Source organism: Alcanivorax quisquiliarum (assembly GCF_023051175.1).
Classification (GTDB): Bacteria; Pseudomonadota; Gammaproteobacteria; order Pseudomonadales; family Alcanivoracaceae; genus Isoalcanivorax; species Isoalcanivorax quisquiliarum.
This window is the reverse complement of the sequence record NZ_JALKII010000002.1, coordinates 1-57671: the sequence shown is the minus strand read 5'-3', so window position 1 is coordinate 57671 and position 57671 is coordinate 1. Positions and strand designations below refer to the sequence as shown.

The following is a 57671-nucleotide window of genomic DNA, read 5'->3' as shown; positions in this document are numbered from 1 at the left end:
TCAATGATGACGAGCTGAAAAAGGCGGGGGTGTCGGCGGATCTGGTGCGCCTGTCGATCGGCATCGAGCATGTGGATGATATTCTGGCGGATATCACCCAGGCGCTGGATCAGGTCTGATCATTGGCTGCCGGCCCGCGTTCCCGGAACCGGGCCGGCGTCACGCCAGCCCAGCGTTTGAAGGCTTTGGCAAACGCGCTCTCATCGGAAAAACCCAGCGCCTCGGCAATCTCGGCGATGCGCTGATCCCCGCGTAGCCGCTCCTCAGCCATGCTTAGCAGCGTGGCATCGCGCAGCAATTTGAAGCTGCTGCCTTCCTCGGCCAGCCGCCGGTTGAGATGTCGCCCGCTCAGCCCCAACTGCTCTGCCACCCGTTCCTTGCCCCACTCGGGGTGTGCCCGCACCAGCGCGCCCACCTTGTGCGCCAGGCTGGCACTGTCGCTGTGGAGATTGGCCAGCATGGCATCGGCAACACCACGCAAATGCTCACGCATGGCCGCGTTGGCCTGAATCAGCGGAATATCCAGATCAGCTGAACGGTAGACCAGATAATAGCTGGCCTGTCCGAACTCAAGCGGGCAATCGAGCAATGCCCGATACCGGGTCATGTCGGCGCGAGCGGCATGGCGAAAGCCAAGCTCCGTGGGCGCAAACTGGTGGCCGGTCATCCACCGCGACAAATGCACCAGGCAGCCCAGCACCGCCTCTGCGCGGATTTCCACCAGCGTATCGAAGCCGGGGCGGTAGTGCAGGCGCAGGCCGTCGGGCAGCGGCTCGGTTTCGAAATGGCTGCCTTCGCTGATGATCGGGAAATATTCCAGCAGCGCTTCCAGCGCGCCGCCAAGCGTGTCGCAGCTCATCAGCAGCAAGCCCACGCTATCAAGGTGCCCCACCTGAATTTCCAGGCCCACTCGCAGGCCGATCAGCGGATCACCGCTGGCTTCGCTCAAGGCGGCCCAGAGCTGATCCTGTGCCGCCAGCGGCATCCGCTCCGGCAGCAGCTCGGGCGCCAGTGCTTCGTGCAAGGCCGCCGGCAGAGAAACGCCCAGCCGCGTGGCGGCTTGCAAGATAGCCTGGCTGAAGCGGGGTGTGACGGTGGGTGGCTGCGGCATCCGTATATCCTGGCAGGGGGCCGTCTCGAATTGACAGGCAGGCGTCCTGAAAAAGCCGGTACAAGGTGGCTGCATTGTCCTAGGCTTGAGACAGTTGCCCGCATGGCAAGCATAACAAGAAGGAGAGCTTATGTACGCGTTAATAGGTGCCGGCCCGATGGGGCTGGCCGCGGCCCGGAATTTGTCCCGGCTGGGCATTCCCTTTGTCGGCCTTGAGCAGCATGTGGATGTGGGCGGCTTGTGGGATATCAATAATCCGCACAGCACCATGTATGAAACAGCGCATCTGATTTCGTCAAAAACGATGACGGAATTCGCCGAGTTTCCGATGGCCAGGGATACTCCGGATTATCCTCGTCACGACCAGATGCAGGCGTATTTTCAGAATTATGCACGGCACTTCGGCCTCTACGATCACTATGAATTCGCGACTCGTGTGCTGCGCCTGGAGCCCGAGGGCGATGGCTGGCTGGTCACCACCGAGCGTGAAGGTATCCGCCGTACCCGCCGCTTCCAGGGAGTGCTTATTGCCAACGGCACCTTGCACCATCCCAACCTGCCTGAGCTGCCCGGCGAGTTTGCCGGCCGGCTGATGCATTCCAGCGAATACCGTTCGCCGCAGCAGTTGAGCGGGCAGCGCGTGCTGGTGATGGGTTGCGGCAACTCGGGTGCCGATATCGCGGTGGATGCCGTGCACCACGCCAGCAGCGTCGATCTCTCCTTGCGGCGCGGGTATTATTTTCTGCCCAAATTCCTGTTTGGCCGCCCGATAGATACGCTGGGCAAGCTGAAGCTGCCTCGCCGCCTGAAACAGTGGCTGGACGGCCATCTTATTCGCATGGTGATGGGGCGGCCCTCCAACTACGGCCTGCCGGATCCCGATTACCGGATCTATGAATCGCACCCGGTAATGAATTCGCTGGTGCTGCATCATCTCGGGCATGGTGATATTCGCGCTCGCCGGGATATCGCATCGGTACAGGGCAATACGGTGCATTTTACCGATGGCGAATCGGCTGATTATGATCTGATCCTGGCCGCCACCGGTTACAAGCTGCATTACCCGTTTATTGATCGTGAACATCTCAACTGGCCGGAAGGCGTGGGTGCTCCGCAGCTTTACCTCAACGTATTTCATCCGCAGCACGACAACCTGTTCATGTTGGGTATGGTTGAAGCGGCGGGTCTTGGTTGGGAAGGGCGCAATGAACAGGCGAAAATGGTGGCGCTGTTTATCCGGGCGCTGGCTAACGGCTCGGCAGCTGCCGAACGGCTGCGCGAACAAAAACGCACTGAAGCAGGCAATACCGAGGATGGCGGTTTCAATTATCTGAAGCTGGAGCGTATGGCGTATTACGTTCACAAGGAAAGCTACCGCAAGGCGGTGCTGGCGCAGATCCAGGCGTTGCAAACGGGCGTGAAGAGCGGTGCCCTCGATTCAACTGCCGCCGGGGTGCGTTGAAATGTCAGGGCCGATACCGATCAACTTTGATCCCGGCAGCCTGATTGCGTTGAACGTCATCATGGCCTGCATGATGTTTGGCGTCTCGCTGACACTGCGCGTGGATGATTTTCGCCGTGTTCTGGTGGCGCCGGTTGCGCCGGGCGTCGGCATGGTCGCGCAGTTCCTGTTGCTGCCGTCGCTGACTTGCCTGGTGACTTGGCTATTGAATATCGATGCGGAGCTGGCGCTAGGCATGATCCTGGTGGCGGCCTGCCCCGGTGGTGTGTTTTCCAATGTGCTGACCTGGATGGCGCGTGGCAGCGTGGCGGTGTCTGTCAGTATGTCCGCTATTTCAAGCCTCGCCGCCACGGTGCTGACACCGCTCAACTTTGCCCTCTACGGCTATCTCAATCCGAACACACGGGAGCTGCTTACAGCCATCTCGCTGGACCCGCTCAATATCCTGATTCTGGTCGTGCTGGTGTTGGCTATTCCGATGTTACTGGGCATGTGGGCGGGCAGCCGCTTCCCCCGCTTTGCCGAGCGTAGCGAGCGGCCGTTGCGCACTATCGCGATCGCCGTGTTTCTGGGCTTCGTCGGTATCGCCTTTGGTAACAATGTCGAGCTGTTCACCTCCCGTTTCCATACATTTTTCTGGCTGGTCGTTATTCATAACCTGCTCGCGCTTTCACTGGGCTATGTGCTGGCGAGGCTGACACGCCTGCCGGATGCGGACAAGCGCGCCGTGACGCTGGAAATCGGTATCCAGAACTCGGGGCTGGGGCTGGTCATTTTATTCACGTTCTTCCCCGAGGCCGGCAGCATGATGCTCATTACCGCATTCTGGGGAGTGTGGCATCTGGTGAGCGGGCTGACAGTGGCGCTGTTCTGGTCGCGCAAGGCGATCGTCCCGGCACAGGAGGGGGCATGAAGAAGCGAATTCTGATTACCGGGGCTGCGGGCTATGTGGGCAGCTTGCTGGGGCGCCGTCTGGCGCAGGATTTCCATGTGGCAGGTGCCGACATCCGGGGCCGTGATGATGTGCCGTTCCCGATTCACCTGCTGGATGTGCGCGATGCGGCGCTCCAGCGGTTGATGGAGGCGGAGGAAATTACCCATGTCGTGCATCTTGCCTCCGTGCTCGAAGCCAGCGGTGATCGCGAGCGCGATTACGATATTGATGTGAATGGCACTCGTAACGTGATGTTGTGCGCGGTACGCGCGGGCGTGTCCCACGTGACGCTCGCAAGCTCGGGCGCTGCATACGGCTACCATGCAGATAACCCGGCCTGGATCGATGAGCAGGATGCGTTGCGAGGCAACCCCGAGTTCGCCTACTCGGATCACAAGCGGCTGGTGGAGGAAATGCTCGCCGAGTTTCGTCACGAGTACCCGCAGCTTGCACAACTGGTGTTTCGGCCGGGCACGATCATCGGTGCGCAAACACGCAATCTGATTACCGCATTGTTCGCTCGCCGCCGGCTGCTGGCGATCCAGGGCAGTGATTCGCCGTTTGTCTTTATCTGGGACGAGGACGTGATCCGGGCCATGGAGCATGGCATCCGCGAGAGCATCGCTGGTATCTACAATATGGCCGGTGACGGCGCCTTGACGATTTACCAGATTGCGGAAGTGCTGGGTAAACCAGTGCTGACTTTGCCGCCCTCGGTATTGCGCGCCGCACTGTGGTTGGGCAAAAAAAGCGGCCTTGGGCGCTACGGCCCGGAGCAAATCAATTTTCTTCGCTACCGGCCAGTGCTGAGCAATCGCAGATTGAAGGAAGAGTTTGGTTATCAGCCGGAAAAAACATCGGCCCAGGCGTTTGCATATTACGTTGAGCATGCACGAGCGCGGGGCGATTTATGAGCGCAATTCTTATTACCGGCGCAGCCGGCGGGCTCGGCTGGGCATTGGCGAAGGTCTTTCACCGGCACGGTGAAAATATTGTGCTGGCAGACTTGAACGCTGCCGCCCTGGCAGAGCGGGTTGCACAGTTGGGCACGCCAGAGCGTGTTGCCGCACTGGCGGGCGATATCGCGGATAGCACGCACCAGGCGGCGCTGGTGACGCTGGCGCGAGAGCGCTTCGGCGGCGTGCGGGTGTTGATCAACAATGCCGGCATCACCCACCGTTCACTGTTGAAAAAAACCGAGATGCGCGTGCTCTCGCAGGTTATGCGCGTTGATTGGGAGGCGCCGCTGGCGCTTGCCCTGCAATGCCTGCCTGATCTGCGCCGGGGGCAAGGCGGGATCATCAATATCGGCTCCATGGCCGGCTGGATGCCGGTGCTCGGCCGTGCCGCGTATTGTGCAGCAAAAAGTGCGCTGGCGCAGTCGTTTGAGGTGTTGCGCTGTGAAGAGCAGCGCCACGGCGTGCATGTGCTGATGGCCTATCCGAGCTTTCTGGATACACCCATCGAGCAACATGCACTGGGTTTTGACGGGCAGCCGGCGCGGCATGCGCGTTCGATGGTGGGGAAGATGAAGAGTGCCGAATGGATGGCCGAGCGTATCCATGCTGCCTGGCTGGCCCGTCGCAAGCGCGTCTACTCGGATAGGCTAGCGGTTTTCGGCAGCTTGCTATGGCGCATCGCGCCGGATCTTTATTTGCGCATCATGATGAAAAAATTTGCCGTGGAGCTTGAGCAGTGATGGAACCCTGGCTGTGGCTTGGCCTGTTTATTCTGGTGGCTTACACGGTCGAGGCGGTCACCGGCTTTGGCAGTATCGTGATCGCCCTTTCGCTGGGCACATTGATGCTGCCCATGAGCGAGGTGCTCGTGGTGCTGGTGCCGTTGAATATCTTCATGAGCGGCTACCTCACCCTGCGGCACCGGCGTTTCATTCACAAGCCAACGTTGCTGCGCGTGATCCTGCCGCTAATGGCCGCAGGCACACTGGCCGGCTATCTGTTACGGCCGGCGCTGGGCGACACGGTGAGCAAGATGCTGTTCGGTGCGCTGATCATCTGGTTTGCCTCGCGAGAGCTGTGGCTGATGTGGCGCGCACAGGCCCGTGAGGCTCACCCGCGCTGGCTGACCCGGCTATTGGTTGGGGGCGCCGGCGTCACCCATGGCCTGTTTGCTTCCGGCGGCCCTCTGCTGGTGTATGCGCTGGCGGGTGCCTCGCTGGACAAGGCGCGCTTTCGGGCCACGCTGGTGTGCGTCTGGTTCTGCCTTAACTCACTGCTGACGCTGGTGTTTCTGCTGGATGGCAGCCTGCTGCCGGCGTTGCCGCGGGTGCTGTGGTACATGCCATTGCTGGTGGCCGGTGTGGTGCTGGGTGAATGGCTGCATCGGCATACAAATGAACAGCGCTTTCGCCAGATTGTCTACGTGTTGCTGCTGTTTACCGGCGCCAGCCTGATTGTTGCAGGCAGCCGATAACTGTTCATACGATCAGTGTTTTGCTAGGCTGGGGGCAGTCGGAGGTGCCCCATGCCCGAGCAATCAGCTTTCCCCTGGTCTTCCCTGCCACCCCAGCGGCCGGTGGATACCGCACAGATTCCCGATTGGGATGATCGCAGCCCCACCGGCCTTGCGCGCTGGTGGCACACCATGGCAGCGCGCCGGTTGGCTTTTCACCCTGATGATGCGCCGGAACAAGTGTTCAATTTTGTCGACGGCGCGCCGCTTTTCACGCCAGCAGCGTGCCGCAAGTTGCGCACGGTGCTGGCCGAGATGCTTGCCGAGCACGGCGCCGAGGTGTATCAGGTGGCAGAGCAGGAAGTGCTTGCCGCCATGGGCCGCCAGGAAATCATCAGCCGTTAGCCTCGACAGAATGGTGGGCCGTGGCGCAGCCGAGAGCAGGCGCCGGCCTGATTCGCGTCTGGCTGTTGCTACCTCCATAATGCGTATTCATTCCCCACAGGCTTTTCGCGCTATGACCGAAGTAATTCTGAAACCCGTGTCCGGTGACGCCATCCTCCCCTGGCTGGATGCTGTGGCGCGCCTGCGCATTCAGGTGTTCAAAGAGTGGCCGTATTTGTACGAAGGCTCGGAGCACTACGAGCGGGATTACCTCAGGCGCTATGCCGCATCGCCGCAAAGCCTGATAGTGCTGGCGCTGGATGCCGGCCGAGTGGTGGGCGCAGCCAGCGGCTTGCCGGTGAGCGATGCCGATGATGCCTTTCAGATCCCGTTTCTGGGGCAGGGCGTGGCACCCGAAACGGTATTCTATTTTGGTGAATCGGTGCTGGAGAAGCCCTATCGCGGCCGGGGCCTGGGGCACCGCTTCTTTGACGAACGGGAAGCCTTTGCCGCCGCGCACGGTTATCCCGTCACCACGTTCTGTGCGGTGCAGCGCCCGGCCGATCATCCTCTGCGGCCGGCAGATTACCGGGCGCTGGACACGCTTTGGCTGGCACGCGGATACCAGCGCCAGCCGCACCTGACGACCTACTTTCCCTGGCAGGATATCGGGGATGATAATGAAACCATGAAACCCATGATGTTCTGGACGCGCGGCTTATAGTGGGTTGCCTGTCAGTGGGTTGCCCGCCACCGCCTGCGCCGCCAGCCCGAACCGATAGGTGGCCTGCTGTGGCCGCCACAGGAGAAAACCATGCGCGTTGCCCTGCTGATACTGTTTCTGGCGCCGTTCGCTGCCGCCACTGCTGATACCGAGTGCCCGCTGCCGCTGCAACACACACTGCAAAAGCTCAACTCATCCGAGACGGTGAACCTTTGCCAGTTTGGTGGCCAGCCGCTGCTGGTGGTGAATACCGCCAGCCACTGTGGTTTCACGCGCCAGTTCGAGGGGCTGCAAACGCTATACAGTGATTATCATGAGCGCGGCCTCAACGTACTCGGCGTCCCCTCCAACGATTTTCGGCAGGAAGCACGGGACGAGGAAAAGACCGCCAGCGTCTGCTATCTGGATTACGGCGTGACCTTCACCATGACATCACCGCAGCGAGTGCGTGGCCGCGCCGCGCATCCGCTGTTTCGCTACCTTGCGGAAGAAAGCGGCAGCGCACCGCGCTGGAATTTCTACAAATACCTGCTGGATGCGGATGGCAACGTAGTGGATGTTTTCTCCAGCCGCGTCGAGCCGGATGATGCGCGGCTGATCGAGGCAATCGAGCGCGTATTGCCGGGGGTTGCGGTAGAAAATTAGCGGGCCAGCGTGGCAAATCCTCTTTTTATGCCATGCTGATGTTGAACCGTGAACTACGGACTACCGCACTTTCCGTGTGCTCCCCTCCAGGCGTCACACCTCGTGCGAATAAACATTAGCGCTGCGGCCGCATCCGGTTAGGATAGGGAAAACCTTGTTCCACACGCAAAGGAGCGCACCGATGCTGACCCGCCGCCGTTTTCTGCACACCACTCTGGCTACTGCTGCCGGGCTTGCCCTGGCATCCCGCGCCAGCATGTCTTTTGCCGACGATGCTGGCGGCGAGTTGCTCAAGCGGGCAATCCCTTCCACCGGCGAGCTGCTGCCGGTGATCGGTGCCGGCACCTCCGGCAGCTTCGAGGCGGCGCCGGGCACGGCGAAGTTCGAGGGCCTGAAAGAAGTGCTGCGGATCTTCTTTGAAAGCGGCGCCACGGTGTTCGATACCGCGCCCAATTATGCCGGCGCCGATGCGGTGCTGGGCCAGCTGCTGGCTGAAGGGGGCTGGCGCGATCAGTGTTTTCTGGCGACCAAGATCGCCGCCGATACCCGCGAAGCGGCCGAAGCGCAGTGGGCGGAATCGTTGCGCCGCTTGCGCACGGATCGTGTGGAGCTGCTGTTTGTGCATAACCTGCGCCAGTGGCAGATTCAGCTGCCTTATGCACGCGAATTGAAAGAGCAGGGCAAAACGCGCTACGTCGGTGTGACACATTACCTCGACAGCGGCCTGCCGGAGCTTGAGCGGGTAATGCGCAGCGAGCCATTGGATTTCATTCAGATTCATTATTCGGTAAATGCCCCGGCCGCCGCCGAGACGGTCTTGCCGCTGGCGAAGGAGAAAGGCATCGCAGTGCTGATCAACCGGGCGTTTGATGATGGCCGGCTGTTTGCCGGCGTGAAAGACACGCCGTTGCCTGATTGGGCGGGCGAGGTGGGCGTTACGTCCTGGGCGCAGATGTTTCTCAAGTTTGCCATCAGCCACCCGGCCGTCACCACCGTGATCCCGGCCACCAGCCGCCCCGATCGCCAGGCGGATCAATTGCAGGCCGGGCGCGGGCCGCTGCTCAGCGCAGTGCAACAACAGGCGCTGGTGCGGATGTTCCGCTGACGATGGCGGCACACCCGGCCGCGCAAGCGCTAATGCGGCTAGTCACGCGGCTGTTCAATGTGGAAGCCCGCGAAGCCCCGCCTGTGGCGGCGGGGCTGTCGATGTTTTTCCTGCTGTTCACGGCTTATTTCATGCTGCGCCCGGTGCGCGAAACCATGGGCATTGCGGGTGGCGTGCAAAACCTCCAATGGTTGTTCACCGGTACTTTTTTGGCAACGTTGGCAGCGCTGCCGTTGTTCGGCTGGCTTGCCTCGCGTGTGGAACGGCGTCTGTTGTTGCCGTGGGCGTACGTTTTTTTTGTGTTCAATCTGGTGCTGTTTGCGCTGGCTTTTTTGCAGCGGCCGGACGATCCCTGGATTGCTCGCGGTTTTTATATCTGGCTCTCGGTATTCAACCTGCTGGCCATTTCGCTGGCCTGGAGTGCGCTTGCCGATGTGCTGGCGCCGTCGCAGGCGAAGCGGCTGTTCGGTCTGATTGCAGGTGGCGCAAGCTTTGGCGGCCTGGCCGGGCCGATCCTGGGTGCCTTGCTGGTGGCGCCGTTGGGGCATGCTGGGCTGGTGTTGGTGTCGGCGGTGTTGCTGTTGTTGAGTGCGGTCGCGGCAAGCTGGCTTTATCGCTGGCGTGATCGACATCCCCAGCCGGCTGCCCCGGTGGCTGGGGAGTGGCGCCAGCCGCTGGGCGGCAATCCATTTGCCGGTGCGACGCAAATGCTGCGCTCACCCTATCTGCTGGGCATCGCACTGTTCGTGATCTTGCTCGCCAGTGTGAGCACCTTTTTATATTTTGAGCAGGCGCGATTGGTGGAGGCGCACTTTGCGGACCGCACCCGGCAAACACAGGTGTTCGGGCTGATCGATACCGTGGTACAGGGGCTGGCGATCCTGACTCAGCTGTTCATCACCGGCCGGGTGGCGCAAAAGCTTGGGGTGGGGGTGTTGCTGGTGGCGGTGCCGCTGGTGGTTGCGGCCGGGTTCTTGTGGTTGGCGCTGGCGCCGGTGTTTGCCGTGTTCGTGGTGGTGATGGTGGTGCGCCGGGCGGGCGAATATGCGTTTGTGCGGCCGGGCCGTGAAATGCTGTACACGGTGTTGCCGGCGGAGCAGAAGTACAAAGCCAAAAATTTCATTGATACGGTGATCTATCGAGGTGGCGATGCGGTGAGCGGTTGGGTCAAGCGCGGCCTGGATCTGCTGGAAAGCCTGCCGTCGCTGGCGATGCTGATTGGCGCCGGGATAGCACTGGGCTGGGCGGCCACGGGCATGGGCCTGAGCGTTGCCCGGCAGCGGCGCGAGACGCTGACGAAGCAGGAATGAAGCATAGATGGAGCACAGATGAAGCAGGGGGCGTTAACGAGAAAGCTGCGTGGGCCAGCGGCGAAGCGCCGAGCCCGTCCTGAAACCCTGAAGCTCTGAAGCCCCTGAAGCCCCTGAAGCCCCGAGAAGAGCGCCGTGCGGTGCGTTATGCCGGCTGATGCAATCGGGGTTGCTGGCGTAGTTCGTCGCGCAGGATGGCCAGCGCGTGATAGACCGGCGCGGCATGTTCGGCGCGGAGTTGGCCGGGTGTGGCAAAGTGCTCTGCCGCCAGCTGGCTGGCCAGCGCGTCCAGCTCGGCATCGCTGCTGTCGGCGTGCAGTGTTGCCACGCCAATCTGGTAAGCCACCACGTCATCGGCCAGAAACGGCGATGTGACGGGCTCGCCTTGGCTGTCTATCGCCAGTGCGTGGTCATCGAGCCAGTGTTCCACCTGCGTGGCGAGTTGGGGCCGAGCGGCGCCAGCCGGACGCGTGTGTGAGGGGCGAGAAGCCAGTAGTTGTGTCATGGTTGGGTGTACAGTCGTAAGCACGTTTGTGCCAACCATGCAGGATGCAGTCGCTGCTGTCGCTACCTGTAGCGTGCACAAATGTAAAATATTGTATGACTGTGCCAGTCGGCACTGGCATCGTGGCGCCGCCTGCGCTATTGAGCGGCAAAATGCATCGCCAGCTGTTGCATCAGAATTTCCTCGTAATTGCGGATGCGGCGTACATATTGCACGGGCTCGCTGCCACGGGCGTAGCCGAACCGCAAGGTGCGGTAATACTCCGGTTGCGACAGCAGCGGCAGCACAGTACGCAGATCCAGCCAGCTATCCGGGTTGCGGCCCAGCCGCTGCGCCAGCGCCCGCGCATCATGAACATGGCCCAGGCCGACGTTGTAAGCCGCCAGCGCGATCCAGGTGCGGTGCGGTTCTTCGATGCTGTCAGGCAGGCGCTCGCGCAGGTTGGCCAGATAGCGGGCGCCGCCAAGAATGCTTTGCTCCGGATCAAGCCGATTGGTCACACCCACCTCGCTGGCTGTGCGCAGTGTGAGCATCATGATGCCGCGCACGCCGGTGGGGCTGCGGGCAGCCGGGTCCCAGTGGGATTCCTGATATGCCTGCGCGGCCAGTAGCGACCAATCAAGGTCGTACTGCTCTGCGGCGGCACGAAACATCGGCTCGTAATCCGGCAGCTGCTCCTGGATACGGCGAACAAAACGTGCCACATCGACATAATCGAACACTTCCACATGCGCAAAATAACGCGCTGCGATTTCGGTAACGAAAGCGGCTTCGTTGGCTTGCTGGTACCACTCATCCATGGCCGTGGCCAGTTCGTGTGCGCCTTTGGGTGCCAGCCAGGAGAGCAGCTCGGGTGTGTTCAGGGGAAACATGATGACCAGCTCGGGAAAGTAGCGCCGGTTGATGGCAACGATATTGGAATCGGCCACGGTGCAATCGATGTGCTCCTCCCAGACCTGCTGCAACAATTGCTCGGTGGACGAGGTATCGTCGGAGCGCCACGTTAGCCCGGGCTGTTCGGTTTGTTGCAAATGTTGCAGCCGGGCTTCGTAACTGGAGCCGGCGGTCACCACCAGCGAGACGTCCGCCAGCGCCTGCAAATCTCGCGGCAACGGCCCGCCACGGCGGCAGATCACCTGTTGCTCCACCTCGTAATAACCGGGGCCGAATTCGAATCGCTCGGCGCGGCTTTCAAGTCGCGACAGGCCGGCGGCGGCCATATGTGCCTTGCCGGCGGCCAGTGCGTCCTGAATATCGGTGATGCTGTCCAGCGTCACGAAGCGCGCCGGCACGCCAAGGTAGTGCGCAAAATCCGTGGCGAGATCGTATTCAAAACCGGTCGGCATATCGTCGCGATCAATGAAATAGGTTGTCGGCGCGTTGCGCGTCAATACGACCAGCTCGCCGTGCGCGCGGATGCCCTCCGGTGATGCATCCAGCGGCGTGTGTCTGTCGCAGGCGGAAAGCAATATGGCCAGCAGGATAGCGGCCCCTGACAGGATGCGCGGCATATTTTTCTGTTCCCCCAAAGCAGCTCTTGTTATTCGGCACGTTGCGTTTGAATCTGCGGCTCGTGACGGCTCCTCCCGGTTATCTGCCTCGCTGCGATCCAGTGTACCCTGTGCGCAGGGTGCCGAGGCAAGTTGTACCGGACTTGTCTGTCCGGCTGTCTCTCGGCTTGCCTCTCGGGTTGGCCAGCGCAAGCGCGCTGCTATGAATACAGGAGTCGGATATGAAACAGAAAGGATGGATCGGATTGGCAGCAGCGCTACTGCTGGCGGCGCTCTCGGGTTGCCAGGCCGCTCCAGTATTACCCAGCGGCGCCATAGCCTGTGGTGACAAGCCCAAGGCGCCGCCCGAGCGGGTCATGTGTCCAATGATCCATGATCCGGTGTGTGGTTTCGATCAGCAGGGGCAGCCGCTGGCGGAATACGGCAACAATTGCCAGGCGTGTGCGCAGCCGGTGGTCATGTCGTATCGGCGGGGTAGCTGTTCGTGATTTTTCAGCCCTTGTTGCGAGCGGCAGGCGGCCCGTTTTTATTTTCTTGAGTCGTCGGGATATGCCGGGATTGGGCCAGCAAATCGAGCAGGTTGTCCGGCCACCACAGCGCGGCAATAGCGGCTGAAACGGTTGCTGCTCTATGTGAACCAGTGTGTGAGACAAGCGTGTGAGATAAGCGTGAGTGCGTGCCTGCTGGCGCCGTGTCGAGCGCCGGCAGGCACGCCATGCCAGGCTAACGGGCGGACGTAAATTCTACCGCCTGCTGAAATGTCGGCCTGTTCTGCCAGTGCGTGGCGCGCACGCCGGCCAAGCCGATGGCGCGGTGTTGAACGCTGTCTTGCAGCATGTTCACGCGCCAGTTGTCGCGCTCTGCAATGCCGCCGAGATCGGCCAGTGCGTTATCCAGGCTGGCGAGCAGTTGCGTGCGGCAATTCTGCGGCTGTTCATCGCCGGCACAACGCAGTGCGCGATAGGGCGCGGTGCTGTCGTGCATTGCCATTTCCAGCACGCGGCGCAGGTAGCCGTAGTAGCCCTGCTGATAAGCCGAGCCCATGGCACCGGGTGCGTTGTCGCGGCCAACCGGCGCCAGGCCGGCACGTTCCAGAGGCAGTACCTGCGGCAGCAATGCTTCGATCATGTGCGGATACCAGGCATCCATCAACGCCACCGCCTGTTCCTGATCGTAGCGGCCATCGTTGTCGCGATCACGGCGCGGGGCGCCCAGCTCGATCCATTCTTCCATCAGCGTCAGCGCTTCGTTCTGCTCTGAAGTGAGTGCGCCCTGTTGTAACAGCGCGAGAGCGGTGGGCACAATTTCCTGACCGCGCAGGTCGGTAACGGCGGCATCGGCCATGGCTTCTGTCAGCTGCGCCAGGGTGACGTTGCCTGCGCTGACCAACGCTTCAAGCCGCACATCAAGCATATCGTTGCGATGCACCAGCTGATAACTGGCATTGTCATCGGCCGACCACCAGCCCGGCGCCGGGCGGTTGTTCCAGCTGGCCAGATAGCCCCGGGCAGGGTTGGTTTCCTGTGGGTGCTCTTCCAGGCTCAGAAAACCGTTCCAGTCGTAGCGGCCATCACCCCAGGATGGCAGATCGGGGTGCACGCCTTCGGCGCGCCTGGGATATTGCCCGGCGTGAATGAAGCTGATGTCCTGATGATCGATATAGAACCAGTTGAAGCTGCCGGTGGTGGCATTGAATACTTCGCGAAAGCTTTGCTCGTCGAATACATCGTTGCGTGTTGCGCGCAAGAAAGGCAGCGCGGTGTCCAGCTCGGCGAAATAGGTGCTGCGCTGGCTGGCCAGTGCTACAGGCTGCCCGTCAACGGTGGCAAAACCGATCACCGGGCCGTAGATCGGGCTGCGAATAACATGGCGGCTTACTTTTACGCTCTGCCCTGTGGCAAGCGGGTCGTCGCCTGGCACGGCGATGTTCCAGCGTGCGCTCCATTCATCTTCGATCACATCAAATGGCTGGCACTGGCCATGGTGGTAATGTCCGTTGCCGATACTGCCGTCGCCGACGGCGCACAGTGGCAGCACACGGATGTCGGTCAGATCGGAGTTGCCGGAGGTGGCACTCCAGGCAAAATCCGGGCCGCGCCCGATCACCACATAAGGCAGGCCGGTGAAAGTCATGCCGCGAGTGTGCAGATCGCCGCCGTGCACGGCCATTTCCAGCAGCAGCTGCGGCACAAAATAGCTGGTCTGCGGGCCGAATACGGCCAACGGATGGCCGCTGGCGGTGTGTTCGGCATTGATCAGCAAGGCGTTGGACATGGTGGCCGGGAAGCCCTCGCGCAATTGCGACAAGCTGTCCAGTGCCGCCAGTGCGCTATCGCGCGCCTGATAGGCCAGCGATATGTCGAGCGCCGCAAGCGTAACGGGTGCTTCGGTGCTGGCCAGCATGGTGTCGATGGGGGTGCCGGCGGGGGCGCCGTCCGGCCGGAACGGAATGATGATATCGCTGGCATCGGAGAGCGATAACAATCCGCGCAGCAGCTCCAGCGTACTGTTGATGATTGCCTCAACCACGCCGGTGGCCGGCAGGGCCGGTAGTGCGCCGGCCAGACCAGGGCACTCAGCTTGCCCCGGCCGGCCACAGGGCTCGGTGACCAATGGCTGGTGCGCGACAAAGCTGCCGGCGTCGAACATCACGGCGCCGGGGTAGTGCGCGGCAAAACCGTTGCTGAGCGGGCAGGCGCTTTCATCAATGTGCGGGGGGGATTGCGTCGCGAATTCCAGCGTAGTGGTAACGGAAGATTCCGGGTCGTTGGCGTGGCGCATATCGCGCCAGAGATCGCACGCCAACTGCTCGTCATTGACGCTTTCGAGCAGTGCCTGAAGTCGCAGCACGTTCTGGTGTTCCGCACCGCCACCGCCAGCGAAAATTCCCTGGATCAGTGTGGCAATGGCAACCACATCTTCGACCACAAACGGCTGCAAGGTCACGCCCAGCCCAACATACTCGATGGGCACCTGCAACAGGCCGCTGCGGGCCTGAATGACATAATGATTCAGCCCGTCCACAAAGGCTGTGGCGTCACGAAAAATCAGTGCGCCGTCGTCGCCAAGCTTGCTGGCGAGCTGGGCGATCTGCATGGTGCGATCGGTCTCACGGTATGGCGCCTGGGCAGCAATATCCATGTCGAAGGAGAAATCAGCCGGGCCCAGAAATTTGGACAACTCACCGCGCCCAGCCCGGCGCAGCACATCAAGCAGAAACAGCCGGTCTTCTGCGGTCACGTAGCCCATGCCGAACAATGCGCTATCGCGGTCAGCACCAAAAATATGCGGCACGCCGAAATCGTCGCGGTGAATGCTGACTTGATAATCGGCAACGTCCAGCGTCAGCTGGCGTGTCCAGTTGCCGGCATCCGGTGCCAGCAGGGGGGCGGGTTTGAAGTAATCGGCCAGTTGGTCGTCGGTCAGGCCGGGTGGGCTGAAGGCAAGGTCTTCATACATGTCGAGCTGGTCGTCGAAATGCGGCTCCTTGAATAGCGCGGGCGCCAGGCCAAGCTCGCTGACGCCGCCGTCAAGCAGCCCGGCAAGCAAATCGCCAAGGCCGGGCACTTCCTGCACCAGATTGCTGATGCCGCCGTTGTCGTCCTGGCCGGGCGGGAGAATATTGAGCACGGTGCCGTGGTCGGCAAAAGGATGGGTTACGGGAACAGGTGTGCGGTGCTCAGGTTGCTCGGGTCCGGGTTGCTCGGGGCCGGGCTCCACGATGGGCGGGGCGCTGGCGGTGCGACTGCTGCCGCCTCCGCCGCAGGCGGCCATTACCAGGCTGCACGCTGACAGCAACACCAGCAGGCTACGTATTCTCATGACAATCTCCCGATTACTTTTTGTTTGTTGTGCGGGTTGTTTGTACGAAAGTACAATTACGAAGGTGCAACTCTGTCATGAGTGATCGGCAAGGGGAGCCGGTGGATACAAAACGAGAATAAAATACTGATCAGTGTCACCCGAGTGCGGAATTTGTTACCGAATGGATGCAGGGGGGTTACGTTCGCGGCTGCCAGTGACGAAGCAGAAGTACCGGGGGCTGCGCGGTCACATAACGTAGCGGCCCTTGCCGAAGGGCTGACAAATCCGCCAAGCACGGTGACTTGTAGCATGGGGGCCGGTGGCGCACTCTGAGGGTGTCACACGATGACCTGTGACAGTCTCCTTATCGATTGGGTTTGTTTGGTTCTTTGCCTGGTGTTTGCGCCGGGTTTGATGCGAGATGCGGCGCCGCCCCATCTCGCTTTTCTTTTAATGAATTGGCTCGCCCACCGTTACGATCTTCAGCGCGTTGGTGCCGCCATGCGCGCGCACATAATCGCCTTTGGTCAGGATCAATCGATCGCCTTTGTGTACCAGGCCAAGCTGCACGAGGCGATTTACGGCCTCGTGATTGACGCAGTCGGGTGACAGGCTGGCGCTGTCGAAGGGGATGGTTTCCACGCCACGATAAATGGCAACCCGGCGCTGCGTGCGCGGATGGGGTGTAAAGGCGAAGATCGGCATGCCGGAGCGAATACGCGACATCAATTGCGGCGTGGCGCCGGTTTCGGTCATGGCAATGATGGCACGCACCCCTTGCAGGTGATTGGCCACATACATCGCTGCCATGGCAATCGATTCATCCACCTGCGAAAAGAATTCGTGCTGGCGGGACGGCGGGTGTGACTGGTAAGTGCGTTCCGCACCGCGAATGATCCGGTGCATGGCGCGCACGGTTTCCTCGGGGAACTGCCCCACGGCGGTTTCTGCGGACAGCATCACTGCATCCGTGCCATCGAGCACGGCGTTGGCGACATCCGATACTTCAGCCCGGGTAGGCTGCGGGCTGTTGATCATCGATTCCATCATTTGCGTCGCAGTGATGACAAAGCGATCCAGCGCTCGGGCGCGCTGGATGATGTGCTTTTGCACGCCGACCAGCTCGGCATCGCCAATTTCCACGGCAAGATCACCCCGTGCCACCATCACGCCGTCCGAGGCGAGAATGATCTGATCGAGGGTTTCATCTTCGGCAACGGCTTCGGCCCGTTCGATCTTGGCGACGATGCCGCCGGCACCGCCAGCGGCGCGGAACAATGCGCGGGTCTCTTCCACATCGCTGGCATCGCGCGGGAAGGACAAGGCAAGGTAATCCACATCCATCTCGGCGGCGGTGACGATATCGGCGCGGTCTTTTTCCGTGAGCGCGCGTGCGCTGAGGCCGCCGCCCTTGCGGTTGATGCCCTTGTTGTCGGAGAGCCGGCCGCCGGCGCGTACCTCACAGTGAATGCGCGGGCCTTCGATTTCCAGAACCCGCAACCGGATCAGGCCGTCATCCAGCAATAGTGAATCGCCGGGGCGGCTGTCCTCGGCCAGTTGCGGATAATCCAGGCCGACCTGCCGGGTGTCGCCAGCATCCCCGGCGAGGGAAGTATCCAGGGTAAAGCGCTGCCCGGTTTCAAGAGTGACGGCGCCGTCGCGAAAGCGGGCAATGCGAATTTTCGGGCCTTGCAGATCAGCCAGGATCGCGACCGTCTTGCGCCGTATTTCGGCCTGACGGCGAATGTGTGCGGCTGTTTCGCGATGGCCGTCTGCCGTGCCGTGGGAGAAATTCAGCCGGAAGACATTGACCCCTGCCTCCATCAAGCAGCCCAGCATGGCCTCCGAGGAAGAAGCAGGGCCGACGGTGGCGACAATTTTGGTGCGTCGGAACATGAGTCGTCCTGATAAGCAAAATGACGGTGCCCGGCACCTTACCATATCCGTTGCGGCCCGGAGTGGCTTTGGTCAAGGCGTGGCAGGGCCGCACGCTGTACAGCAGGGGCTCGTTGTGTGCTGTTTGCGCCGGAGCATGGAAGGCCGGATGATTGCCGGCTCGGACAACAGAGCAGGAGAAGGGTATGGCAGATCTCAAATGGGTGGATTCGGCGCGCTTGCCGACGCGCTGGGGCCTTTTTGAGCTACATGGTTTCGGTGACGAGGACGGCGGCCAGCAAGCTGTGGCGCTGACGATGGGCGAGGTATCTGCCGCGTCCTCACCTGACCAGACACCACTGCTCTGCCGGATTCATTCCGAATGCCTGACGGGGGATGCGTTTGCCAGCCTGCGATGCGATTGTGGCCCGCAGTTGCATCTGGCTCTGGAGACTATTGCGCAGCAGGGAACCGGGCTGTTGATCTATCTGCCGCAGGAAGGCCGAGGCGTCGGGCTGCTCAACAAGGTCAAAGCTTATGCGTTGCAGGATGAGGGGCTGGATACCGTCGATGCGAACCTGCGCCTGGGGCTGCTGGAAGATGCGCGGGAATATTCCATGGCAACTGCCATGCTGCGCCATTTTGGCGTGCGCCGGCTGCGGTTGATGACCAACAATCCCGCCAAGGTCGAGGCGATGGAGCGTGATGGCTTCACGGTCGTGGAGCGCATCCCGTTGCAGGTAGAGGCACACCCCGAAAACGCCGGTTATCTGGCGGCAAAAAAGCTGCGCATGGGGCATCTTTTCGATCCCGAGGGTGAGCCGGATACGGCTGAATAGCACAGCGCATGGCCGCCCCGGTGGCCGCGCACCCGGCGCTGTGCTTTGCTGCATGCGGTTTTCAGGCCGCTTGCAGCGGCATCGGGCTGTTGCTCAGGCAGGCCCAGCGCTTGAGCGATCAGGCCGCAACCCTCTTGGGCCGGCTTCCGGCTCAGGACGACCGCAGCAGTAACGCAGCAAGCTGAGCCGGGCATTCGATCGACGGTACATGGCCGATACCTTCCAGGACTCTCGGCTCAGCAACACCCAGCGCCACAGCCAGGGCGCGCAGGGCGTCAGGCGGGGTGGCGACATCATCGCTGCCGGCGATCAGTTGCGTTGGCGGAACAGTCACATCCTTGAATGCCCCGGTAAAGTCGCTGCGGCCCAGCATCTCGCACAGCAGCGCATAGCTGCGCGCATCGGTGCGGCCGAGTTGCACGCGCCAGCCATCCACCAGCGCGGGCTGCTCGGCGCAGGCACGCGCACCAAACCAGCGGGGCACGATATCGCCGGCCATCGCGGGCAGCCCTTTCTCGTTCGCCATATCGGCACGCTGTTGCCACCCCTCGGCGGTGCCGATCGCGGCGCCGGTGTTGGTCAAGGTGACATGCTCCAGCCGGTGGCTGTGCTGGTAAATGAGGTGCTGGCCGATCACACCGCCGATCGAGGTGCCGGCATAGGCAAACCGCTTGGCACCGGCAAGCGCGGCCAGCGCCAACGCCTCCTGGGCCAGATCTTCCGGCTGGATGGTGGCCGAGGTATCAGGCCAGGCGCTGCTGGCGCCATGGCCGGGCAGATCCCAGGTGATGATGCGGTACTGCGCCAGCAACGCCGGCAACATGTCATCCCAGACCGCCTGGGTCATGCCGAGCGGGTGAGCAAGGATCAGCAGCGGTTTATCAGCATCACCAAGCAGGCGGTAGCTGACAGGGCGGCCGTGAAGAGACAGAAATGCCATGAGGGGCTCCTGGAGTGAGGGCCCGCTGACGAACGCCTGGCTGCGCAGGTCAAAATCTGTCGCGGGCGAGCGCGGGCTTGGCGTGATTGGCGGTGATGAATGCCATATCACGAACAATAGTTCATATTGCGAACATGATTGCCTGTGCCGCAGCGCCCGTCAAGCCTGGGTACTGCGGTGCGTCAGGGGTAGCGGCCGCCAAGGCGGTTCTCGACCAGCTCGGCAAGAATGGTGTTGGTCAGACGCATGATGGCGTTGGGGTTCTCCCCCCGGCGCCGGGAAATAATGACCGGCGTGGTGATATTGTCATCGGCCAACCGCACATACTGCACGCCATCGCGATTCACGCGCTGCACCTGCTCGGGCACCAGCGTAAAACCCATCTCCGAGGCCACCAGAGACAGCGCAGTTTGCAGATCGTTGACCTGCTGGATCACATTCACTTTCAGGCCGCGGCGACGAAACAGGCCATGGGTGATATCAGCGAAATTGGGGCCCGGGCCGGTGGGGAAAACAATCATCGGCACGTCCGCCAGTTGCTCCATCGAGGGTGGCGCACCAGCAAGCGGATGGCCCGCAGGCAGTGCGGCAACCAACGGCTCGTCGAACAGGATTTCCTGCTCCACATCCGGGTCGTCGATGCGTAGCCGGCCAAAGCCGATATCAATACGGCCGGATTTCAGCGCATCTATCTGCTGCCGGGTTTTCAGCTCATGCAGCACGATTTCCAGGTTCTTGTTCTGCCGCAGGCGCCGCACCATCAGCGGCAGCTGGCCGTAAAACACGGACGGCACGAAGCCGATCGAGAACACGGTCTTGCGGCCGAGTGCGATGCGGCGGGTGTCTTCCACCATGGCTTCGATCTTGTCGAGCACCTGCTGCGCTTGCAGCAGGAAATAGGCGCCACCTGAAGTCAGCTCCAGCCCGCGTGGCTTGCGGATGAACAGATCAATGCCGATCTCGTCTTCCAGCTGCTTGATGGCGCGGGTCAGCGGCGGCTGGGCGATAAACAGCTTTTCGGCGGCACGGGTGAAATTGCGCTCTTCGGCCACGGCCACGAAGTACCGCAAGTGTCTCACCTCCATCCATACCTCCTGGGTATCGCTCGTTACTTAATCAGTATTGGTTCAATGTTTCGAAGCTTCGTAACGTTGATGTCACCGCTTCTTCACACTTTGCGAATTCGGAGCAATCATGAGCGCCACCATCGAGTCCGTTGATGCCATTCTGGTGGATATCCCCACCATTCGGCCGCACCAGCTTTCCATGACTACCATGGGAGTTCAGACCATGGTGATCGTTCGCATCAAGGATTCTGACGGACGCGAAGGGCTGGGTGAAGCCACCACCATCGGTGGGCTGGCGTACGGGCCGGAAAGCCCGGAAGGCATCAAACTTACCATTGACCATTACTTCAAGCCACAACTGCTCGGGCAGCCGGCAGATGCGCTCAATACCCTCAGGGTAGCGCTGAACCGCTCCAGCCGTGGCAACAACCTCGCCAAATCTGCCATCGAAACCGCCTTGCTTGATCTGTTCGGCAAGCGGCTCAACCAGCCTTTGGCGGCACTGCTCGGCGGCGCATTGCACACCCATTTGCCGGTGCTGTGGACGCTCGCCAGTGGCGATACCCAGCGTGATATTGACGAGGCAAAGCAACTCATTGCCGAGCGCCGACACTGCGATTTCAAGCTCAAGATCGGCTCGCGTGCGCTGATGGATGATGTGCGCCATGTGGCGGCCATCAAGGCTGCGCTGGGCGATCAGGCAAGCGTGCGTGTGGACGTGAACCAGGCATGGGACGAGGCCACGGCTGCGCGAGGGATGGCCGAGTTGCAGGCGGCCGGTATTGATCTGGTGGAGCAGCCGACGCCGTTGAAAGATTTCTCAGCCCTGGCACGGCTTTCCGCCAAATTTCACATTCCCATCCTGGCGGATGAATCGCTCGCTGATGCCACGGATATGTACAACCTGGCCGCGGCGGGTTTCAGCGGTGCTGTGGCGCTGAAAATCGCCAAGGCGGGCGGGCCGTTGCGGGTGCTCGAACAAGCCGCTGTTGCCCGTGCGGCGGGTATCGGCCTGTACGGCGGCACCATGCTGGAGGGCACCATCGGCACAGCGGCCTCGCTGCACGCCTGGTCGACACTGGAAACACTGCACTGGGGCACGGAAATGTTTGGCCCGTTGCTGATGAAAGATGACATTGTCGTGCAGCCCCTGAAGTTTCACGACAACGGTGTGGAGTTACCCACTGGCCCCGGCCTGGGTATCGAAATCGACGAAGACAAGCTCGCGCGTTACCAGCGCAAGTGAGTCCGGTGGAGTAAGCAGATCCGCCAGCGCAAACGTGGCCATGCGGCCCAAAGTGGAGGCAAGCAGATGCTTTTCAAAGTGGAGATGAAGGTCAACATCCCGTATCAGATGCCCGCCGAGCAAGCAGCAGAGATCAAGGCGCGTGAGAAGGAGTACGCGCAGGAACTGCAACGGCAAGGCAAGTGGCGCCATCTGTGGCGTGTTGCCGGCAGCTATTCCAATGTCAGTATTTTTGATGTGGCCGATAACGCCGAGTTGCAGGACATCATCAGCAACCTGCCGCTGTTTCCCTTCATGGAAATTAGCGTGGCACCGCTATGCCGGCATCCGTCGTCCATTCATGAAGATGATCGATAACAGAACCCTGAACCCCGGCGCCGACCAGAAGTAGAGTGCCGTCTGAAGCTATTGCCAGCTCACATGATATCAGCTGCGCAATAACAATAATGATGAGGAGTACCACCCATGACTGTCAAAACCATGCAAACTGAAGAGGTCAAGGAGCTTCTGGAAAAGGTAGCCGGTTTTCACAAAGAAGGCGGCAATGCCCGAGTGAAGAAGATCCTGCATCGGCTGATGGAAAATATTTATCAGCTGATCGAAGATTTTGACGTGACCCCGGAAGAATTCTGGAGTGCGGTCTACTATATCGGTGAGTTGGGCAAAAACGGCGAAGCATCGTTGTTAGCGCCAGGTCTGGGCCTGGACAAATATCTGGATATCCGTATGGATGCCGAGGATGAGCAAGCCGGTTTGGCAGGGGGCACGCCACGCACCATCGAAGGGCCCCTTTATGTGGCCGGTGCACCCATGGCAGAAGGTTTCGCCAGAATGGATGACGGCACCGACACCGACGCCGATACCATGCTGTTGAAAGGCCAGGTGACAGGCGCAGATGGCAAGCCACTGGCAAATGCTGTTGTAGATGTATGGCATTGCAACAGCAAGGGCAACTATTCCTACTTTGACAAGTCGCAGAGCGATTACAACCTGCGCCGCCGCATCAAGACCGATGAAAATGGCCGGTACAGTGCGTTGTCGATCATTCCATCCGGCTACGGCTGCCCGCCAGAAGGAAGCACGCAGAAGCTGCTGGATCTGCTCGGCCGCCATGGCCGCCGCCCGGCACACATCCACTTCTTTATCTCCGGCCCGGGGCACAAGCATCTGACCACGCAGATCAACCTGGCAGGTGACGAGTACACCTATGATGATTTTGCCTTCGCTACCCGTGACGAGCTGGTGGTGGAGCCGCGTAAAGTGATGCAATCCGAAGAAGCAGCGCGCCACGGGTTTTCCGGCCCTGTTGTCGAAGTCGAGTTCAACTTCCAGCTGGTTTCAACCGATAAATCAGACCTGCAGAAGCGCCACGAGCGCAAACGCGCCCTGGAAGACGAAGCGGCTGCCTGAATATCCCTTGGGCAGCCACTGTGGCTGACGCCGGCCTGCGCAGCAGGCTGGCGTTTGCACACGGTCGATCAATCACAATAAAGCGGAGCGGCGGACATGACACGGCAACTTGATCAGCTGGAGGAAAAAATACGCGGCGCAGTGGAGGTGGACCCGGTCAAGGGGCACTATCGCTGTGATCGCCGTATCTTTACTGACCAGGCGCTGTTCGACCTGGAAATGAAATACATCTTCGAAGGTAACTGGGTATTCCTGGCCCACGAGAGCCAGATTGAAAATCCCGGTGACTATTTCACCACCACCGTCGGCCGACAGCCGGTCGTGGTGACGCGCAGCAAGGATGGCGAGTTGCAGGCATTACTCAATACCTGTTCACACCGTGGCGCCACACTTTGCCGGAAAAAGCGCGGCAACAGAACCTCTTTTACCTGCCCCTTTCACGGTTGGACGTTTCGTAACGATGGCAAGTTGCTGAAGGCGCGTGATCAGAAGAAAGGCGGCTACCCGGATTCATTCAATACCGATGGCTCGCATGACCTCAAGCGCCTGCCGCGTTTTGAAAATTATCGTGGCTTTTTATTTGGCAGCCTGAGCGACGATGTGAAGCCGTTGCAGGAGTACCTGGGCGAAACAACTCGCATCATCGACAACATTGTCGATCAGGCCGAAGACGGCCTGGAAGTGCTGCGCGGCACATCCACCTATACCTACGATGGCAACTGGAAGCTGACCGCCGAGAACGGCGCTGATGGTTATCATGTGGGGACCGTGCACTGGAACTATCTGTCCACCATGGGGCAGCGGGACTACGAAAAAGGCGGCGTTGAGGCAGTCGATGCCAAGAGCTGGTCCAGCGATGGTGGCTTCTACGCCTTCGAGAACGGCCACATGATGCTGTGGACGCGCTTGACCAACCCGCAGGTGCGGCCGGTATTCAACCATCTGGACAGGCTGACGGAAAACTTTGGTGCTGCCCGTGCAGATGCGATCGTCAATACCACCAAGAACCTGTGTGTTTATCCCAACCTGTACCTGATGGATCAATTCTCGACCCAGATTCGGGTGCTGCGTCCGATCTCGCTGAACAAGACCGAAATCACCATTTATTGCTGGGCGCCAAAAAATGAGCCCGCCGATGAACGTGCTCGCCGGATTCGTCAGTACGAAGACTTTTTCAACGTCAGTGGCATGGGCACACCAGACGATCTGGAAGAGTTTCGTGCCTGCCAGGAAGGTTATGAAGCAGAAGGGCTGCGCTGGAACGATATGAGCCGGGGCGCCAGACACTGGCTGGAAGGCCCGGATGAAGCTGCGCAAAGCATCGATCTGAAACCGATCCTCACCGGTATTTTGCCGGAAGACGAGGGGCTTTATGTGACGCACCATCAGTATTGGGTTGAGGAAATGCTGCGTGCCGTGGCTGCAGAGCGTGCGCGCTTCATTGCGCTGGCGCCAGAGGAGGCATCGACATGAGCATCAGCTACGAGGAAATTCAGGCGTTTATTTTCCGCGAAGCAAGGCTGCTGGATGATCGCCAGTGGGACGAATGGCTACAGTGTTATCACGAGAACGTCGTCTACTGGATGCCATGCTGGGATGACGAAGACCGTCTGACCGAAGACCCGCAGACCGAGCTGTCGTTGATCTATTACCCGAACCGGCAGGGCTTGGAAGATCGCATCTATCGGATCAAGACCGAGCGCTCCGGAGCCAGCTCCATGCCGGAGCCGCGCACTACACATCTGCGCGCCAACCTGGAAATTATCGAGCGCGACGGTGATACCGTGCGGCTGCGATACAACTGGCAGACGTGCAGCCAGCGTTACCACAAAACGCAGATGTTTTTTGGCAGCGCGTTTTGCACGCTCGAAGTATCAGGATCGCAGCCTCTTATTACCGAGAAAAAGGTGGTGCTGAACAACGATTACATCAGCCAGGTGATCGATATTTATCATCTGTGACGCTGGGAGAAATACCATGAGCTTCAATATTGCACTCAATTTCGAGGATGGCGTCACCCGGTTCATTCGCTGCAACGAAGGCGAAACCGTGCTTGATGCGGCCTACCGCAACCAGATCAATCTGCCGATGGATTGCTCCGACGGTGTGTGCGGCACCTGCAAGGGCAGTTGCCAGCAGGGCGATTACGATCTTGGTGATGAATACCTGGAAGATGCGCTGACAGAAGACGAAGCCGGCCAGGGCATGGTGCTTACCTGCCAGATGGTGCCCAGCAGTGATTGCGTTATCGCCATCCCGGCGGCCTCGACATTGTGCAAGACAGGGCAGGCAGAAATTCAGGGCAGCGTGACCGAGGTGAATCTGGTTTCCGCCACAGCCATCGAACTGAAAGTTCAGGCCGATGAGCCGCTGGCGTTCCTGCCTGGCCAGTACATGAACGTACAAGTGCCGGGCACCAATCAGACCCGTTCTTATTCATTCAGCTCCTTGCCGGGTGAGAGCAGCTTCAGCTTTCTGATCCGTAATGTGCCGGGCGGCCTGATGAGCTCCTGGCTGGTTGGCAAGGCCAAGACCGGTGATCGCCTCACACTGGGCGGGCCGCTGGGTGTGTTTTATCTGCGGCCGGTGGCCAGGCCGGTGCTGATGCTGGCGGGTGGCACAGGGCTTGCGCCTTTCCTTTCCATGCTGGAACAGTTGAAAAAAACGGGCCTTGAGCATCCTGTACATCTTGTTTATGGCGTCAGCAAGGATGAAGACCTTGTCGGGCTTGAGGCGTTGCACACGTTTGCAGCAGAGCTTGAACAGTTCACGTTCAAGACAGTCGTCTCCAGTGAGGCCAGTGATCATCCGAACAAGGGTTATGTGACCCACCATCTGGATGAAGCACCGCTGAACGAAGGCGATGTGGATGTATATCTTTGCGGGCCGCCGCCGATGGTCGATAGCGTACTAAGTTATTTTCAGCAGCAAGGCGTCACGCCCCATTCGTTTCATTACGAGCGCTTTACGCCCAGCACGCCAGCATTGGCAGGTGAGGTGGCATGAGCACGCTCCGGTTTGCCGGCAAGACCATGGTGATTACGGGTGCCGCGCAGGGAATCGGCAAATGTGTCGCCGAGCGCGCTGCTGCCGAAGGCGGGCGGTTGGTGCTGGTGGATATCGCTGAGCACGTGCATGGCGTCGCGGCCGCGCTGGCCGAGCAGGGCGCGGACGTGATGGCGATGCAGGCGGATCTGGAAACCTGGGCCGGCGCCGAGTACGTCATGGCCAAGGCCGATCAGGCATTCGGGCGTATTGATGTGCTGATCAACAACGTCGGCGGCACCATCTGGGCGCAGCCTTATGAACATTACCAGCCCGAGCAGATCGAAAAGGAAATACGCCGGTCGCTGTTTCCGACCTTGTGGTGCTGCCGGGCGGTGTTGCCTTATATGCTGCGAGAGCAGGGCGGCGCCATCGTCAATGTGTCATCGGTGGCCACCCGCGGGCTGATGCGCGTGCCCTATGGTGCGGCGAAAGCGGGGGTCAACGGGCTGACCACCAATCTCGCGTTTGAATACGCCCCGCACGGCATTCGTGTCAACGCAACGGCACCCGGTGGCACCGAGGCACCGCCCCGGCTCACGCCCCGCAATACCGAACAGCAGGGCGAGCAGGAAAAACAGTGGTATCAGACACTGATCGATCAGACGCGCCAGAGCAGCTTCATGCACCGCTACGGCACCTTGGAAGAGCAGGCCGAGCCGATACTGTTTCTCGCCTCCGATGCCGCCAGCTACATCACCGGCACCGTGCTGCCTGTGGCGGGCGGCGACCAGGGCTGATCAGCCGGAGGCGGTGCGCACCGCGCCGCGCACTGTTTCCGCCAGCGCCAGCAGCGCCGGCAGATATTGGCCGGTGAGCGTATCCATGGAAACGCGTGCGGCATTGGTGCTGATGTTGATCGCGCCGAGCAGATCGCCATTGCCGGCAAAGGCTGGCACGGCCACCGAGCGCAGGCCGAGATCCAGCTCCTGATCGACGATGGCATAGCCCTGCTCGCGGGCCAGCAGTATCTGTTTACGCAACGCGGCCACAGTAGTGACCGAAGAAGGAGTGTGCGCCGCTGGCTGCACACTGCCCAGAAACTGCTCCAGCTGCGCTTGTGGCAGTTGCGCGAGCAACACCCGCCCCATGGAGGTGTACGCCGCCGGCAGACGCGTGCCCACAGACAGCGTAATCGCCATCAGCCGGTGCGGCGCCGCGGAGCGCAATACATAGACCACCTCGTCGCCATCCAGCACCGCCAGCGACGACGATTCGCCCAGTTCCGCGGTGATCTGCTGAAGGTAATGCTGCACCACCGCCCGGTGCTGATTCGCGGTCTGATAGGCATAGCCCAGTTGCAGCACGCGCGGGGTCAGCTCGAACAACCGGCCGTCGCGGCGCACATAGCCGAGCGCATGCAGGGTCAGCAGAAAACGCCGCGCCTTGGCGCGGTCCATGTCAGTGCGCGCCGCCACTTCACTGAGCGTCATGCGCGGGCACTCGGCGCCGAAGGCTTGCAGCACTTGCAGGCCGGAAGCCAGAGCGCCGACAAAGTCACGGTCGCCAGGTTTTACGGTGGGTTCATCCATTCGGTTCAGGGCTCCTGAAACAGATTTCACGGGCGCGTGGCAGCCAGGGCGCAGAGATTAACAGGTTGTTCGCAGGGCGAACAGTAATCCGATACTGCACAAAAGGCGGCGAAAAGTATTGACGCCGCCGAAGCGGCCACGGCATTATGTTCGCATATTAAACATATGTTCGCATAAAGAACATTGTCTTTGAGCTACAGGAGATCAGCCCATGGCGGAATTCCTCTCTTTGAAAGAAGCGGTGGCCCGGCACATCCACGATGGCGATACGCTGGCGATGGAGGGCTTTACCCACCTGATTCCGTTTGCCGCCGGTCACGAGATCATCCGCCAGGGCAAGCGTGATCTGACACTGATCCGCATGACCCCCGATCTGGTGTACGACCAGCTGATCGGTGCCGGCTGCGCGAAAAAGCTGATTTTCTCCTGGGGCGGCAACCCCGGTGTCGGCTCGTTGCACCGGCTGCGTGATGCAGTTGAAAAAAGCTGGCCGCAACCGCTGGAAATTCTGGAACACAGCCACGCCGCCATGGCGTGCGCCTTTGAGGCCGGCGCGGCTGGCCTGCCACTGGCGGTGCTGCGCGGTTATATCGGCAGTGATCTGCCGAAGGTCAACGATCAGATTCGTTTTATCGAATGCCCGTTTACCGGCGAGCGCCTGGCCGCGGTGCCGTCGATCAGGCCGGATGTCACCGTGGTTCACGCACAGCGCGCCGACCGGCAGGGCAACGTACTGGTGGAAGGTATCGTTGGTGTGCAGAAAGAAGCGGTGCTCGCCGCCAAGCGCAGCATCGTCACCGTCGAGGAAGTGGTGGATGATCTGGGCGCCTCGGTCAATGCTTGCGTGTTGCCGTCCTGGGCCATCACTGCCATCGCCGTGTCGCCTCGTGGGGCGGCGCCTTCCTATGCACTGGGCTATTACGAGCGCGACAACGCCTTCTACAAACGCTGGGACGCAATCGCCCGCGATCGCGACGCCTTTCAGAGCTGGTTGCAGGAAAATGTTTTCGAAGAAGGAGCGGTATCATGAGCCTTGAATACACCTCCGCAGAAATGATGAGCATCACCGCCGCGCGTGCGCTGACCAACGACATGACCTGTTTTGTCGGCATTGGTCTGCCGAGCGAGGCGGCTAACCTGGCGCGCCTGACGCATGCGCCGGATGTGACCCTGATTTATGAATCTGGCACCTTGCAGACACGGCCGGATGTGCTGCCGTTGTCCATCGGCGATGGCGAGCTGTGTGCATCGGCACTGACCACCGTGGCAGTGCCGGAAATGTTTCGCTACTGGTTGCAGGGCGGCCATATCAGCGTCGGCTTTCTCGGCACCGCGCAAATCGACCGCTATGCCAACCTCAACACCACATTGATCGGTGATTACCGCCAGCCGAAAGTGCGCCTGCCGGGCGGCGGCGGTGCGCCGGAAATCGCCACCAACGCGAAAGAAGTGTTTATCACCGTGACGCATTCCCGGCGAACTTTTGTCAAAGAGGTGGATTTCATCACCACCGTGGGTTTTGGCCGCGACGGCAAGGCGCGTGACAACGTGCCGAATATCGGCCGTGGCCCGACTGTCGTTATCACCGACCTGTGCGTGCTCAAACCCGATCCGGCCACCAAAGAGCTGACCGTGACAGCCCTGCATCCCGGCGTGACACGCGAGCAGGTGATCGAAGCGACCGGTTGGGAAATCCGTTTTGCCGAGACACTGGATACCACGCCCGCCCCCACCGAACAGGAACTGACCGTGCTGCGCGAGCTGAAAGAGCGCACCGCCGCACACCATGCCGGCCAGGCGCAATAAACACGGCCAGCCGGCGACACTGAAACCCGACGGCGTAGCTCGCCGCGCTGAACAAAGCAAAGGAGTGATCATGAGCGACGTATTCATCTGCCATCCGCGGCGTTCTGCGATAGGCCGGTTCGGCGGCAGCCTGGCCAGCGTGCGGCCGGATGATCTGGCTGCGCACGTGTTCAAGGCTGTGCTGGAGCAGGCCGGCGACCTGGCGCCGGAATATATTGATGAAGTGATGCTGGGCTGTGCCAATCAGGCCGGCGAAGACAATCGCAACGTGGCGCGCATGTCGGCGCTACTGGCCGGCATGCCCACCTCGGTGCCGGGCACCACGCTCAACCGCTTGTGCGGCTCGGGCATGGATGCCATCGGCACTGCTTTTCGTGCCATCCGTGCCGGCGAAATGGAACTGGTGCTGGCGGGCGGCGTGGAATCCATGTCGCGCGCACCCTATGTGATGGGCAAGGCCGAGAGCGCATTCGGGCGCGGGCAGCAGATCGAAGACACCACGATAGGCTGGCGTTTTATCAACCCGCTGATGAAGCAGCAGTACGGCGTGGATTCCATGCCGGAAACCGCAGAAAACGTGGCCGAGCAATTTGGCATTTCGCGGGAAGATCAGGATCTGTTTGCGCTGCGCTCACAGGAAAAAACCGCCCGTGCTCAAGCGGCCGGCATCTTTGCCGAAGAAATTGTTCCGATCAGTGTGCCACGCCGCAAGCAACCGGCACTGATCGTCGATACGGATGAACACCCCCGAGCCACCAGCCTGGAAAAACTGGCCGCGCTACGTGCGCCATTCCGCGAGAACGGCACCGTGACCGCGGGCACCGCTTCCGGTGTGAACGATGGTGCGGCAGCCATGCTGGTTGCCAGCGCGGCGGCGGTGCAAGCGCGTGGCCTGCACCCGGTCGCGAAAATTCTCGGCATGGCCACCGCCGGCGTGGCGCCGCGCATCATGGGCGTAGGCCCGGTGCCGGCGGTGCAGAAATTGCTGGCGCGGCAGCAGATCAGCCTTGCGCAGATCGACGTGATCGAGCTGAACGAAGCTTTCGCCGCCCAGGGACTGGCCGTGCTGCGCGAGCTGGGCATTGCCGACGACGATCCGCGCGTCAATCCCAACGGTGGCGCCATCGCGCTGGGCCATCCACTGGGCATGTCCGGCGCCCGCCTGGTCATGACCGCCGCACTGCAACTGCAACGCACCGGCGGGCGCTATGCGCTGTGCACCATGTGCGTAGGCGTCGGGCAAGGGATTGCGATGCTGATCGAGCGCGCCTGAGTCGTTACTTCGAGGCAGGCCCGGGTGTGCGGGCCTGCCACGCTTCCAATTGCTCCCGCAGCACTGCCGGCATCGCTACCGGGCGCCCGCTGTTGCGATCCACCAGCACCATCACACTCTGCGCCAATGCCTGCACCGTGCCGTCTTGCGAAACACAGCCGAGAATGCTGAACGAGCGGTTGCCGATATGGTGTATGCCGGAAGCCAGCTCGACCGGCGTCCATCCGGCCCGGTAATCAAGAAAAGTAATGTCCGCCGAGGCGATGACGATGCCGGCGCCGCCGAGATCCATGCCACGCATGCTGCCGAAACGAGCTTGTTCAATGTAGCGCCCAAGCGCCGCTTCACTACGCTGGCTGTCGGCATCCAGATCTTCATAGCGCGGCGTCAGCGATTGCCGTAGCGGGAAAGCCGGCGCCTGCGGCAGGCAAGATGGATAATCCGTCGCCGCCATGGGCTGAGGCGCTGCGGCGCAATGCGCTTCCAGCGTGGCGCGGATCTCGGCTGGCAGCGGCACTCGCTTACCTTTGGCCAGCGCAACCATCACACATTCCTGATAGCCCACCGACTCTCCGTTCTGGAACAGTTCGCTGCGCAGATGAACGCTCTCAGCATCGCAATCCAGCACCCGCACTTCGGCGTCGATATCGCTGCCGTACCAGCTCATGCGCTGATACTGAGTACGGCTGCGAGCCGGCCGCAGGCGAATGCCATCGGAGAACCAGGCATCCTCGCCGAACAGGTGAATCTGCATACGGATGCGCGCTTCCTGGTGAATCTGGTAAAGCCGCGAATTGTTGATGTGCCGCCAGGTATCGATATCAGTGTAGCGGGGTGTCACAGTGCAGCGGTATAAAAAGGGGGTGACGGTCATGGGGCCTGAAGTCCGAGCCAGAAACGAAGGCGCATAGCATGGAACGCTCCGCTTAAAGGTGCAAACCAGCGCTCTCGGGCTAACTATCCGAAGCGCTTGATTCGGGCTGCCGCCGCGCTACGCAAGGAGTATGGTGGGAGATGCCTGTGCCGGGCGAGACAAGCCGCCTGGGCTAATGCATGGTTCAACAACATGGAGTTTGTGAAACATGGCAAAGATACTGGTGCTTTATCATTCGATGTATGGGCATATCGAAACAATGGCGTACAAAGTGGCAGAGGGGGCGCGCTCTGTGGCCGGAGTAGAGGTGACGGTCAAGCGCGTGCCCGAGACCATGCCGGCTGATCTGTTTCGGGATGCCGGTGGCAAGGTTGATCAAAAGGCAGAGATCGCCTCGCCGACGGAGCTGGCCGATTATGATGCAATCATCGTTGGCACGCCGACCCGATTTGGCAATATGTCCGGGCAGATGCGCAACTTCTTCGACCAGACCGGCGGCCTGTGGGTGAAAGGCGCGTTGGCGGGCAAAGTGGCCAGTGTGTTCACGTCCACGGGCACGGGCGGCGGTGAAGAAATGACCATTACTTCTACCTGGACGACCCTTGCCCACCACGGCATGGTCATCGTGCCGATCGGTTACACCATTCCCCAGCTTTCCGATATCTCGCAGGTAGGCGGCGGCACACCCTACGGGGCCTCCACCATCGCCGCCGCCGATGGCTCCCGGCAACCGGATGAACGCGAGCTTGAGATTGCCCGCTATCAGGGTGAACACGTCGCGAAGTTGACGGTGAAGCTCACCGCATGAGCCGGTGATGGAGGGTGGCGCGGCGGTGCGCGCCGTGCCGCCTTCAGTTGTCTCCGGGCAGCCGGTGGCCAGCGGGTTGCTCGTCCGGTTTCTGCTTTCGGCGGCGTGCCTGCCGTGTTGCTCTCGCCTCTGGTTCGTCTCCAGCTCGTCTCTGGCTTCCGCTTCTGACTCTCGCCTCTGAGTTTGGCTTCTGAGCCGTGCCTCAGACCCTCGCTTGTCCCGCTATTGCCACTGTGCCGCGCACTCATGTTGTCTTCTCTTGTCTCTCTACGGCGTTGCTACCGCTTTCCCGCCATGGCAGCCCGCTTTTCAGCCTCTCCCGATGCCGCCTTCGAGCTGCTGTGACGGCGCACGTCCGCCGAGGTTGACGAAAATACCGACCGGTTGGTATGTTCTGCACAAGCAAGGAGAGGTAACGATGGCCCGAGCCCCACAGAAAGCGGATGCCCGCGCCCGGCTGCTTGATGCAGCCTTGATGCTCATTCGCAGCAAAGGTTATTCCGCCACCACGGTGGATGAGCTGTGCGCCGCTGCGGGCGTCACCAAGGGCGCCTTCTTCCACCATTTCAAAAGCAAGCACGCGCTGGGTGTGGCGGCGGCTGAGCACTGGTCGCAAATGACGGGCGCATTGTTCGCGGCCGCACCTTATCACACACTCCCTGATCCGCTGGAGCGGGTGCTGGGATACGTCGAATTTCGCAAAGCCTTGTTGCAGGGCGAGCTGCCGGAGTTCACCTGCCTTGTGGGCACCATGGTGCAGGAGACGTATCAAAGCGTGCCTGCGCTGCGCGAGGCTTGCGCGCTGAGCATCAGCAACCACGCGGCAACGCTGGTGGACGATATCCAGGCGGCGATGGAGAGCCGTGGGCTCACGCCAGCCTGGACAGCGCAATCACTGGCACTGCACACCCAGGCGGTGCTACAGGGCGCTTTCATTCTGGCCAAGGCGAACGGCGGCGCCAAGGTGGCCGCCGATAGCATCGATCACCTGTACCGTTATTTGCAAATGCTGTTCCAGCCGCAGGCGGAGCAACATCGCGGCTGATTCTAAAAGAGGAAAAGGAAATTTCAGAGGCAAGCTCAGAGGCAAGCTCAGAGGAGAGCACCATGCCAAACACCATTCGATTGCACCGCGTGATCGCCACCCGCCCTGAAAAAGTCTACCGCGCTTTTATCGAGCCGGATGCACTGGCCAGCTGGCTGCCGCCCTTCGGTTTTCTCGGCACTGTGGAGCAGCTTGATGCACGCGAAGGCGGCCAGCACCGAATGTCTTTCCGTAATTTCACCACCGGGCGAAGTCATTCTTTCGGCGGCACTTATCTTGAGCTGGTGCCGAATGAGCGGCTGGTCTACACCGACGTGTTTGATGATCCCGGCCTGCCGGGCGAGATAACGGTAACGGTAGAAATGAAGGCCGTGCCGTTCGGCACCGAGCTGGTGATACAGCAGCAGGGTGTGCCCGATGTGATACCCGCCGATGCCTGCTATCTCGGCTGGCAGGAATCACTGCAAAAACTTGCCCGGCTGGTAGAGCCGGAGATCAACCACTAGCTGCGCGAAGCAGGGAGAGCGTTATGAGCATGGAAACAATTACCGTGGAAACACTGGCCGACGCGCCGCCGGATGTGGTCTGGCATGCTTACACCACGCCAGCGGATATCATGCAATGGAACAGTGCCTCGGAGGATTGGCACACCATTGCCGCCACTGTGGATCTGCGCGAGGGCGGCACATTTTCGTCGCGCATGGAGGCCAAGGATGGCAGCGCAGGCTTTGATTTCGCCGGCACCTACACACGCATCGCGCCACATCGCCTGATCGAATACGAATTCGGTGGCCGCACCGCTCGCGTGGAATTTCTACCCATGGGCGGAGCAGTGCGTGTGCGCGTCACCTTCCAGGCTGAGCAGATTCACTCCATCGCGCAGCAACGTGAGGGGTGGCAGGCCATTCTGGACAACTTTGCCCGCCATGTGGCTCAGAGCAGCGGCAAGGGCTAACGTGGCACGCCGTCGCTTCCGGTTTTTCTTGCCCGAGCAGGTCAGTAGGTGAAGAGACTGTGCTGGCCGTAGCCGCAGCCGGTAAAAACAGCCGGTCGGCGCCAGTCCCAGATTGAAAGAGGTCACAGATCGTCAGAAGTCGCCGATCAGCAAGAGCCACGAATCGGCAGGCGTCGCAGACACTGGGTCGCAGGCGCTTAGGCCCGCAAGTGCTTTCAGATGTCAGAGGCGTTAGTTTTGCGCCCGCGCTAAATCAGCGCTAGAACGCCCGGCTATAGAACAGCGAGTAGGATTCGATGCCTTTGTTCGGATGGTTCAGCCCGGCATTGGAGTAATGGATGGCCCGTATGCCTACTCGCTGCTGGCCCGGCAATGCCAGGCCAAAGGCCAGGCGATCCTCGAAGTTGAAGGCGCTGCCGAGCTTCTGTTCGCCCACTCTGGTTTTGGAAAACAGCGCTGCACCAATACCGAATTCCACATACGGCGTGAAGCTGTGGCGCGTATTGAATTCATACACCAGCACCGGGCTGAAAGAGAGCGAGTGCGCGGCGCGATAATGCTTGCCGCGAGCCCAGTAAGTGTAAGCAGCATCCCAGTAGCCCGTCAGGCTGCCGCGATCACTTTCAAACCAGCGAGATGTCCATTTGAATGACGTATCGGCGCGCACCACTGCATCGCCCTGGCCGGTGACACCCAGGGCGCCGGACAGGCTTGCTGCGCTGGCAGTCGTGGTAAGGTCAAAGCTGATCAAAGCAAGCAGGGCCAGGCCATGACGAAGGCGAAGAATGAACATGGGTTACCTCCCTGTGTTATCGAGCGGTTACCGCCGTGAGCCGAGAGGAGAAATACCGTGGCGGAGTGCGTTGCCGGCCTGTCAGTGCAAGGCAGCAGAGAGCGGGTTGTGTGTGGTGCAGCGTGTGCGGTGCAGCGTGTAGGGTGCAGAGAGGGCCGGCCGAGAATCGGCCAGCCCGGAGCGAATCAGGCTTTGAGTCTGGCTGCGGTTTTTGCCACCAGCTCGCCCTGGTAGCGAGCGATAGCCAGCTCGTTGGCATCCGGCTGGCGTGAGCCATCGCTGTAGGCAATGGTGGATGCGCCATAAGGCATCCGGCCGCTCACTTGCGAAATATCCGCCATGGCCGGGTGCGCATAGCCGATCGGCACAATGATCATTCCGTGGTGCGCGAGCGTGGTCCAGGTCGAAGCAACCGTCATCTCCTGGCCGCCACCTGTGGCGGTGGAGGTGAACACACTGCCTACCTTGCCCACCAGCGCGCCCTGCGCCCAAAGACCACCCGTCTGGTCAAGAAAGTTGCGCATCTGGGCAGACATGTTGCCAAAGCGCGTGGGGGTGCCGATGATGATGGCATCGTATTCCGCCAGTTCGGCCGGCGAGGCAATTTCGGCCGCCTGCTCCACCTTGCCGCCCGCGTTCCTGAATGCCTCTTCCGGCATGGTTTCAGGCACTCGCTTGAGGGTGACCTCCACACCGTCAACACTGCCAGCCCCCTCGGCCACCTTCTGCGCCATGGTTTCGATGTGGCCATACATGGAGTGATAAAGCACCAGTACCTTCGTCATTATTCGCCTTCCTTTCATCGGTGTATCGGTGGATTGCGCCGCCGGCGGCAGCTGCTGCCGGGCTGGCTGGATGCGGTCACTACCTTTGAAGTAGATGAGATAATTATCCATCTGTTTTGTTATCTTATAAGGCATAAATTTGATGGATTTTTATCTATTAATTAGATTGGTGTGATGTGAGTAGCAGAGGTTGGCGGGGGCCGGGCTCAGATGGGGGTGGTAGAAAGCCCCGCCAGCTGTGGTCGATACAGAAGCAGCCGCAGGATCTGGTTCCGCTTCAGGGTTGGCGTGACGTCTTCCCGTCCAGCCTCAGCTGGCGGTCTTTCACGAACAGAAGGGTTTCCCATAAAGCGGGCGTTTGTACGCCGGTAGGTGGTGCGGCGGAACTGCGCGTCGATGTGCGGCTGATAGCAGCTACGCATCGAAACCTGATGGTAGATGTTGCCGGGGGGCGTTTTCGGGAGGATCTGTTCTATCGTGTGGCCGTGGGAGTTCTTCAACCGCCGCCTTTACGACAGCGAGAGGACGATCTGCTGCTATCGTGCGACGTGCTGCTGACCGCGCTGGGGCCCTGCTCTGGTCGGTAAGAAAGTTTCCGCAGACGCAAAGGATATTATTCTTCGGCATAAGTGGCCCGGGAACGTCAGGGAATGGCAGGCTGCTTTGCTGCGAGCTGCACTTTGGTGCGGGGGTGATACTATCAAACCCCGGAATATGGCGAGTGCGTTATTTGAAATGCCGGGCCTGCAAGACCAGGCAACGCCCTGATTTTTCCCAAGGTATTGATATACAAGCCTTGCTGGGGGATTTTGTGCGCTCGTATCTGCGGCAAGCGCCGGCGCACACTGCCGGGAACAAGACTCAGGCTGCCAGCTTACTGGGGCTGAAAAGCCAGCAGCCGCTGAGCAACTGGATGGAAAAATACGACATTGATTAGCGTTGGCACGATTTTCGCTCACGATGTTCGCTATTGATGCAGCATGGACAGAATAACGTATATGACCTCGGTGAATTTCGAATTCCTGCGCCCCGGCAACGAATCGCTGGCCACTCTGGCGGGCCTGGCTGAAGCGGTACTGCACATCGACCCCGGCAGCGCCCTGACTCGCCTGCGCAGTTTCGCAGAAGAGCTGACCAAGACCATCTATAAGGAAGAGGCTCTTCCTCGCCTGCCCCAGGCCAGCTTTTATGAGCTGGTGAAAAGCCCAGTGTTTGCGGATTGCACCAGTAAGCCGTTGATTCATCAAATTAATTTTCTGCGAATCCAAGGTAACGATGCTGCCCATGGTGCCGAGGGGGATTTGCTTAACGCCCAGCTGGCGCTCAAGACTGCTTATCAGCTGGCCATGTACATGGCGGTCAAATACTACGGTGTACTGCAAGCCAGTATTCCCGAGTTTGTTGAGGTGCCCGATCCCACGGCCACCCTGGTGGGCCTGCAGAAGTCGGTGTCGGCCTATGAAAAGGAACTAGACCAGAAGCAGGAAGCTCTGCAGCAGGTGATTGCCGAGCTGGAGCAGCAGCGTACCCGCGGCCTGGAGAAGCTCCAGCCCCCGGCTCGCCCCGATCAGCAGAAACGCCAGCGTGAGAGCCAACAGGTTGCCGACAGCCTGCAATGGAACGAGGCCAAGACGCGGGCGCTGATGATCGACGCCATGCTGCTGCAGGCGGGTTGGGATGTCAGTAACCCGGCGCAGGTGGGCCTGGAGGTCGAAGTCGACTTTCCGGATAACCCGTCAGGCAAGGGCTACGCCGACTATGTGTTGTGGGGTGACAACGGCCAGCCACTGGCGGTGATCGAGGCCAAAAAGTCCGGCAATGTCAGCCTGCAGGCCGGCCGCGAGCAGGCCCGGCTGTATGCCGATGGGTTCGAGCGAATGGGGCTGCAGCGTCCGGTCATCTTCTACAGCAATGGCTATGAAACCTTCATCTGGGACGATGCCCAGTACAACACCTATCGACCCGTGTATGGCCTTTACAGCCAGGACAGCCTCGAATACCTGATATATCAGCGCAACTACCGCGAGAAAGAGCTGGAACGCTTCAATCCGGAACTGAGCATCGCCGACCGACCCTACCAGATTGAGGCGATCAAGACCGTTGCCGCCCACTTCCAGAATCAGCGGCGCAAGGCACTGATCATCCAGGCCACCGGCACCGGCAAAACCCGTGTCGCCATCGCCCTGGCTGAGCTGCTGCTGCGAACCGGCTGGGCCAAACGTGTGCTGTTTCTCTGTGACCGCAAAGAGCTGCGCGTGCAGGCCGATGACGCCTTCAAGCAAAACCTGCCCAGCGAGCCGCGCTGTGTGATCGGTGAAAGCGGCAAGGTCGACCAGACCGCGCGCATCTACATCGCCACCTACCCGGGCATGATGAACCGCTTTGCCCAGCTGGATGTGGGCTTCTTCGACCTGATCATCGCCGACGAAAGCCACCGCAGCATCTACAACAAGTACCGCGACCTGTTCGATTATTTCGATGCCCTTCAGGTTGGGCTGACTGCCACGCCGGTGAAATTCATCAGCCGCAACACCTTCGACATGTTCGACTGTGAAACCACCGACCCTACCTTCGAGTTCGGGCTGGATGCCGCGATCAACAATGATCCACCCTATCTTGTGCCCTTTCGGGTCAAGGATCTGACCACCGACTTCCTGCGTGACGGTATTCACTACAGTCAGCTCACAGAAGCGCAGCAGCGCCAGCTGGAGGAGGATCTTGGCGAAGAAGAGGCGCGGCAAACCACCATCGCAGGCAAGGACATCGGTCGCAAGATCTTCAGCGAAGACACCGACCGCATCATCCTCGAAAACCTGATCAACAACGGCATCAGGGACGAGACCGGCTCCCTGGTGGGCAAGACCATCATCTTCGCCCAGCGTCAGGATCATGCCGAGCACCTGGAAAAGCTGTTCTGCAAGCTCTACCCGCAATATGGCAGCAGGGTCTGCAAGGTCATTCACAACGCGATCCCCCATGTGGAGAGCCTGATCAAGGAATTCAAGAAGCCGGACAACGACTTTCGCATTGCGATCTCGGTCGACATGCTCGACACCGGCATCGACGTGCCGGAGGTGGTCAACCTGGTCTTCGCCAAACCGGTCAAGAGCTGGGTCAAGTTCTGGCAGATGATCGGCCGGGGCACCCGCCTGCGGCCCAACCTGTTTGGCCCGGGCAAACACAAGACCGAATTTTTGATCTTCGACCACTACGGCAACTTCGACTACTTCGAGCAGGAGTATCAGGAGCCGGAGGACACCGGCGGCAAATCACTGCTGCAGACCGCCTTCGAAGCGCGTCTGCAACTGGCGCAGACCGCGGTCAAGCACAATCATGCCGCCGCCTTTGATGTGGCCATCGACCTGCTGTCGGCGGATATCAACGATCTGCCGGATACCAGCATTGCGGTAAGGCGTGAGCTGCGCACCGTGCACCAGCTGCAGCAAACCTCGCAGCTGCAGGAATTCAGCGCCAGAACGCAGCATCTGCTGGAGACCGTCATTGCGCCATTGATGGCGGCCCGGGTGTTGCGCGACAAGCACGCCACTGCTTTCGATCGGCTGGTTGCTGGTATTCAGCGCTGCATGGTGGAGCAGGCCAGTTGTTTCGAGGACGGCAAGATCGAGCTACTGGCCGAGCTGGACAAGCTGGCGGTGAACATCGGCGCCGTCCGCCAGAAGGATGCCGTCATTGCAGAAGTGCGAAGCGCCGAGTTCTGGCAGCAGCCGAGCATCCACCGCCTGGAGCATACCCGCACGGAGCTGCGCGGCATCATGAAGTACCGTAGTGGCGGTGGCGGCGGAGGTCTCTACGAGACACGGAGAACGAAAACCGCGGATGGGGGCGTGAAGAGGTTCGTGCGGGAAATGCGCATCGCCGGTGCTAACGAGGCGATGCTCTATCGCCGCCGCCTCAAGGACATACTCGACGCTATGGTGGCTGGCAACCCGACACTGCAGAAAATTCACCAGGGCCAGCCCATTGCCGAGTCCGAACTGAAAACGCTCACCTCAACCATCCTGACCAGTCATCCGGGCGTCAGCCTGGAGGTGCTCAACGAGTTCTACGGCCGCACCGCCGACCAACTGCACCTCACCGTGCGGGAAATTATAGGCCTTGACCCCGAAGCCGTCGAAGAGCACTTCAAGCAGTTCCTGCACCAGCACCCGAACCTCACCGCCCAGCAGGTGCGTTTCATGAACCTGCTGAAGAACTACATAGCCCAGTACGGCAGCATTGCCGTGGACAAACTCTACGAGCCGCCGTTCGACAGTATTTCCCATGAGGGCATTGATGGCGTATTCACGCCTGATGATGTGGGTGACCTGATCGCAGTGCTCAAGCCCTTTATCAGGCAGGAGGCACAGCATGACCGATAAGGAACTGATCCAAAACGGCCTGTATCAATCCATCGCCGAAGTGATAGCCCAGGCCCGGCAACAGGTCAGGCAGGCAGTAAACCAACACATGGTGCAGGCCTACTGGCATATCGGTCGTTTGATTGTGGAGCAGGAGCAGCAAGGGCAGGAGCGTGCCGAGTACGGCAAGCAGCAGCTCAAACAGTTGTCAGAGCGCTTGCAGGCTGAGTTTGGCAAGGGGTTCGATGTGGGTAACCTGCGCAATATGCGGCAGTTCTACCTGACTTTCCCAAAACACTACACACTGCGTAGTGTTTTGAGCTGGAGCCACTATCGAACCCTGATGCGCATCGAAAACCCTGCTGCCAGACAGTGGTATGTGGATGAGGCGGCGGACGAGAACTGGAGCGTCCGCGCACTGGAGCGCCAGATCGGCACGCTGTATTATGAACGCCTGCTCGCCAGCAAGGATAAATCCATCGTCGAGCAGGAAGCACAGGATAAAACCGAACCGCTGCAGGATGATCCCAAACATTACCTGCGCGACCCTTACATCCTCGACTTTCTCAACCTGCAGGATAAAACCTGGCAGGAAAGTGACCTCGAACAGGGCATCATCTCCAACCTGCAGCAGTTCCTGCTGGAGCTGGGCAAGGGGTTTGCCTTTGTCGAACGCCAGCAGCGCATTCGCACCGACGACGGCGATTATTACATCGACCTGGTGTTCTACAACTTCCATCTCAAGTGCTTTTTGCTGATCGACCTGAAAATGCACAAGCTCACCCACCAGGACGTAGGGCAGATGGACATGTATGTGCGCATGTACGAAGAACACAAACGCCGCCCCGACGACAACCCGACCATCGGGCTGATCCTGTGCAGCGAGCGCAACAACACCGTCGCCAAATACTCCGTACTCAGCGAAAGCAAACAACTGTTCGCTTCCAAGTACCTGACGGCCTTGCCCTCTGAAGAGGAACTGGCCCGGGAACTGGAGCGCGAACGGGAAAGAGTGCTGCGCCTGAAGGAAGCAGCCGCCCGATACCAATCAGATACACCACAACAGGATAACTGAATCACCCATGCTCACTGGCAAAATCCGTAACGACATAGACAAACTCTGGGAAAAATTCTGGACCGGCGGCATCACCAACCCGCTGACCGTGATCGAACAGATCAGCTACCTGATGTTCGCCCGCATGCTCGACATGCAGGAAGACGTCGCCGAGCGCAAGGCCAACCGCACCGGCAAGGCCTTCGACCGACTGTTCCCCAATACCCCGGATGGCCAACTGCTGCGCTGGAAGAACTTCCGCAACATGAGCGGCAAGGAGCTGCATAAGCACCTCAAGAACGAGGTCTACCCGTACTTCGCCAAACTGGGTAAAAAGTCCGAGCAGACCGACGGGCTGGGAGAAGAGGGCAGCGCCCTGGAAGGCCTGGGGCATATCGGCGAATACATGGAAGATGCCGACCTGGAGATCAAGAACGAGTCGGTACTGACCTCCGCCGTGGAGATGGTCAACGACCTTCCCCTGACTCAGAGCGATGTGAAGGGCGATATCTACGAATACCTGCTGAGCAAGCTGACCACCGCCGGCATCAACGGCCAGTTCCGCACGCCCCGGCACATCATCGACGCGATGATCGAACTGATTGCCCCTCAGCCTACCGATGTTATCTGCGATCCGTCCTGCGGTACCGCAGGCTTTCTCGCCCGCACCATGGAATACCTCAATCGCCAATACTCCAGCGAGGCGGGCATCATCACCGACGAGGACGGTAACCGGCATTACACCGGTGACCTGCTGGAGCCCTACCGGGAACATATCAACAAGCACATGTTCTGGGGCTTCGACTTCGATACCACCATGCTGCGAGTGTCCAGCATGAACATGATGCTGCATGGGGTGAACGGCGCAAACACCCGCTACCAGGACACCCTGAGCAAATCGATCAAGGAAAACTACCCAGAGCAGGAAGAGAACTTCTTTGACGTGGTACTGGCCAACCCGCCGTTCAAGGGCAGCCTGGACGAAGCCAACGTCAACCCCGACGTGCTGGCGCTGGTCAAGACCAAGAAGACCGAGCTGCTGTTTGTCGCCCACATCCTGCGCTCGCTCAAGCTCGGCGGCCGCGCCGCCGTGATCGTACCCGATGGCGTACTGTTCGGCTCCTCCCGAGCCCACCAGCAACTGCGGCGGGCGCTGCTGGAACACAACCAGCTGGAAGGCATCGTCAGCCTGCCCAGCGGCGTGTTCAAACCCTACGCCGGCGTCAGTACCGCCATTCTGCTGTTTACCAAGGGCGGCAGCACCGAGCGGGTATGGTTCTACGACCTGCAGGCCGACGGCTATTCGCTGGATGACAAACGCACCGAACTGAAAGGCGAGGGCAGCAACGACCTGCCGGATGCCATTGCCCAGTGGCAAAAGTACCGGCAGATGGTTGAAAGCAACCTCAAGGCCTCCAGCATCGACACCATCTTTGGCGACAGGACCCAGAAAGCCTTTGTCGTCCCCGCCGCCGATATCGCCGCCAACAAGTACGACCTGTCCATCAACCGCTACAAGGAGGTGGTTTACGAGGAAGAGGAATACGAAGACCCGAAGGTGATACTGCAGCGGTTGAAAGCGTTGGAGCGGGAGATTATGGCGGATCTGGATGAGTTGGAGGGGATGTTGTGAGTTGGTCTACCGTGCGAGTCCAAGATATTGCTGTTGCTCATTATGGCAAGGCCCTCAAAAAAGAACACCGAGATGAGAGGGGAAGTTACAGCGTTTTCGGAAGCTCGGGGCAGGTAGGTAAGCACAGCGAGCGTGTGGTGGACTTTCCGACATTAATAATTGGGCGTAAGGGTTCTGTCGGTGAGGTCGTTTGGGCTCCAGACGGCGGTTGGGTGATTGATACTGCGTTCTATTTACAGCTGCACGATCAAGAAATTATTGATCTTCGTTATTTGTTCTACGCATTGAAACGAGCGAATTTGGCAGAGAAGACGATCACTACATCGATTCCTGGCTTGAACAGAGATGATTTGTACAGCACGCGAATCCCCCTCCCACCCCTGCCCGAACAAAAACGCATCGCCGCCATCCTCGACAAGGCCGACGCCATCCGCCGCAAACGCCAGCAAGCCATCCAGCTCGCCGACGACTTCCTCCGCGCTGTGTTTCTGGACATGTTTGGCGACCCGGTGACCAATCCGAAGGGGTGGCCGAGAGCGGCCTTACCAGATGTCGCCGAGAAATTTACAGATGGACCCTTTGGCTCAAATCTCAAATCAAGCCACTATGTAGAAGAGGGTGTTCGTGTAATTCGGCTGCAAAATATTGGCGTCGGGTCTTTGCTGGATGATGATTTGGCTTTTATATCGGAAGAGCACTATCAAAGTTTGCCCAGGAATCATTGCCAACCAGGAGATGTGATTGTTGGTACTCTCGGTGATCCCAACCTTAGAGCGTGCATAATCCCAGAGGGACTTAGCGCCGCATTGAATAAAGCTGACTGCCTTCTGTTTCGACCGTCGGATGATAAAGTTCTGGCTGAGTATATTTGCTGGCTATTAAATAACCCATCACTTGTTGAAAGTGCTGCGGGTTTGGTCAGGGGGCAGACACGTGGTCGAATTAGCTTAGGGCGTTTGAAAGAGTTGGAAATCCCAATCCCATCACTGTCGGAGCAAGAAAGATTTAGGTCAGTCGTACGAAAGTTGCTTGATGTGCAGGTAAAAATAAATTCCTCCTGTGGCGGGTTCAGTGACGCTTTTTCTTCACTAAGCCAAAAAGCATTCTCCGGCCAGCTGTAGATAAGGAAATCCCCATGCGCTTCAAGTCCGTCAAACTCACCCATTTTCGCGGCTACCGCACCACCACCTTCATTACCATCGACGAAGCCATAGCCGGCATCGTCGACCGCTATGACGATGGCCAATCGACCCGCCTTGAAGGGCTCAGGTTCGGTTGAATAGACAAGGCGCTCAGTGTGTCTTTCGCTGACACATGCTCACAGGCTGACTATGACTGCTGAATCCTCATCGATAGATGTCGCCCCGCACTGGTTGATGCGCCTGTTTGGCGCGCAAGCGGCCACCTTCACTTTGGGTGACAAAGGGTTGGAGGTCACGACCAAGAACGGTGAGAACTACCTGATCGAGGCGACGTCACTGGCTAACGAGGCCACCTTCCGCGAGGGGATCGTTTTCTCCCGTTTGGTTCTGCAAACGGACTGCGGCGAAAAGGTGTTCCCTGGCCTGCGCAAGGCTGACGGTGAGCGGCTATTTCACTGGTTGCGAGCGCACTGGTTACGCAAACTGGCCCCCGAGATAGAGCAGGTCGTCCGTAAGATCCGGGCCCTGCTGAACAAAGGCTATCCCCGCCAATCCCGGCTGGACGCAGCCAGGGTTATGGCCGAGCAAGCCCTGCAGCGTTTTCAGCGTGTGCCTGAGCCCCAGTGGTGCAGCGATGTAGATGTCACCCCATTCAAGTGGCTGGCAGCGGTTACCCGGTGGCAGCAAGCGGACTGGGAAAAGCTGCGCAAGCAATACGTCGATGGGCAGCTGGCGCGCAACAGCGCCTTCTTCGACAAGGTAGAGAGCCAGCCGCTTACCGAGCGCCAGCGCGTTGCCTGTGTCGTGGATGAGGATAACAACCTGGTGTTGGCCGGTGCCGGTACGGGCAAGACCAGCACCATGGTAGGCCGTGCAGGGTTCCTGATCGCAAGTGGGCAGGCCCGGGCAGAAGATATTCTGATGCTGGCTTTCGCCAACAAAGCGGCGAAGGAGATGCAGGAGCGCATCGATCACCGGCTGGGTAAGTGCGGTATCACCACCAGTACGTTTCACAAACTGGGTAAGACGATTATTGCCAAGGTAGAGGGCGAACAACCCTCCCTTTCACCCTTGGCGGAAGACGATAAGGCGCTGGCCTGGCAGGTGAGCCAGTGGTTCGAGCAGCATCTCAAAACCCCCGAGTACCAGCGGCTCGCGATTGATTACTTCCAGCACCACCTGTACCCGGAGGCGAACCCCTTTGAGTTCGCGTCAGAGGGGGAGTACTACGACTACATCCTTGCCAATGATATCCGCACGCTTAAAGGCGAGGCCGTTAAAAGCCTGGGTGAGTGCCTGGTGGCGAACTACTTGTTCAAGCAGGGCATCGCCTATCAGTATGAGCCTGCTTACGAGCACAAGACAGCCAGCCCCCTTTATCGCCAATACCAACCGGATTTCTATCTGCCCGAGCAGGGTATCTACATCGAGTATTACGGTATCGACCGACAGGGCGGTACCGCCCCCTATGTAGACCGCGAGCAGTACCACCAGGGTATGGCGTGGAAGCGCCAGTTGCATGCCGATAAAGGTACGCGCCTGGTGGAGCTGTACCACTATCAGTTAATGGAAGGTGGGCTGTTTGATGCCATCGACGCGCAGCTGGCCGCACTGGGTGTTCAGTACCAGGAATTGCCCCCGGAAGCGGTGCTCGAAACATTACGAGAATTTGGCGCAATCAACAGCTTTGCCGTACTGCTGGCCGATCTGCTGAAGCGCTACCGCGCTAATTGTTACGAGCAAGGGCAGGTGGAGGCTGCGATCAAGCGCGCGAAGAACCCGAAGCAGGTGGACGCTGCGCTGGCACTGCTGCGGCCCATTCTGGACGACTATCAGACCTTGTTGGATAGCGCCGGGCATATCGATTTCGATGACATGATTGGCAAGGCTATTGAGTACGTCCGCGAAGGGCGTTTCCGTAGCCCGTGGCGATATATTCTGGTGGATGAGTTCCAGGATATCTCTGAGGCGCGTGCCCGCTTGATCAGGTATCTGCGGGACTCTGTGCCGGAGTGCTCGTTATTCTGCGTGGGTGACGATTGGCAGGCTATTTACCGCTTCACCGGCAGTGATCTGAGCTTTACAACGGCATTTAGTGAACGGTTTGGCACGACCAAAGTAACGGCCCTTGATCTGACTTTCCGCTTCAATAACAGCATCAGTGATGTGGCGACGCGCTTCGTTCTGGAAAACCCGATCCAGGTCAGGAAACAGCTTAATACGCTGAAAAAGGTAAAACGCCCCGCGGTATCACTGCTCAGGGAAGACAACCGGCCAAAACACGGCACCGGGGAGCCAAGCCGGCTGGAGAAGGTCATTGCCCGCATCGCAGAAATTGCCGAGCCTGGGAGCAGTGTTTATCTGCTTGGGCGCTACGGCTTTAACTTGCCAGACAGAGGCGAACTGCGGCGACTCGCATCGAGTTTCCCTACGTTAGCGCTGGAGTGCCACACCATTCACGCTGCCAAAGGCAAAGAAGCGGATTACGTGGTGCTGCTCGGTCTGGAGACTGGCAAGCATGGTTTCCCCTCGCAGAAAACCACGCATCCGTTGCTGGAGGCATTGCTGCCGGCACAAGAGGATTTCCCTTACGCTGAGGAGCGTCGGCTGTTTTATGTGGCCCTTACTCGGGCAAGACAGCGTGCTTATCTGATCGCCGATATGGCCGTCGCGTCGGCTTTTGTTGTCGAGTTGTTGAAGAACGAATACAAGCTCGATCTGGACGAGTTCTCAACATCGCTCAGCCAGCAATTGTTGCACATGCTCAAGTGCATCAAGTGTAAGACCGGAACCATGGTGGCGAGGCAAAGCCAGTTTGGGAAGTTTTTTGGCTGCAATAAATTCCCGCTCTGCGCTCACAAGGAACGAGGATGCGGACATTGCGACTCTCAAATGCGCCGCGTTGGGCGCTTCAAGGTTTGTATTAATCCAGACTGCCAGCGTTGGGTGCCTACGTGCCCTAAATGTGGTGCGGAAATGACCCAGCGAAAGGGGCGAAATGGCGAGTTCTGGGGGTGCCGGAACTATCGGTTTGAGGGTGAGGGCTGCAGGCATACAGAAAACAGAATCGTGTTCGATTCGGGTTTGCTGGTTGCGAGTAGTTGAGAGAATCGCTTTTAGAATTAAGCGCGAATATAGGGATATACGGTATGTCGGCACAGAAATACTCGGTTAACCAACACCTGATCGAAACCCTGCTGAGCTGGGTCAAGTCTGGCGAAATCGCCATCCCGGCATTGAACACGTCTTCTGTTAACGCCCCGGCCATCTATGTATATGCTCAGCAGGCGGCGTTCAGCCAGAAAGACCTCGAACTGAAACAGCGATTTTGAGCCCGTTTGTCGGGATTAGATGCCCAGCCAAGGAAGTTGCCATGTCTCAATCCGTCTTCAAATGTTCATCATGGCTTGCTGCATTTCTGCAGCGGCGTGGGCTTCAAGCTCCTGACCAGCGGGCGCTTTACGAATACCACTGCAGCTCTGAAGAGTACCTGGAGCTGCAATATTTGCTTTCTAACCTTGGTAGCTTCGATGCGGCAGTGAGTGACACCGGAGGCTGCGCCTGCCTGGTGCTTTTTTGCTCTGAATGGTACCGGCGTCAGTATCGAGCGGATCACGGTTGGAGTTGGGAGCCGATCTGGCAGGTGTTGGGTTACAGGCTGTCCGCGATTGATTTGAGCAAAGCCATCCCGCGAGGCTTGGAAGGCTATTGGAAGCGGCCGGTGCATTCCTACGAGTCGGAGCGGCGCAACTTTCTGGGTTCGTTGTTTGCAGAGGGCGGCTTGCCTTTCCAAGTGCTGCGGGAAGAGGGTAGCCGTTTTTACACGCTGTTTAACCGCGTGCTGAAACAGAATGACCAGTGGCAGTTGATGGGGCATAGCACCCTTCAGCAGGTCGAGAAGTTGTTGGAAACAGCAAACCTTCCCCAGGTTTTTTCGTCGCCCCCATCAGTGGAGCTGATCGCGCGGATGGCCGATCAGCTGTTGGCCCTGGTGCGTGATTACAGTTTGGAGCAAGTCAGCGAGCCTGTTGCCCATCTGAATGCGCAGAACCCCAAGTGGCGTGAGCTCTTCCCCCTTCCTCTTGATAATGAGACCGGCAGCGAGTTGCTGAATGGTTTACTCAAGACAGCAACGAGTGAACGAAAGCGGCACAGCAGGGCGGCAGGGGCCTGGGCTTGCCTGCATTTCTGGCAAGAGGGGCAGCCTGACATATTGAGAGTGCAGGTGTCGTTGCCTGCAGAAGTTCGCTTTTCCTTATCAGCTACGCCTTCAACTACCCGTTTTGAACTAGCGCTTATGGAGGCCGGGCAGGTGATTGCAGCGTTGGGGCCAGGCTACGCTGTGGTTGATGGCGCGGTAGCTACAATCAGGCTGCGACAGCGTGAGGTAATGGCTAAACGCAGCGATGTATCTTCACCACTGAGTTTGGTGGCAGTAGCTGGTGGAATGGTGATTGGGGCCATCCCCATTCGGGGGAGTATCGTTGCACTGGGCGAGGTGCCAATTGGCTTTGAACCTGCCAATAACCGTTGGCAGCTGTGTGGTCAGGCCTCCTTCAGCACAGGCAGCGAGGATGTGTTGGTAGTTCTGCCACCCGAAAGCACTGTCAAGGAATTGGAGCGGGGCGAGGGTGAGGTGGGTATTTCCCCCATGCCCGGTGTCTGCTCGTGTTCTGCCATCAGAGTGCGAGGTAAGGCGCAGCTGCAGGTTGAGTGCGGGGACGCCGACAGCTACAGCATCCGTACTGGGCGCACCGTTGGGGCAGGGCTAGGGCTTGAGCTTGACGGCGTCAGATTGCCCTGGGAGGCCAGGCCGGCGCTTACCTTTGTCGGACTCCCCAAAGCAAACTGGCCGGGGACAACGGATGAGCTGCACGGGCAAGGTGGTCAGCTGTATGTTGGCGGCAAACTGGCGGGTAGCGGTGTTCTTCAAGAAATGCTCGGTTCCCAGTATCTCGCGGTGCGCAATCGCAGCAGCGACACCTTATTGCGCCGCAAAGTCGGAATACTACCTGCAGACTTTCGTATAGAGCTGCGTAGCGGGGAAAGCCCGGGGCAAGGCAGTGTGCTGGTCTACACACAGCAGCCGTGCTTGTTGCAGATCGCTGATGAGTCTATCCAGGTGCAGCAGCTCAAAGGCGACGGTCACGCAGAGCTACGCTTATCCTGCGAGGGCATTCCGCCGGTCTGTTTTCATCTGTCCATAACTCCTAATCTTCTGGCGGAGCCGATTGTCCTGGTAGTCCCTTTCCCGAGCTCAGGCTGTTTGGCTTTCGATGCCAGGGGCCTGCCGCTTAAACGTGATATTTGCGTGGAAGAATTGCTGGGTACCCGCCTATACCTTTTTGGCCGTAATGGAGCGCCCACCAAGTTCGGGCTTGAACTGACCCTCAAAGGTCATGCAGCAAAAAATGCCAGTTACAGCTGGTTCTATACTGCGGCTGAGAGACCGTTGGAGATCAGCCTGCATAGCATCCGTGAGCAGGTAATCGATCTGCTTTCCCTGCATTCGGATATCGACCAGGTTGTGGAGCTCAGGGTTTTCGGCAATCGGCAGGATGTCATTTACCGTATCCGAAGATATACCGCCGTCATGCAGCTCCAGTCAGATACTCAGACGCTGATGGCCAGTCAGTACCAGAGCGGCGGTGGTGAATTGCCAGACCCGGTATTGATGTTGTTGCATGAGCCGATGCGTAGCGGGATATCGCTGGTTCCAAGATGCACTGAAGGTGTACCTACCGGGGAGTTTGAGCTGCCAGCGTTGATTGAAAAAAATGGCCCGTGGTTGGTAGTGCCCAAATCGGGGTCAGAGGTCTCTTTCAGGCCGTTGTTTATCGCTGGAGGTTGGGAGCCTGTCCCTCAAGCTGATGACGCACAGAGCCTGCAGAAAGCGGTGTTGACGTTTGACCATGCGGCACCGATCAGTTCGTTTACTCCTGTACTGAACGCTATGGCTATCAATCCCATGCATAGTGGCTGGCAATTCATGCGGGCTTTGTATGACAGCTATGGGTATCTCCCGCTGGCCACCTTCGAGGTCTGGAAGGCGCTGATGGCTAACACCAGGGCTCTGTCGATGGCATTGTTCAAGTTCGAGATGGCACCAGCTTTTCTCGGACGGATTGAGGCCGAATTCCCGGTGTTATGGGAGTTCATGCCCGTGGCTGATATCCATATGGCTACCAGGCGGTTTGGAGGACTACTCAAATCCAGGGGGCTGGCTGACGAAGTCGCGGAGGGCCTGATCAGGAAAATGCTTTCCAGGCTATCGGAGGTCTTCCCTGCATACGGTGAAAATGTGCAGCGCTACCTCTTGGATGAAGCTGTCGGGCCTGATATCAAAGTACCTCGGGAGTTTTTCAGCGCGATTGTGCGTGATTGGTACCGCGATTTGATAAGGGACAGAAGTGACGCCACGTGGCCGGAGTTTGGTGGTTCAAAACTGAAGCGCTGGGCTTTGAGCCAGGCCGATAGCGTAATTTCTTTTACCCCGGAAATGGACTACCGGAATGCTGTGGTTTACCTCCCCGTCTTTGCTGCTGCTGTAGCCAGCGGTAATGCACTGTTTACAGATGTGTTCGAAGACAGCGGTGAAGCCGTTTTCTTTCTCCGCCAGGTCCGGGATTTCGACTCCAATTGGTTCAACTCGGTATATCAGTACTGCTTGTTGAACGCCGTTATAAATTCAGAGAAGGCAACGCCAATCCATGAGTAAGTATTTCTCCACACTTGTCGAGCAGGCCTTATCACGTACCACCGAGTCTACCCTGGGGGTACTGAGTATTACGGATGCCGGGCTGCGCGCACATTTGGGCAAGCTCATGCGGCAGGAACCCGGAAAGCCCGGCTCATTTCTCGCTACCCCCTTGTTTGAGCAGACTTTCGGCTGGGAGAGTAGCGATGTCACCATGGCTCAGCTCGCGGACCAGAATGGCTTGCTGAGCAAGGAAATTGTGAGCTCGCTGGACAGCAAAGCGAATGGTCGTTATCGCTTTGGGGCAGACTGGAAGCCTTTCACTCACCAGCTGGCCAGTTGGCGCTCCTTGCTGGAAAAGAAGCACTCCGTAGTGGTTACCAGCGGTACTGGTTCAGGTAAAACTGAGTGCTTCATGGTGCCAGTGCTTGATGATCTTTATCGCGAATACCAGCGCGCAGGAAGCCAGCCGCTGGTGGGCGTAAGGGCATTGTTCCTCTACCCGCTGAACGCACTGATCAACTCACAGCGTGAACGTCTGGATGCCTGGACCCGGAGTTTTGGTTCTGGCATCCGCTACTGTCTGTATAACGGTAATACGGAGGAGTTGAAAGCTAAGAAGAAGACCGAACAGCAGCAAAGGCCGAACGAAATTCGGACTCGTGAATTGATGCGCGAGCAACCCGCGCCCATTCTTGTAACCAACGGCACCATGCTCGAGTACATGATGGTGCGTCAGGTTGATGCGCCCATTGTGCAGATTTCCCGCCAACAGAAATCCCTGCGCTGGATTGTGCTGGATGAAGCGCATACCTATATGGGGTCGCAAGCAGCCGAACTTGCGCTGCAGCTACGCAGGGTAATGACCTCTTTTGGAGTGACTCCTGATGACGTCAGGTTTGTGGCGACCTCCGCAACAATTGCTGGCGAGGATGCGGCAGAGCAGCTGAAGCAGTTTCTGTCCGACCTGTCTGGCGTACCGGTGGAGCGGATTGATGTTTGGGGTGGCCGTCGCGTCGTCCCAGACTTGAGCGCTTGTCAGAAGAAAACGATTACTTTGGAAGAGCTGGAGGTTATGGAAGCGTCTGATCAGGATGACGCTGAGATTCATCCTGCTCGTTATGAGGCGTTGATCCACTCTCCAGAAGCACGGGCACTGAGAGACTTAGTGGTAAAGACTCCCCGACCATTGAAGCTGACTGAAATGACTACCCAGCTGAATAATGTTGGGGGTTGGTCGTATACCCAGGATGAGATTTTGCGCTGGCTGGATCTTTGTTCAGGGACGCGGCCGAGCAAGAGCGCCCCCGCCTTCCTGAAACTGCGAGCGCATTTCTTTCAGCGCACCATGCACGGTCTCTGGGCTTGCTTCAATCAAGGCTGCACTGCAAAGCAGGACACCCCCTTACGGGATAACTGGCCTTTCGGTTATGTGTATGTCAGTCATCGACAGGTCTGCTCATGCGGTAGCCCGGTTTTTGAGCTGGTGTTCTGTAATGATTGTAATGAGCCACATCTGTTGGCGCGGGATAAGGGCGGGAAGCTGGTTCAATGGGACAGCTCGGGCGGAGATGAGTTTTCCCTGCAGTCCGAAACAGTAAACGATGAAGACCTCAGCGTTGGGTCAGATGACCTGTCTCTGAGCAGTACACCGTTAGTGATAGGCACTGAGTATGCAGCCAGTGAAGGATACAGCCGTCACAATGTCGACATATACACCGGAGCATTCGAGATTTCGTCTGGTGCCAGCGTCAGGCTTGGAGTGAGTGACCAGTCGGTCTCATGTAGCCGAAAAAGTTGTGGCTACAGCGGCTTCCATGGGGCATTCCCATTCCGGCGAGCAATGCTTGGAGGCCCGTTTTATGTAGCCAATGCTGTTCCCACGGTTTTGGAGTACTGCCAGGACTACGAGGGCGATGAGGAGTTGCCCAGCTATGGGAGACAGTCTCTGCCGGGCAGGGGACGCAGACTCATTACCTTTACTGATAGCCGGCAGGGCACGGCGCGCATGTCGGTCCGCATGCAGCAGGAAGCGGAACGCAGCAGGCTGCGAGGGCTGGTGGTGCAAGCATTGAGCTGGAATCAGAGAAGCCACGGAGCCCAGCCCAATGTTCCGAGCGACCTTAAACCGGAGCTTATTGAAAAGCTTATCGCCGAAGCGAATCAGCAGGTTGCGATTTATCGTGACCTTGGGCTGCTGGGTGAAGCCAAGGCTGAAGAGGACAAGGTAAAACGGTTGTCTGCAGTGCTTGCCTCTGCCACCGGCGCGCCGGCTGCGCCTAACTTGATTTCTATGACTTGGTCACAGCTGGTTGAGGACCTCAAGCAGCGTGAAGATCTTAAAGGGTCCATGCTGCTTGCCAACAAGTATCAAAAGCCAGAAATTTTCAAAGACTCCGACGGGCCGCACAAACTGGCTGAAATGCTGCTGTTCCGTGAATTCATGCGGCGGCCGAAACGGCAGAACAGTTTGGAAACCCAGGGGCTGGTGAAGGTCGACTATCTGGGGCTGGATAAGGTTCAGGAGTCGCCGAGCCACTGGGAGAGTAAAGAGCTGACGCTTGGGGATTGGCGCGATTTTCTCAAGGTTGCTTTGGACTTTTATGTCCGTGAGAACACTTTTATCCAGATGAACGAGGGCTGGAAGGACTGGATAGGCAGCCGTTTTTCCACGAAAACCTTGCGTAACCCGGAATCCAAAGAAGCTGACGAAAGTCGAGTAAAGCGTTGGCCTCAGATACGGAAAGGTAACTACTCCCAGCGCTTGATCAAACTGTTGCTGTTAGGTGCCGATCTTAACCCCGAAAATACCGCTGATGTTGATTTGGTTAACGCCTGGCTGAAGGCAGCCTGGTCACAGTTGACGAAGCCTGGAGCAGCGTTGAAACCGGATGGTAACCAGTTTGCCTTGCCTAGGGAGCACATGCGGTTCTCCCTGGTAGATCGCGCCTATGTTTGCCCGAATACAAATAAGTTACTGGATACAACGTTCAAGGGGTTTACGCCCTACCTGCCAACCCGCATCGACTTTTCTGAGCTTACGGACGAGCAGCGTAAGAGCTTGCTGGCCGAACCGATTGCGATGCCTGAGGTGTGGCGGTTTGATAGCTCACAGGAAGACGCTATCGCTGGGCTGACGAAAATAAGAGATCAGGTCTCGAAGGATCCCAGAATCGTTGAGCTGCGTGCCAGGAATCTGTGGACAGATATTAACGACAGGGCAGTGGAAGGTGGGTTCTATTACCGTACCGCGGAGCATTCGGCTCAGCAGTCCTCAGAGCGACTCGGTTCCTACGAAGACATGTTCAAGAAGGGACAGATCAATGTCCTTAATTGCTCTACCACGATGGAAATGGGTGTGGATATCGGCGGTATTTCTGCTGTCGTCATGAATAATGTGCCGCCGCACCCGGCCAATTACCTGCAGCGCGCGGGGCGCGCTGGGCGTAGTAAGGAGTCCCGAGCGCTGGCCTATACGCTATGCAAAAATAATCCCCATGACCAGCAGGTGTTTGCCAATCCAAGCTGGCCTTTCGAGACGGTGATTCCGGCGCCTGCGGTTGCGTTGAATTCCAGCCGGCTGGTGCAAAGGCACGTCAACTCGCTGCTGCTGGCAGACTTTCTGTGCAATGTGGTGGGGCCAACCCAGACCGAGAAGACCAGTCTCAATGCCCAGTGGTTTTATGGTGATGACAGTGGGCCTTCCCAATGCGATCGCTTTATGGAACTGCTGGGACTGGCTGTTACCAGCATTGATGAGGCGCTTCTCTTGCTGGTGAAAGGAACCGCTTTGGCGGGGGTAGCACCTGATCAGCTGCGGCGGCGTGCGATGGAGGAGTTGAGGCGACTACAGCAGCGTTGGCTGGAGAACTACCGTTATCTGCAGAACGAAGAACAACAGGCCAAATCAAATAGCCCATATCTGAAGCGGTTACAGATCGAGAAGGCTCGTCATTGCAAAGAGTACCTGTTGAGGGACCTGGCTGCCCGCTCCTGGCTGCCGGGATACGGATTCCCCACAGATGTCGTCAATTTCGATAATTTCACCATAGAAGACTATCTACGCGAGAAGGACGGTGCCGGTAAGGATAAGCGTGACCGTGAAGATAACGTGTCACGTTACAAGGGGCTGCCGTCACGCAACCTGGCTATCGCTATCCGGGAGTACGCGCCGGGTGCTGAGATCGTGTTGGATGGGCGGGTTTTTCGCTCTGCTGGGGTCTCACTGCACTGGCACAACCTGAACGCTGATTCCAAAGAGGCGCAGAAGATGGATCTGGCCTGGCGTTGTGGCGTGTGTGGCGAGCTGGGGTATGAGGATAGCCTTATAGGCACGGATGAGTTGTTGTGTACCAATAACGAATGCAATGCACCGATCACGCTCTCCAATACCCGCAGGGTTCTGCGGCCAGCTGGCTTCGTTACCGACGCTTATCAGCCGGCATCCAATAACATCAATCACCAGAAATTTATCCCGGTTGAATCGGCTTGGGTCTTTGTAAAGGCGGACAAGACGCCATTGCCTAACCCGGCCTTGGGGATGATGGCGTATGGGCCAGAGGGTCAGGTATTCCACCACAGCTCCGGGGAGCACGGCGCTGGCTTTGCGTTATGTATGACTTGCGGCCGAGCAGACTCAATGTTGGCGAAGGACGAGTTTCCGGTTGAGCTGTCGCCATCAGGTCAGCATTATCCTCCCCGCCCAGGAAAAGAGGATAAGGACCAAAACAACAAGAGGCTGCCCTGTCAGGGGAGCGGTAGCATCATAGGCAACATCAGCCTGGGAGCTAAATCGTTTACTGATGTATTTGAATTGATGTTACGTCACCCCGTAAGCGGCGAATATATTGCCGATACCAGATCGGGTATCACTATCGCGACGACCCTGGCCGTTGCCTTGCGACAGGCTCTTGCAGAAATACTGGGTGTGTCGGCTTCTGAGCTCGGCTATTCGACCAGGCCCAGCAAGCTGGAGAACGGTAAGGCCATCAGAATAATCCAGCTTTATGATGTGATCAGTGGCGGGGCCGGCTTTGCTTCAAGTGCACCGTTGCATGTAGAACGGCTTTTAAAACTGATGGTAAGCAAGCTGAGCTGCAAGCATTGCGAAACGGGCTGCAGCGAATGTCTGCTGGACTCCCAAACACGGTACGACCACGACACACTGGATCGACAGGGTGCTCTGGAATGGCTTGGTAGCGAGTTTGAGCATTATGTGGGTCTGGCAGATGCCGACAAGCTCTCGCTGGCGGATGGCCAATATGAACCAGGGAGCCTTGAGAATGTGTTGCGCCGGCTGATCAATGAAGGGGCGATGCGGCTGACGCTGTTTGCTTCCGGTGAGATCGCTGATTGGGATATGGACGCACCTCAATTTCGCCGTGCACTTCAGAACTACGTCCTCGTTGATAAGGTGGCGGTTGATCTCGTGGTGCCCCCGGGAATTACTGATGAACATGTTCTTCAGGACCTTTCGAGCCTGGCATTGCTGGGAGTGAATGTCGGGTACCGCAACACTCCGCACAATGACTCTATCGCCGGCCAGGTCCTGAAAGGTGGCGTACTTCATACCTTGGCGACCCGCAGCAGAGTAGCGACGGTGCCGGGAGCATACTGGCATCAAAGTGATGAGCTGGTTGTGCGTTCTAAAGTAGAGCCCGCCTTGGCATGGGAACGCATGAACCTTGCCTCCGCTCCAGAGGTTGGAGCCAAGGATTTGCAGATCCACGATGAACTCAACGGCTCATTATTGCGATTCGGTGAGCGGTTCTGGGATTTGGTGTCGGAGCACAATTCACAAATAGCAGAGCTCTTGGACGCGGAACGAATCAAGAAGCTCGTTTATTCTGATCGTTATATCCAGAACCCGGCAGTTGTCACCATTCTGGGGTCGCTGCTGATGCATCTGAAGGGGCGTTTGGTGGATGATGCTGCGGTTCAGGTCAAGACGCTGTTCAAGGCAGGCCGGTCGCAGGGGCAGAAAGCGTACGACGATTGGGTTAACCAAGAGGATTTTGAATTTTTTGCCCGCAAGTGGTTGTCGGCGATGGTCGACAAGAACGTTGATCTCCGTGTAGAAACATCAAACCGGGACATTCCGCACCACCGCAAGCTGCTTCTGGAATTCGAGAGCGGTAAGTGTCTGAAAGTTCGCTTCGATCAGGGCGTAGCCTATTGGCGTGTGCGCTTCGGCTCTCACCGGGATATGTGGTTCGACTTCGACCGCTCTGTTGAAGACCAGGTCATGCAGATGGCTGCTGTGATCGACGCAGCTCAGGTGTATAACTCGGAGCGGAAGTGGGCTACGGATGTGCTGGTGGAGTTGCAGCAGGGGTGACAGTTTTGAGTGGTCATCGCTTGCAAAGGCGGTTTTGCCGAAGCGCAGCTTTGGCCCGGTTTTGCGCCACGAGCCTACCGGCGAGTGGCCGGCAATCCAGGGTGCACAAAAGACAAAGGCCGCGTTAGCGGCCTTGATCCTTGAAATGGCGCACCCGACTGGGCATAAACCGGGGTTTTGCCGAAGCGCAGCTTTGGCCCGGTTTTGCGCCACGAGCCTACCGGCGAGTGGCCGGCAATCCAGGGTGCAC

Annotated in this window: 50 protein-coding genes (1 of these 50 running past the window's edge); 39 read left to right on the top strand and 11 right to left on the bottom strand. The window is 59.0% G+C overall.

Annotation, left to right across the window (positions count from 1 at the left end; translation table 11 throughout):
- Nucleotides 1-119: the final stretch of a bifunctional O-acetylhomoserine aminocarboxypropyltransferase/cysteine synthase gene (locus MU846_RS03305; RefSeq protein ID WP_246948407.1), read on the top strand. The gene continues 1150 nt to the left of window position 1, outside the view; only the last 119 of its 1269 coding nucleotides appear in the window; its start codon lies beyond the left edge, outside the window; the stop codon is at nt 117-119.
- Here the strand turns inward: MU846_RS03305 and MU846_RS03300 are convergent.
- Entirely contained in the window at nt 110-1111 is a 1002-nt protein-coding gene (locus tag MU846_RS03300) for an AraC family transcriptional regulator (protein WP_246948406.1), read from the bottom strand. The two genes, MU846_RS03305 and MU846_RS03300, sit on opposite strands and share 10 nt — an antisense overlap.
- Nucleotides 1112-1241: 130 nt before the next feature.
- Between MU846_RS03300 and MU846_RS03295 the strand changes: the two genes are divergently transcribed.
- The 10 genes from MU846_RS03295 (at nt 1242) to MU846_RS03250 (ending at nt 10087) form a co-directional block, all read left to right on the top strand.
- A complete protein-coding gene (locus MU846_RS03295; RefSeq protein WP_246948405.1) occupies nt 1242-2573 on the top strand; it encodes a flavin-containing monooxygenase in 1332 nt (443 codons plus the stop codon).
- Between the two features lies 1 nt (nt 2574).
- The gene (locus MU846_RS03290; RefSeq protein WP_246948404.1) at nt 2575-3486 is read left to right on the top strand and encodes a bile acid:sodium symporter family protein; all 912 of its coding nucleotides are present in this window, start codon (nt 2575-2577) and stop codon (nt 3484-3486) included.
- Nucleotides 3483-4421 carry an SDR family oxidoreductase gene (locus tag MU846_RS03285; RefSeq protein WP_246948402.1) on the top strand — a complete coding sequence of 313 codons (939 nt, stop codon included), beginning with the start codon at nt 3483-3485 and terminating at the stop codon, nt 4419-4421. Before MU846_RS03290 ends, MU846_RS03285 begins: the two co-directional genes overlap by 4 nt.
- The gene (locus MU846_RS03280; protein WP_246948400.1) at nt 4418-5206 is read left to right on the top strand and encodes an SDR family NAD(P)-dependent oxidoreductase; all 789 of its coding nucleotides are present in this window, start codon (nt 4418-4420) and stop codon (nt 5204-5206) included. Before MU846_RS03285 ends, MU846_RS03280 begins: the two co-directional genes overlap by 4 nt.
- A complete protein-coding gene (locus MU846_RS03275; protein ID WP_246950149.1) occupies nt 5206-5940 on the top strand; it encodes a sulfite exporter TauE/SafE family protein in 735 nt (244 codons plus the stop codon). Before MU846_RS03280 ends, MU846_RS03275 begins: the two co-directional genes overlap by 1 nt.
- Nucleotides 5941-5991: 51 nt before the next feature.
- Nucleotides 5992-6324 (top strand): hypothetical protein, encoded by a 333-nt coding sequence (locus tag MU846_RS03270; protein ID WP_246948398.1) that lies wholly within the window; start codon nt 5992-5994, stop codon nt 6322-6324.
- 112 nt (nt 6325-6436) lie between these two features.
- Complete coding sequence (locus MU846_RS03265) at nt 6437-7027, top strand: GNAT family N-acetyltransferase (protein WP_246948396.1); 591 nt, start codon at nt 6437-6439, stop codon at nt 7025-7027.
- Between the two features lie 90 nt (nt 7028-7117).
- Entirely contained in the window at nt 7118-7672 is a 555-nt protein-coding gene (locus tag MU846_RS03260; protein WP_246948394.1) for a glutathione peroxidase, read from the top strand.
- Between the two features lie 181 nt (nt 7673-7853).
- Nucleotides 7854-8777 (top strand): aldo/keto reductase, encoded by a 924-nt coding sequence (locus tag MU846_RS03255; protein WP_246948392.1) that lies wholly within the window; start codon nt 7854-7856, stop codon nt 8775-8777.
- A gap of 2 nt (nt 8778-8779) precedes the next feature.
- Nucleotides 8780-10087 carry an NTP/NDP exchange transporter gene (locus MU846_RS03250; RefSeq protein WP_246948390.1) on the top strand — a complete coding sequence of 436 codons (1308 nt, stop codon included), beginning with the start codon at nt 8780-8782 and terminating at the stop codon, nt 10085-10087.
- 145 nt (nt 10088-10232) lie between these two features.
- Here MU846_RS03250 and MU846_RS03245 read toward each other — a convergent pair whose 3' ends face one another.
- The gene (locus MU846_RS03245) at nt 10233-10592 is read right to left on the bottom strand and encodes a hypothetical protein (RefSeq protein WP_246948388.1); all 360 of its coding nucleotides are present in this window, start codon (nt 10590-10592) and stop codon (nt 10233-10235) included.
- A gap of 137 nt (nt 10593-10729) precedes the next feature.
- Nucleotides 10730-12103 carry a membrane-bound lytic murein transglycosylase MltF gene (gene mltF / locus MU846_RS03240; RefSeq protein WP_246948386.1) on the bottom strand — a complete coding sequence of 458 codons (1374 nt, stop codon included), beginning with the start codon at nt 12101-12103 and terminating at the stop codon, nt 10730-10732.
- Nucleotides 12104-12324: 221 nt separating this feature from the next.
- Here mltF and MU846_RS03235 point away from each other — a divergent pair, with 221 nt between their 5' ends.
- On the top strand, nt 12325-12591 hold the full coding sequence (locus MU846_RS03235; RefSeq protein ID WP_246948384.1) for a Kazal-type serine protease inhibitor family protein: 267 nt from the start codon (nt 12325-12327) through the stop codon (nt 12589-12591).
- 235 nt (nt 12592-12826) lie between these two features.
- On the opposite strand, the gene MU846_RS03230 is transcribed toward MU846_RS03235, so the two are convergent.
- Both MU846_RS03230 and pyk read right to left on the bottom strand, forming a co-directional pair.
- Nucleotides 12827-15925: a penicillin acylase family protein gene (locus MU846_RS03230; RefSeq protein WP_246948376.1), complete on the bottom strand. Its 3099-nt coding sequence runs from the start codon at nt 15923-15925 to the stop codon at nt 12827-12829.
- A 432-nt stretch (nt 15926-16357) separates the two neighbouring features.
- Nucleotides 16358-17803, bottom strand: coding sequence for a pyruvate kinase (gene pyk / locus MU846_RS03225; protein ID WP_246948374.1), 1446 nt, complete (start codon nt 17801-17803; stop codon nt 16358-16360).
- Nucleotides 17804-17988: 185 nt separating this feature from the next.
- Here pyk and ribA point away from each other — a divergent pair, with 185 nt between their 5' ends.
- Nucleotides 17989-18621 (top strand): GTP cyclohydrolase II, encoded by a 633-nt coding sequence (gene ribA / locus MU846_RS03220; protein ID WP_246948372.1) that lies wholly within the window; start codon nt 17989-17991, stop codon nt 18619-18621.
- Nucleotides 18622-18772: 151 nt separating this feature from the next.
- On the opposite strand, the gene MU846_RS03215 is transcribed toward ribA, so the two are convergent.
- Together MU846_RS03215 and MU846_RS03210 are read right to left on the bottom strand one after the other, a co-directional pair.
- Complete coding sequence (locus MU846_RS03215; RefSeq protein WP_246948370.1) at nt 18773-19561, bottom strand: alpha/beta fold hydrolase; 789 nt, start codon at nt 19559-19561, stop codon at nt 18773-18775.
- Between the two features lie 182 nt (nt 19562-19743).
- On the bottom strand, nt 19744-20646 hold the full coding sequence (locus MU846_RS03210; protein WP_246948368.1) for a LysR family transcriptional regulator: 903 nt from the start codon (nt 20644-20646) through the stop codon (nt 19744-19746).
- 109 nt (nt 20647-20755) lie between these two features.
- Between MU846_RS03210 and MU846_RS03205 the strand changes: the two genes are divergently transcribed.
- The 7 genes from MU846_RS03205 to benD all read left to right on the top strand — a co-directional run bounded on the left by MU846_RS03205 (nt 20756) and on the right by benD (nt 27069).
- On the top strand, nt 20756-21874 hold the full coding sequence (locus tag MU846_RS03205) for a muconate/chloromuconate family cycloisomerase (RefSeq protein WP_246948366.1): 1119 nt from the start codon (nt 20756-20758) through the stop codon (nt 21872-21874).
- A gap of 66 nt (nt 21875-21940) precedes the next feature.
- Nucleotides 21941-22231: a muconolactone Delta-isomerase gene (gene catC / locus MU846_RS03200; protein WP_246948364.1), complete on the top strand. Its 291-nt coding sequence runs from the start codon at nt 21941-21943 to the stop codon at nt 22229-22231.
- A 108-nt stretch (nt 22232-22339) separates the two neighbouring features.
- Nucleotides 22340-23284, top strand: coding sequence for a catechol 1,2-dioxygenase (gene catA, locus MU846_RS03195; protein WP_246948362.1), 945 nt, complete (start codon nt 22340-22342; stop codon nt 23282-23284).
- Nucleotides 23285-23380: 96 nt separating this feature from the next.
- Nucleotides 23381-24757 (top strand): Rieske 2Fe-2S domain-containing protein, encoded by a 1377-nt coding sequence (locus MU846_RS03190; protein WP_246948360.1) that lies wholly within the window; start codon nt 23381-23383, stop codon nt 24755-24757.
- Nucleotides 24754-25245, top strand: coding sequence for a benzoate 1,2-dioxygenase small subunit (gene benB, locus MU846_RS03185; RefSeq protein ID WP_246948358.1), 492 nt, complete (start codon nt 24754-24756; stop codon nt 25243-25245). The genes MU846_RS03190 and benB overlap by 4 nt, the downstream gene beginning before the upstream one ends.
- 16 nt (nt 25246-25261) lie before the next feature.
- Complete coding sequence (gene benC / locus MU846_RS03180) at nt 25262-26290, top strand: benzoate 1,2-dioxygenase electron transfer component BenC (RefSeq protein ID WP_246948356.1); 1029 nt, start codon at nt 25262-25264, stop codon at nt 26288-26290.
- The gene (gene benD, locus MU846_RS03175; RefSeq protein WP_246948353.1) at nt 26287-27069 is read left to right on the top strand and encodes a benzoate diol dehydrogenase BenD; all 783 of its coding nucleotides are present in this window, start codon (nt 26287-26289) and stop codon (nt 27067-27069) included. Before benC ends, benD begins: the two co-directional genes overlap by 4 nt.
- Here benD and MU846_RS03170 read toward each other — a convergent pair whose 3' ends face one another.
- Entirely contained in the window at nt 27070-27861 is a 792-nt protein-coding gene (locus MU846_RS03170) for an IclR family transcriptional regulator domain-containing protein (protein WP_246948350.1), read from the bottom strand.
- A gap of 211 nt (nt 27862-28072) precedes the next feature.
- Here MU846_RS03170 and MU846_RS03165 point away from each other — a divergent pair, with 211 nt between their 5' ends.
- The 3 genes from MU846_RS03165 (at nt 28073) to pcaF (ending at nt 30940) form a co-directional block, all read left to right on the top strand.
- Nucleotides 28073-28891, top strand: coding sequence for a CoA transferase subunit A (locus MU846_RS03165; protein ID WP_246948348.1), 819 nt, complete (start codon nt 28073-28075; stop codon nt 28889-28891).
- Entirely contained in the window at nt 28888-29667 is a 780-nt protein-coding gene (locus tag MU846_RS03160) for a CoA-transferase subunit beta (RefSeq protein WP_246948347.1), read from the top strand. Before MU846_RS03165 ends, MU846_RS03160 begins: the two co-directional genes overlap by 4 nt.
- 70 nt (nt 29668-29737) lie before the next feature.
- Nucleotides 29738-30940 (top strand): 3-oxoadipyl-CoA thiolase, encoded by a 1203-nt coding sequence (gene pcaF, locus MU846_RS03155; RefSeq protein ID WP_246948345.1) that lies wholly within the window; start codon nt 29738-29740, stop codon nt 30938-30940.
- A 4-nt stretch (nt 30941-30944) separates the two neighbouring features.
- Here pcaF and MU846_RS03150 read toward each other — a convergent pair whose 3' ends face one another.
- On the bottom strand, nt 30945-31814 hold the full coding sequence (locus MU846_RS03150) for an acyl-CoA thioesterase (protein WP_246948344.1): 870 nt from the start codon (nt 31812-31814) through the stop codon (nt 30945-30947).
- A gap of 208 nt (nt 31815-32022) precedes the next feature.
- On the opposite strand from MU846_RS03150, the gene wrbA (MU846_RS03145) reads away from it, so the two are divergent.
- The 4 genes from wrbA (MU846_RS03145) (at nt 32023) to MU846_RS03130 (ending at nt 34622) form a co-directional block, all read left to right on the top strand.
- A complete protein-coding gene (gene wrbA / locus MU846_RS03145; protein WP_246948342.1) occupies nt 32023-32622 on the top strand; it encodes an NAD(P)H:quinone oxidoreductase in 600 nt (199 codons plus the stop codon).
- A gap of 418 nt (nt 32623-33040) precedes the next feature.
- Entirely contained in the window at nt 33041-33667 is a 627-nt protein-coding gene (locus MU846_RS03140; RefSeq protein WP_246948341.1) for a TetR/AcrR family transcriptional regulator, read from the top strand.
- 62 nt (nt 33668-33729) lie between these two features.
- Nucleotides 33730-34173: an SRPBCC family protein gene (locus tag MU846_RS03135; RefSeq protein ID WP_246948340.1), complete on the top strand. Its 444-nt coding sequence runs from the start codon at nt 33730-33732 to the stop codon at nt 34171-34173.
- 23 nt (nt 34174-34196) lie between these two features.
- Nucleotides 34197-34622, top strand: coding sequence for an SRPBCC domain-containing protein (locus MU846_RS03130; protein ID WP_246948337.1), 426 nt, complete (start codon nt 34197-34199; stop codon nt 34620-34622).
- A 259-nt stretch (nt 34623-34881) separates the two neighbouring features.
- Here MU846_RS03130 and MU846_RS03125 read toward each other — a convergent pair whose 3' ends face one another.
- Nucleotides 34882-35415, bottom strand: a complete 534-nt coding sequence (locus MU846_RS03125; RefSeq protein ID WP_246948334.1) for an acyloxyacyl hydrolase — start codon at nt 35413-35415, stop codon at nt 34882-34884.
- Nucleotides 35416-35600: 185 nt separating this feature from the next.
- Nucleotides 35601-36200, bottom strand: a complete 600-nt coding sequence (gene wrbA, locus MU846_RS03120; RefSeq protein ID WP_246948331.1) for an NAD(P)H:quinone oxidoreductase — start codon at nt 36198-36200, stop codon at nt 35601-35603.
- A gap of 176 nt (nt 36201-36376) precedes the next feature.
- Here wrbA (MU846_RS03120) and MU846_RS14590 point away from each other — a divergent pair, with 176 nt between their 5' ends.
- The 12 genes from MU846_RS14590 to MU846_RS03065 all read left to right on the top strand — a co-directional run bounded on the left by MU846_RS14590 (nt 36377) and on the right by MU846_RS03065 (nt 57421).
- Nucleotides 36377-36787 carry a sigma 54-interacting transcriptional regulator gene (locus MU846_RS14590; protein ID WP_371738523.1) on the top strand — a complete coding sequence of 137 codons (411 nt, stop codon included), beginning with the start codon at nt 36377-36379 and terminating at the stop codon, nt 36785-36787.
- Nucleotides 36777-36968 (top strand): AAA-type ATPase lid domain-containing protein, encoded by a 192-nt coding sequence (locus MU846_RS14820; RefSeq protein WP_442780654.1) that lies wholly within the window; start codon nt 36777-36779, stop codon nt 36966-36968. The genes MU846_RS14590 and MU846_RS14820 overlap by 11 nt, the downstream gene beginning before the upstream one ends.
- Entirely contained in the window at nt 36922-37137 is a 216-nt protein-coding gene (locus tag MU846_RS03110) for a hypothetical protein (protein WP_246948326.1), read from the top strand. The genes MU846_RS14820 and MU846_RS03110 overlap by 47 nt, the downstream gene beginning before the upstream one ends.
- Before the next feature lie 364 nt (nt 37138-37501).
- On the top strand, nt 37502-40579 hold the full coding sequence (locus MU846_RS03105; RefSeq protein ID WP_246948323.1) for a type I restriction endonuclease subunit R: 3078 nt from the start codon (nt 37502-37504) through the stop codon (nt 40577-40579).
- Nucleotides 40569-41633 carry a PDDEXK nuclease domain-containing protein gene (locus MU846_RS03100; RefSeq protein WP_246948321.1) on the top strand — a complete coding sequence of 355 codons (1065 nt, stop codon included), beginning with the start codon at nt 40569-40571 and terminating at the stop codon, nt 41631-41633. The genes MU846_RS03105 and MU846_RS03100 overlap by 11 nt, the downstream gene beginning before the upstream one ends.
- A 7-nt stretch (nt 41634-41640) precedes the next feature.
- Complete coding sequence (locus MU846_RS03095; protein ID WP_246948320.1) at nt 41641-43245, top strand: type I restriction-modification system subunit M; 1605 nt, start codon at nt 41641-41643, stop codon at nt 43243-43245.
- Nucleotides 43242-44366, top strand: a complete 1125-nt coding sequence (locus MU846_RS14730; protein ID WP_246948319.1) for a restriction endonuclease subunit S — start codon at nt 43242-43244, stop codon at nt 44364-44366. Before MU846_RS03095 ends, MU846_RS14730 begins: the two co-directional genes overlap by 4 nt.
- Nucleotides 44367-44380: 14 nt before the next feature.
- Entirely contained in the window at nt 44381-44524 is a 144-nt protein-coding gene (locus MU846_RS03085; protein ID WP_246948318.1) for a hypothetical protein, read from the top strand.
- Nucleotides 44525-44576: 52 nt separating this feature from the next.
- Nucleotides 44577-47492, top strand: a complete 2916-nt coding sequence (locus MU846_RS03080) for a UvrD-helicase domain-containing protein (protein WP_246948317.1) — start codon at nt 44577-44579, stop codon at nt 47490-47492.
- Nucleotides 47493-47536: 44 nt separating this feature from the next.
- Entirely contained in the window at nt 47537-47719 is a 183-nt protein-coding gene (locus MU846_RS03075; protein ID WP_246948316.1) for a hypothetical protein, read from the top strand.
- Between the two features lie 41 nt (nt 47720-47760).
- A complete protein-coding gene (locus MU846_RS03070) occupies nt 47761-51105 on the top strand; it encodes an STY4851/ECs_5259 family protein (protein ID WP_246948315.1) in 3345 nt (1114 codons plus the stop codon).
- Nucleotides 51098-57421: a DEAD/DEAH box helicase family protein gene (locus MU846_RS03065; protein ID WP_246948311.1), complete on the top strand. Its 6324-nt coding sequence runs from the start codon at nt 51098-51100 to the stop codon at nt 57419-57421. The genes MU846_RS03070 and MU846_RS03065 overlap by 8 nt, the downstream gene beginning before the upstream one ends.
- Nucleotides 57422-57671 lie beyond the last annotated feature (250 nt).

What these genes read in the sequence shown, in the direction of transcription:
- MU846_RS03215 (WP_246948370.1), bottom strand. Translation starts at nt 19,561, where the DNA reads ATGGCATTTCTGTCTCTTCACGGCCGCCCTGTCAGCTACCGCCTGCTT.
- MU846_RS03135 (WP_246948340.1), top strand. Translation starts at nt 33,730, where the DNA reads ATGCCAAACACCATTCGATTGCACCGCGTGATCGCCACCCGCCCTGAA.
- MU846_RS03230 (WP_246948376.1), bottom strand. Translation starts at nt 15,925, where the DNA reads ATGAGAATACGTAGCCTGCTGGTGTTGCTGTCAGCGTGCAGCCTGGTA.
- MU846_RS03085 (WP_246948318.1), top strand. Translation starts at nt 44,381, where the DNA reads ATGCGCTTCAAGTCCGTCAAACTCACCCATTTTCGCGGCTACCGCACC.
- pyk (WP_246948374.1), bottom strand. Translation starts at nt 17,803, where the DNA reads ATGTTCCGACGCACCAAAATTGTCGCCACCGTCGGCCCTGCTTCTTCC.
- MU846_RS03300 (WP_246948406.1), bottom strand. Translation starts at nt 1,111, where the DNA reads ATGCCGCAGCCACCCACCGTCACACCCCGCTTCAGCCAGGCTATCTTG.
- wrbA (WP_246948331.1), bottom strand. Translation starts at nt 36,200, where the DNA reads ATGACGAAGGTACTGGTGCTTTATCACTCCATGTATGGCCACATCGAA.
- MU846_RS03280 (WP_246948400.1), top strand. Translation starts at nt 4,418, where the DNA reads ATGAGCGCAATTCTTATTACCGGCGCAGCCGGCGGGCTCGGCTGGGCA.
- MU846_RS03210 (WP_246948368.1), bottom strand. Translation starts at nt 20,646, where the DNA reads ATGGAGGTGAGACACTTGCGGTACTTCGTGGCCGTGGCCGAAGAGCGC.
- MU846_RS03075 (WP_246948316.1), top strand. Translation starts at nt 47,537, where the DNA reads ATGTCGGCACAGAAATACTCGGTTAACCAACACCTGATCGAAACCCTG.
- benB (WP_246948358.1), top strand. Translation starts at nt 24,754, where the DNA reads ATGAGCATCAGCTACGAGGAAATTCAGGCGTTTATTTTCCGCGAAGCA.
- mltF (WP_246948386.1), bottom strand. Translation starts at nt 12,103, where the DNA reads ATGCCGCGCATCCTGTCAGGGGCCGCTATCCTGCTGGCCATATTGCTT.
- benD (WP_246948353.1), top strand. Translation starts at nt 26,287, where the DNA reads ATGAGCACGCTCCGGTTTGCCGGCAAGACCATGGTGATTACGGGTGCC.
- ribA (WP_246948372.1), top strand. Translation starts at nt 17,989, where the DNA reads ATGGCAGATCTCAAATGGGTGGATTCGGCGCGCTTGCCGACGCGCTGG.
- MU846_RS03160 (WP_246948347.1), top strand. Translation starts at nt 28,888, where the DNA reads ATGAGCCTTGAATACACCTCCGCAGAAATGATGAGCATCACCGCCGCG.
- MU846_RS03295 (WP_246948405.1), top strand. Translation starts at nt 1,242, where the DNA reads ATGTACGCGTTAATAGGTGCCGGCCCGATGGGGCTGGCCGCGGCCCGG.
- MU846_RS03070 (WP_246948315.1), top strand. Translation starts at nt 47,761, where the DNA reads ATGTCTCAATCCGTCTTCAAATGTTCATCATGGCTTGCTGCATTTCTG.
- catC (WP_246948364.1), top strand. Translation starts at nt 21,941, where the DNA reads ATGCTTTTCAAAGTGGAGATGAAGGTCAACATCCCGTATCAGATGCCC.
- MU846_RS03290 (WP_246948404.1), top strand. Translation starts at nt 2,575, where the DNA reads ATGTCAGGGCCGATACCGATCAACTTTGATCCCGGCAGCCTGATTGCG.
- MU846_RS03130 (WP_246948337.1), top strand. Translation starts at nt 34,197, where the DNA reads ATGAGCATGGAAACAATTACCGTGGAAACACTGGCCGACGCGCCGCCG.
- MU846_RS03190 (WP_246948360.1), top strand. Translation starts at nt 23,381, where the DNA reads ATGACACGGCAACTTGATCAGCTGGAGGAAAAAATACGCGGCGCAGTG.
- MU846_RS03235 (WP_246948384.1), top strand. Translation starts at nt 12,325, where the DNA reads ATGAAACAGAAAGGATGGATCGGATTGGCAGCAGCGCTACTGCTGGCG.
- MU846_RS03260 (WP_246948394.1), top strand. Translation starts at nt 7,118, where the DNA reads ATGCGCGTTGCCCTGCTGATACTGTTTCTGGCGCCGTTCGCTGCCGCC.
- MU846_RS03245 (WP_246948388.1), bottom strand. Translation starts at nt 10,592, where the DNA reads ATGACACAACTACTGGCTTCTCGCCCCTCACACACGCGTCCGGCTGGC.
- MU846_RS03065 (WP_246948311.1), top strand. Translation starts at nt 51,098, where the DNA reads ATGAGTAAGTATTTCTCCACACTTGTCGAGCAGGCCTTATCACGTACC.
- MU846_RS03285 (WP_246948402.1), top strand. Translation starts at nt 3,483, where the DNA reads ATGAAGAAGCGAATTCTGATTACCGGGGCTGCGGGCTATGTGGGCAGC.
- MU846_RS03250 (WP_246948390.1), top strand. Translation starts at nt 8,780, where the DNA reads ATGGCGGCACACCCGGCCGCGCAAGCGCTAATGCGGCTAGTCACGCGG.
- MU846_RS03140 (WP_246948341.1), top strand. Translation starts at nt 33,041, where the DNA reads ATGGCCCGAGCCCCACAGAAAGCGGATGCCCGCGCCCGGCTGCTTGAT.
- MU846_RS03095 (WP_246948320.1), top strand. Translation starts at nt 41,641, where the DNA reads ATGCTCACTGGCAAAATCCGTAACGACATAGACAAACTCTGGGAAAAA.
- MU846_RS03275 (WP_246950149.1), top strand. Translation starts at nt 5,206, where the DNA reads ATGGAACCCTGGCTGTGGCTTGGCCTGTTTATTCTGGTGGCTTACACG.
- pcaF (WP_246948345.1), top strand. Translation starts at nt 29,738, where the DNA reads ATGAGCGACGTATTCATCTGCCATCCGCGGCGTTCTGCGATAGGCCGG.
- MU846_RS03080 (WP_246948317.1), top strand. Translation starts at nt 44,577, where the DNA reads ATGACTGCTGAATCCTCATCGATAGATGTCGCCCCGCACTGGTTGATG.
- MU846_RS03165 (WP_246948348.1), top strand. Translation starts at nt 28,073, where the DNA reads ATGGCGGAATTCCTCTCTTTGAAAGAAGCGGTGGCCCGGCACATCCAC.
- wrbA (WP_246948342.1), top strand. Translation starts at nt 32,023, where the DNA reads ATGGCAAAGATACTGGTGCTTTATCATTCGATGTATGGGCATATCGAA.
- MU846_RS03205 (WP_246948366.1), top strand. Translation starts at nt 20,756, where the DNA reads ATGAGCGCCACCATCGAGTCCGTTGATGCCATTCTGGTGGATATCCCC.
- catA (WP_246948362.1), top strand. Translation starts at nt 22,340, where the DNA reads ATGACTGTCAAAACCATGCAAACTGAAGAGGTCAAGGAGCTTCTGGAA.
- MU846_RS03100 (WP_246948321.1), top strand. Translation starts at nt 40,569, where the DNA reads ATGACCGATAAGGAACTGATCCAAAACGGCCTGTATCAATCCATCGCC.
- MU846_RS03265 (WP_246948396.1), top strand. Translation starts at nt 6,437, where the DNA reads ATGACCGAAGTAATTCTGAAACCCGTGTCCGGTGACGCCATCCTCCCC.
- MU846_RS03150 (WP_246948344.1), bottom strand. Translation starts at nt 31,814, where the DNA reads ATGACCGTCACCCCCTTTTTATACCGCTGCACTGTGACACCCCGCTAC.
- MU846_RS03170 (WP_246948350.1), bottom strand. Translation starts at nt 27,861, where the DNA reads ATGGATGAACCCACCGTAAAACCTGGCGACCGTGACTTTGTCGGCGCT.
- MU846_RS03270 (WP_246948398.1), top strand. Translation starts at nt 5,992, where the DNA reads ATGCCCGAGCAATCAGCTTTCCCCTGGTCTTCCCTGCCACCCCAGCGG.
- MU846_RS03125 (WP_246948334.1), bottom strand. Translation starts at nt 35,415, where the DNA reads ATGTTCATTCTTCGCCTTCGTCATGGCCTGGCCCTGCTTGCTTTGATC.
- benC (WP_246948356.1), top strand. Translation starts at nt 25,262, where the DNA reads ATGAGCTTCAATATTGCACTCAATTTCGAGGATGGCGTCACCCGGTTC.
- MU846_RS03255 (WP_246948392.1), top strand. Translation starts at nt 7,854, where the DNA reads ATGCTGACCCGCCGCCGTTTTCTGCACACCACTCTGGCTACTGCTGCC.